This window comes from Melioribacter sulfuriphilus, from assembly GCF_051488685.1.
GTDB lineage: Bacteria > Bacteroidota > Ignavibacteria > Ignavibacteriales > Melioribacteraceae > Melioribacter.
The window spans coordinates 173,014-230,684 of the sequence record NZ_JBPSEH010000003.1; the positions used below are offsets into that span (position 1 = coordinate 173,014).

Sequence of the window (57,671 nt, forward strand, 5' to 3'; positions counted from 1 at the left end):
CTCCAGACTCATTTATATTATTGCCGATTGTTGTCGACTAAACACTCACGCTTATGGAAATAGTTCTATATCAATCATTACTTTTACTATAATTTTAAGTAAATAATAGGACTTATTTGTAATATAAAGAAATTGTTATCTTTTAAAAATAATTAAAATGATATCACTTAATTATTTGACAGTAAATAAAATAAAGCGTTCTTGATAATCGGCAATAACTCTTTCTCTCTTAAAATCTTTCAGAGAGAACTCAGTATAGTCTTATTAAGATATTCGGAGTAACCAATTTCGGTTAGATTTATACTGCGATATTGCCAGTATCTTTTATAACAACAATGATTTATTTAAGAAGCGAATTTCTTCGAGGGATTAATAGATAGTTGCGAGTTAGCGGTTTACTTGCAGTCAAAGTTAATATGGGCATTATTTTCTGAGTATCTTATCCATTGCCTTGCCTTTTGCAAGTTCGTCGATTAGTTTGTCCATGTAACGAATCTTCTGCATGAGTGGGTCTTCAATCTCTTCGACGCGATAACCACAAATAACGCCCTTTATTTTTGAAGTATTCGGATTCATTTGAGGAGCTTCTGCAAAAAAAGTCTCAAAATCGACTTTCTTGTCAATCTGTTTTTGTAATGATTTTCTGTCATATCCTGTTAACCAGCAAATGATAGTATCGACTTCCTCTTTTGTATGCCCTTTTTTCTCAGCTTTATTTATGTAATGAGGATAAACGCTTGCAAATGGCATTTTAAATATTTTTGAATTCTGCATGAGTAATTTCCCTTTTTTATTTCATATTCTACTCAACTTTAAAATTTTCTATAAAACTTATTAAAGGATATACAGAACAACTGTATAAATCAAATACCATATCTTTCAGAACGTGAAAAAATAATGTAATATTTTGTTTTTAGTAATTTTCCTACAGTTGAATCTGAAAAAATAATGGAAATAGTTGCTTGACTTATTTTCTGATGAATCAGTATTTCTTTGATCAGGTCACTTCATTTTTTCACAGGCTTCTTTCAGTTCAATAAGATTTTCTTTCATACCGCGTTCAAGATTACGCTGAAAATAATTCGGGAATAAAGACGGTAGCAAACCCTGTAAACTTTCATTTACTGTTACAACTGTACTATCATTTTCATATTCGAATTCCCAGTTATGAACAGCATAAGCACCGAACGTACGACCTGTCCAACCAAAATATTTTGTTGGTTTGAATGTATGTATTTCTGACTCAAAAGAAATACCTCCAGCCTTCCATTTGAAAATTGTGCCTGCTTTCAGCTTGCCTTCTAATTCTGCACTGCTGACATTTTTCTGCCAATCAACCCATCTTTCAATATTTGTAAGAAGATTCCATACATTATCAATTTTACTTCCTATTTTGATTTGAGCATTTGCATAAACGGAAGCCTTTTTATTTGCAGGTATCTTGAAATTGTCAGTATAATTATATGAAATATACTTATTGAATTTGTTGCTTTCAGAGAAATAATAGACGACCAATACTGCAACTATAACAACGAGAATTATTAATATTATTTTCACAGCAAATTTTATTTTATTAAATAAACTGTCATTTAAAAATTAAGCCGCAGCTTTTTGCCGCGGCTTAGGTTAATCAAGAATTCTAACTTTAGATGATTTATTTCAAATCGAATCTGTCGAGTTCCATTACTTTCGTCCAGGCTTTGACAAAGTCTCTAACGAATTTTTCTTTATTGTCGTCACAGGCATAGAATTCTGCAACAGCTCTTAATTCTGAATTATGTCCAAAAATCAGGTCAACGCGTGTTGCTTTCCATTTCGGTTTTCCTGTTTTCCTATCGCGTCCTTCAAATACCTTCTTTTTATCATCCAATGGTTTCCATTCGGTACTCATATCGAGTAAATTGACAAAGAAATCATTGGTCAATTGACCTGGTCGATCGGTAAAAATGCCGTATTCTGAATTGTCATAATTTGCTTTCAAAGCACGCATACCACCTACAAGCACAGTCATTTCTGGAACTGAAAGAGTAAGTAGTTGAGATTTATCGATTAAAACGTGTTCTGCACAAACAGCAACGTTTTCTTTGGCATAATTGCGGAATCCGTCTGCAATTGGTTCCAGTACTTCAAATGATTCTACGTCTGTCAATTCCTGAGTTGTATCATTTCTACCCGGAGTAAAGGGCACTTCGATATCATAGCCTGCATCCTTAGCAGCTTTTTCGACAGCAGCAGAGCCGGCTAGAACAATCAAATCAGCAAGTGAAATTTTTTTTCCGTCTTTCTGCCTTGAATTGAATTCGCTCTGAATCTTTTCGAGAACGTTAAGAACTTTTTTCAACTGCGGAGGGTTGTTAACTTCCCAGTTTTTTTGAGGTTCCAGTCTTATACGTGCGCCATTGGCACCGCCTCTTTTATCCGAATTACGATACGTAAATGCCGAACCCCATGCCGTTGTAACCAGTTCCTGTATTGAAAGACCTGATGAGAGAATATTTTTCTTTAAATCAGCTATATCGTTTTTGTCAACCAGTTTGTAATCAATCGGTGGAATTGGATCCTGCCATATCAAATCTTCTTCGGGCACCTCGGGACCGAGATATCTCGTCTTTGGACCCATATCCCTATGAAGTAGTTTGAACCATGCGCGTGCATAAGCATCAGCAAACAATTCAGGATTTTCGTAGAATTTTCTCGAAATCTTTTCATATACGGGATCAAATCGTAATGAGAGGTCGGTAGTTAGCATACCAGGCAGATGTTTTTTATTCGGGTCGTGTGCATCGGGTACAGTTGGTTCTGCATTTTTTGCAACCCATTGATATGCACCTGCCGGACTTTTTGTCAACTCCCATTCATATTCGAAAAGATGTTTGAAAAAATCGTGTCCCCACTTTGTCGGGGTTGTAGTCCAGGTTAATTCCGGCCCTCCGGTTAAAGTATCAGGACCTTTGCCGGATTTATATTTATATTTCCATCCGAGACCCTGTTCTTCCAGGTCGGCTGCTTCGGGTTCGGGACCCATCAATTTTGGATCGCCCTGACCGTGAGTTTTTCCAAATGTATGACCTCCGGCGATAAGAGCTACGGTTTCCTCGTCGTTCATTCCCATGCGTCTGAAAGTTTCCCTGATATCTTTTGCTGCTGCAACTGGATCGGGATTTCCACCAGGACCTTCCGGATTAACATAAATTAGCCCCATTTGGACTGCTGCCAGTGGATTTTCTAAATTGCGTTCGCCTTCATAACGATTTTTATCCGAGAGCCATTCTTTTTCCGACCCCCAGTAAATACTTTCATCGGGTTCCCATGCATCTTCTCTACCGCCACCAAAGCCGAAGGTTTTAAAGCCCATGTCCTCCATTGCCACATTGCCAGCAAGAACCAGCAAGTCAGCCCATGATATTTTGTTGCCATATTTTTTCTTAATCGGCCAGAGAAGACGGCGTGCTTTATCTAAATTTGCATTGTCGGGCCAGCTGTTCAAAGGAGCGAAACGTTGAAAACCACCGTTTGCACCGCCCCTGCCATCGCCGATTCTGTATGTACCAGCTGCATGCCACGACATTCTAATAAATAAAGGTCCATAATGACCAAAATCAGCAGGCCACCAGTCCTGCGATTGCTTCATTAAATCTTTCAAATCCTTTTTGAGCGCTTCGTAATCGAGACTATTGAATGCTTCTTTGTAATTGAAATCTTTGTCCTGCGGATTGGATAATTCCGAATGCTGCCTTAAAATATTAAGGCGTAGACGGTCAGGCCACCAATCCTGATTGGTTGTTCCCTTTGCACCAGCTCCATGCGGAAAGGGACACCTTGCTCCTTCGTTATTAATGTTGCTCATTTTTTTTCCTCACATTTTTTGTTTAATAATTTAGATAGTTTATTCAATCTTGATTATAGTAGAACAAAGCGGATTATACTTGCCCGTTTACTAATTCGTCGAATTTATTTCAATTAATTACAGATAAAAGATCGTATAATTATAGCTATAAATCAAATCAATAATTTTTATATTCGCATAGATATTTTTTATAGGTAAAAATGACAATTATTCAACTCGAATATTTAGTTGCGGTGGAGAAGTTCGGTAGTTTTTCTGAAGCTGCAAAGAATTGTCACGTTACGCAACCAACGCTCAGCATGCAAATTCAAAAACTCGAAGAAGAATTAGGTGTGAAAATTTTCAGGCGGGACAAATTCCCGATTGCTCTAACCGCAATAGGCGAAAAAATTATAGCTCAGGCAAAACAAATTCTGAAAGAGAAAGAAAGAATCAACATTTTACTGCAAATTGAAAAAGGAGTTTTTGCCGGAACTTTAAAAGTAGCTATAATTCCAACAGTATCATCTTATCTGTTACCGATGTTCTTACGTAATTTTATCAGCAAGTATCCCGAAGTTGAACTAATAATCGACGAGGTAACTACGGATGAAATTATTAACGGTATTCACAAAGGGAACTTCGATATCGGTATTATTGCACTCCGTTCGTCGAACAGTAATTTAATTACAGAAACTCTATACTATGAACCGTTTGTAGCATTTCTACCACCAAACCATAAATTGATGAAGAAAAACAGAATAAGTCAAAATGACCTGAATGTAAACGATTTTTTGTTGCTTAAAGAAGGGCACTGTCTCAGAGAACAAACTCTATCTGTTTGTAAAACTGATGAGACAGATTGGGTATCTAAAGGAACAAAAGTTGTTTTCGAAAGCGGTAATCTGGATACTCTGATTAAATTGGTCGAACAAAACTTCGGAATGACTTTGTTGCCTTACCTTTCTCTGCAATATATTAAAGACAGAAACAAGTCAAAACAAATAAAAGAATTCGTTAAACCTGTGCCCAAAAGAGAAATCGGATTTGTTTATTCCAGCACTTTTATAAAGAAACATCTTCTCGAGGCACTTAAGGAAGAGATATTGAAAGTTATTCCCAAAGAACTGAAAGAGAACAAAGATGGACTAATAATTCATTAACTCTAAACAATCACGGCGTTACTATCTCCTGCGTTCTGAACGCACGCGGAAATTGACTTTTCAAACCCTCAGAGGATGCCACCGCAGTTCCAAGTACTTTACCTTGATAGAAAACTATTTTTTGGCCTTTTGCTTCGAATGTCCTTTTGATTGTTCCACCCTTGAAATAGTTTTCCAGTTCAGTTTTATTATTTAGTTCAATTCTGTTTTTAGTTGCATATTTACCGAATATTTGCGCGGCAAGCATATGGAGTTGCACGATATCTTTTTTATCGATTGCTCCAAACTTTGAACCAATCCGGTTGAAAAGTCCTGTATGAATCGAGTCCCAACTGCCATCGACAAAATAGATATCTTTACTCCTCTGTATAAATCGATAGTTTTCAAATATTGTATTATCGAAACCGTAGTAATTCGAAACTTCCAACAAATAATTTTTTATATCGCGTGAATTAGCGTTCAACAATCTAATTTCGTTTTTCAATCGCCCTCCGTCAAGATTTCTTTTATCAGTCCTATCAGTCTTGATTATTTTTGCAACGAAAAATCCTTCCGAGCCTGTATCCCACGGAACTATTCTTTTTGCTTTTGAAATTGTGGGATTTAATTTCAGTCCTTTTATTTCAGTAAACGCTTCTCTATATTTGACCGGCAACTCGATGTCAATTAGTTCAACGGGATATTTTTCGAGAATTTTATTCAGTACAAATTCATTTTCTTCCAGCGTTAGAGTGCATGTGGAATAGACCATTACGCCTCCAACTTTTAGCATACGAATTCCACTAACAAGTAATTTATATTGAATTTCGGCAATGCCTGTCACCTTATTCCTGTTCCACCAGTTGCTTACTTCCCCTTTTTTCTGAATTATTCCAAGAGCGCTGCAAGGTGCGTCAATTAAAATACGGTCGAAATATTCGTCAAAATAAGTGCTGAGTAGCTCACCTTTTTTATTTAATACCCCAGCATTAACCACTTTCATTTTATCGATGTTATACATCAACACGCGTAAACGGTCGAGTGAAATGTCGTTGGAAATTAATGTGCCTCTGTTCTCCATTAATTCCGAAAGCTGAGTAGTTTTTGATCCAGGTGCTGCACATAAATCGAGAGTTTTATGATTGGCTTGAGGACTGAGGACAAGCGCAGGTAGCATCGACGAAAGGCTTTGAATATAATAAGCGCCCAGGATATAGTCGACTGTTTTACCGACCATATTCGTTCCTTGTATTACTTCATAAGCATCTGGAACTCTTTCCACACTCTTGAGTTCAATTCCGTAAAGCGATAGTGATTCGAACAATTTGTGCTTATCGGTATACGGTGAAATGCGAATATGTGTCTTCGGTTCCGATTCATAAAATTCAACAAAACGGCTCAGGTATTCTTCGTCAAAATTATCGCGCAGGTATTCGGTTATATTCTTTCCTATTTCAATCAAATTCAAAGCCTGATTAAATTGAGCGAGTTGAAGATTTTATTTGCAACCGCAATATGATTTTTTAATTCAGGAAATTCTTTTTTGTAATCCTTTTCGATTTCTCTCAGCAAATTATCGAGATAAGCTTCGTATTGCCTGACTGCATTTTCAATTTCTTCTGGATTTTTTGGAATTACAATTGTATTCGGTTTTTTTGAATTGGCATAGATTATATATTTAGCCCTGTATAAATTATCCGTATGAAAGTAAGTATTACCTTTTTCGTCAACGAGTTCGTATGTGTCGAAAAGAGGCGGAGCCAATAACAAGTTACATTGAGGCATTTTGAGCAATTCAGTATCGACTTCGTTAATAAAATCGACAGGGAAATAGTTCATCGATTGTTTTAAAAGTTCAATGCGCAGTGCAATAAATTCTTTTTCGTTCATAATTATTTTACCGCTTTGAAGCCCGTGTCCCGTTCATCCGGATATTCGATCCAGTCGGCTACAAAAACGTTTGTGTCTCTCGAAGTTTTCCTTTCGGCATTCCTATTCGAACAAAAGACAAATTTTTTCCCGTCGAATGAAAACATCGGGAAAGCGTCGAATGTGCCGGAATTTGTAATTTTTTCGAGACCGGAGCCGTCGATGTTAATCATAAAAATGTCGAACAATCGTCCGCCTTTGTCAATTGAATGGTGGTTCGAAGAAAATAAAATTCGTTTGCCATCCGGGTGGAAAAACGGTGCCCAATTTGCACCAGGCAGGTTGGTAACCTGTCTTACATTTTTGCCATCGATATCGGCCACATAAATATTGAGGGCCTTAGGTTCGACGTAACCTTCTTTCAAAAGTTGTTTGTAAATTTCAGCATCTTTGCCTCTGGGTCTGCTTGCCCGCCAAACAATCATTCTTGAATCAGGCGAAAAGAATGCCCCACCGTCATACCCGAGTTCATCTGTAAGTTGAATCAAATCCCCCGTTTCTAATTCATATCGCCACAATTCCAGGTCGCCCGAGCGTGTGGAAGTAAAAACAATGTATTTCCCGTCGGGAGAAACTGTAGCTTCGGCGTCGTAGCCTTTTCCTCCTATCAATAATTTTAGATTGCTTCCATCAGGGTCACAAATATAAATATCATACGTATCATAAATTGGCCAGACATATCTACCGGCTGCAAACATTTTTGATTCGGGACATAGTGTATCGGCAGCGTGTGTGGAAGAATAGATAATTCTGCCGTCTTTTAGAAAATAGCTGCAAGTTGTTCTCCCCTTACCTGTTGAAATCATTTTGTATTTGAGGCCATTTTCATAAGCACTGCCGTCAGCATTCATTCTAAAAATCTGATCGCAACCTTGCTCATTAATTTTTTTCCAGTCGCTCTGAAATACAAGTTCCTTGTTGTCAAAACTCCAGTAAGCTTCGGCATTATTACCTCCGAAAGTCAACTGGCGTATGTTTCGAAGATGATGCTCAGCTTCGAAACGGAGTGTATCAGCAGCGGGATTATATTCCTGCGCTGTTAATAGACAAGTAAACCATAGTAAATTTATTACAATAAATACTCTTTTCATTTTAGACCTTTCAGGAATTGCGTCTGTTAATTTTAATGGATTTAGAATTCTTTCTCATTACTAAATAAAATCCCGCAATAACAAATGGTATACTAAGAATTTGCCCCATGTTCAGGATCATTCCTTCTTCAAAATAAGTCTGGTTTTCTTTAACAAATTCTACGAAAAATCGGAATGTAAAAACGATAATTAAAAAATATCCGAAGAGAAGACCTTCTTTAAAATTCCCTTCTTTCTTATAATAAAAGAAGAAAAGAAAAACAAACACAAGTAGATAAGCAATCGATTCGTATAATTGAGCGGGATGCCTCGGAATACTATCGACATGCATAAAAACAAATCCCCAGTCGCTGCCCGTAGGAACTCCTATAATTTCGGAATTGAAAAGATTGCCCAGTCTGATGAACGAACCTCCAAGCGCAACAGTAATTACCAGTCTGTCCATCAGCCAGAAGAATGAATAATTGTTATATTTTTTTGTAAAAAAATAAATAGCTGTAAGAATACCAATTCCAGCACCGTGACTTGCAAGCCCACCTTTCCAGACCTGTAAAATTTCGAGTGGATTGGAAAGATAGTAAGAAGGGTTATAGAACAAACAATGGCCGAGACGTGCACCAATAACTGTTCCGACAATCATATACCAGAGCAGATCATTAAGGTCGTTCTCATTTTTATTTTCCTTTCGGAAAATATACGACATTATCTGAAATCCAATAATGAATCCGAGTGCAAACAAAAGACCATACCATCTTATCGAAAACGGTCCAAGTTTGAATATTTCTGGATTAACATCCCAGTAAATCAACCATTGCCTCAAATTGTTTTCCTAAAATTTAATAAAATTAAGAATAGGAGCCTAACTTATTTCTTTTTTGTTTATATTAAACTTACCGTTAAATTCGTACAGGATTTATTATGCCTCTTAAGAAAGCTCCGCATCACAGAGCACTTACCTCGGAAGAACTCAAATGGAGATGCGACACATCAGTGTTCGATTTCGAAGATACAAAAAGCATTAAACCGATTGAAGGTATTGTGGGACAGGAGCGTGCATTGAAAGCTCTGAAAATTGGCGTTGAGCTGCGCAGCCCCGGTTACAATATTTTCGTCACAGGTTTATCTGGCACAGGAAAATTGACTACAATCAAAAAAATGCTTGAATCGATTGCTCCAGCCGAAGACGAAAAATTATTCGATTATGCATACGTAAATAATTTCAAGGATATCGACAGACCAATATTGCTTAAATTCAAGGCAGGACAGGCTAAAAAATTCAGAAATGAGTTGAAAAGGACAATACGATTCCTTCAGGAAAGAATTCCAAACGTATTAAATTCGGAGCCTTTTGTCAGCCGCAAAAAGCAACTCCTTTCGGAATATGGCAAACAACAACGGGCTATAATGACTGGCTTCGAAGAAAAATTGAGAAAAGATAATTTTACTCTCGGCGAAGTAAAATCAGGCGAAATGGTTCGACCCGAAATACTTGCATTGATCGACAATAAACCTGTATTCGTTCAACAGATTCAGGAATTTGTACGCGAAGGCAAAATTAATTCCGAAAAAGCCAACGAAATTATCAGCAAATATTCTTCTTACCAGGAAGAACTTCAGCAGATATTTGTTGAAAGCCTTAAGCTAACACAGATGTATCAGGAAAAAATAAACCAGCTGGAAACTGAATCTGTATCCTCAATTGTTAAGCTTACAATAGAAGATTTAAGGAAAAAATATAAAGACAGCAAGATTAGACATTATCTGGATCAGGTTACAGAAAATATTCTTTTGAATATTGAAATATTCAAAGGACAGAAACCAATTCAAGAAGAAGCTGAAGATGGGACGGTAATCGATTATCTAAAAGAATACGAAGTTAATATCATTCTCGATAATTCAAACACAAAAGCCACGCCTGTTATAATTGAGACCTCGCCAACATATACAAATTTGTTCGGCACAATTGAAAAGATAAACGACGGACGTGGCGGATGGTATGCCGACTTTACACGTATCAAAGCCGGCTCGATTCTCAGAGCTAACGGTGGATTTCTCGTTATTAATGCACTCGATGCACTTGGCGAACCAGGCGTCTGGAAAGCTCTCAAACGCACATTGCTCTACGGCAAACTTGAAATTCAGGACATTGCCAACGTTTACCAGTTCTCACCTTCAATTCTCAAACCCGAACCGATCGAAATCGACACAAAAATAATTCTTATCGGGAATAATTATATCTATTCTTATTTATCATTTTACGAAGACGACTTCAATAAAATATTCAAGATCAAAGCTGAATTCGACAATGTAATGAAACGTTCCGAAAGTGCATTAAACGAATACGCCCGTTTAATCAAAAAATTAATCGAAAACGAAAAGTTATATGAATTCGACAAAAGCGCAGTTGCACGGCTTATCGAATACGGCGCACGATACGCCGGTGAAAAGAACAAACTGACAACTCGATTTGCATACATTGCTGACCTTGTTCGTGAAGCTAACTTCTGGGCAAAAGACAATGGCAGTAAAATTGTAACTGATTACCACGTTGACCAGGCTTACAATTCATATATCGAACGTCACGGATTATACGAATCCAAGATTTCTGAATTTATAGAGGAAGGCACCATTTTAATTGATACTGAAGGCGCTCGTATTGGAACAGTAAATGGGCTTGCTGTTTATGATGTAGGCGTTTATTCATTCGGCAAACCGACAAGAATAACAGCTACAGTCTCTCTTGGTAATGGCAGCATAATTAATGTAGAAAGAGAGGCTGGCTTAAGCGGTAAAACCCATAACAAAGCAGTACTTATTATTTCTGGATATTTCAGAGAAAAATTCGGGCGTTCAATGAATCTTTCATTCAATGCAAATCTTGTATTCGAGCAGGGTTACAGCATGGTCGACGGCGACAGCGCATCGATCTCTGAAATATGCGCTCTTCTATCGGCTCTTTCGGGCGTTCCAATAAAACAATCGCTTGCAATTACAGGCTCGGTCAATCAAAAAGGTGAAATACAACCAATCGGTGGTGTCAACGAAAAAATCGAAGGTTTTTTCGATGTCTGCAAAAAACGCGGATTGAACGGTTCGCAAGGCGTCATTATTCCGCACCAAAACGTAAAAGATTTAATGCTGAAAGACGAAGTTGTAAATGCAGTAAAAGAAAAAAGATTCCATATTTATGCTGTAAAGACAGTCGAAGAAGCCGTAGAAATTCTTACAGGCATAAAAGCAGGTAAATTACTGAAAACGGGCAAACACGAGGTAAACACGCTTTTCTACAAAGTTGAAAAGGAACTCGAATCGATGCTAAAAAAATCGAAACAGGGTAGCAGAAAAAACTAAAAAAATAATGAATTTCAGTTCTACGCATTAAATTTGTTTCGGTTAATTGTATTATTTTTGTTTTATCAAAAATAATCTTTTAACGTAATGAAGCCGGCATTTGCAAAAACAAAAATTTTAGTCACACTCGGACCTGCCACAGATTCAAAAGAGCAACTCGAAGCATTAATCGACGCTGGCGCCGACGGTATCCGCCTTAACTTTTCACACGGCGACAAGGAATATTTTAAAAGGCTCTTTAATTTAATTCACAGCATTTGCGTGGAAAAATCTCTTCCGATCCCGATTTTGGTCGATTTACAGGGACCCAAAATTCGAATCGGTGAACTTACCAAGCCAGAAATTGAAATTAAGACCGGCAATAAAATTGAAATTACTACTGAGGAGATCCCAGGAACGGAAGAAATAATTTCAACCAGTTATAAGGATCTGATTAAAGATGCAAAAAAGGACGAAGTAATTTTAATCGACGATGGACTGATAAAGCTCAAAGTTGCCGAAAAGAAAAACAATAAACTTGTCTGTACAATTTTAGAAGGTGGTACCTTAAAACCACGTAAAGGGATGAATCTGCCGGGAATGAAATTAAGCACGCCTTCTGTTACCGATAAGGACTATGAGAATCTCGAATTTGCGCTTCAGTACCGAGTCGATTTTATTGCTCTCTCTTTTGTTCGGCAGGCAGAAGATATAAGAGGTTTGCGGGCATGGCTCAACGAACGAGGCTATAATATTCCATTGATTGCTAAAATTGAAAAGCAGGAAGCTGTCGATAATTTCGAAGAAATATTGAAAGAATCAGATGGAATTATGGTCGCACGAGGCGATCTCGGAGTTGAACTGGGTCCTCATCTTGTGCCTATTATTCAGAAAAAAATTATTCGACGTTGTAATGAAACTGGCAAACTCGTTATAACTGCAACTCAAATGCTTGAGTCCATGATTCATAATCCCGTTCCAACGCGGGCCGAGGCTTCCGACATTGCAAATGCTGTCTGGGACGGAACCGATGTTGTAATGCTAAGCGGCGAAACCTCTGTGGGCAAATATCCAGTAGACGCAGTTAAAATTATGAACGAAATTCTTTTAACTACCGAAGCCGACCCCGGTATGAGAAAAAAAACAAAGTACGAAAAGCCTGAAAATATATTTGAAAATATGGTCGACGCCACCGGCGCAGGCATCGCTCTTATTTCGGAACAACTGAACGCTGCTGCAATTGTAATTTTTACTCACTTCGGTTCAAAAGCAAATATTATATCAAAGTTCAGACCAAATGCTTCGATCTTTGCAATCTCGGATAAATTCGAAACGCTAAACACGTTGAACCTGCACTGGGGAATTAAACCCTTTTATCATTCCCATATCCACGATGAAGAAACCGCTATTAGTGAATCGATGAAACTACTGAAAGAAAAAAACTTGATTAAAGACGGTGATGTGGTTATTTTTGCTGCAGGTCAACCGTTATGCGACGGTAGACGAAGCTGGCTCCGTTATTCGATTGTATAGTTTATAAACAAATATTACCAGCCGTATTATATTCTCTAAAAGAGAAGGGATAAATTTGGTCAAAAATGGATAGAACGGTTGGCTTAAAATATAAACCCGCTAAATGGTGGACAGTAAACGATAAGGGCAAAATCCTCTGTACACTATGTCCGCGTTACTGCACAATAGGGAACAATCAGGCAGGCTTTTGCTACATACGCCAGAATATCGATGGCAAACTTTATACACTCGGATACGGCCATCCAACGGGCTTTGCCATCGACCCGATCGAAAAAAAACCACTCTTCCATTTTATGCCAGGAAGCAAAATACTCAGTTTCGGTACAGCAGGCTGTAATCTCGGCTGTAAATTCTGTCAGAACTGGTCGATAAGCAAGGCAAAAATCGACACTATAAACTCAGTGGAAGCTTCCCCAGAAGACGTTGTAAATATTGCATTGAAATATAATGTTCCCTCTATTGCTTTTACTTATAACGATCCGGTAATATTTGGCGAGTATGTAATCGATATTTCTAAATTGGCTCGAGAACAGAATATCAAAACAGTTATGGTTACTGCAGGCTACATCGATAAGGAAGCCCGCAAAGAAGTTTTTCAATATATCGATGCTGCCAACGTAGACCTGAAGGCTTTTACTGAAGAATTCTATCACAACCTTACATTCTCTCATCTTCAACCTGTACTCGATACGCTCCAATGGCTCCACAACGAAACAGATATCTGGTTTGAAATTACAACATTGTTAATACCCGGTGAAAACGATTCGGACGATGAAATAAAAAAAATGTGCGAGTGGATATTAAAAAATTTGGGTGATCGAATTCCATTGCACTTCACGGCTTTTCATCCGGATTTTAAAATGAGAGACAAGCCTCCTACACCGCCTTCTACACTTTTTAGAGCGCGAAATATTGCTCTGAATATGGGCATAAAATACTGTTACACAGGCAACATTCATAACATCGAAGGACAAACAACCTATTGCCCTGAATGTGGCAAAGCCGTTATTAAAAGAGATTGGCACTCAATCTTGGAAATTTCGCTTACAGAAGGCAGGTGTAACTATTGTTCAACAAAAATCGACGGAAGTTTTTTTTCATTATGAATTTACTAACTTTATCAATATTTTTTAATTGATTTTTCCATCAACCTGTTGAAAATAAATAACCTAATAAGGGGGTATGTATGAAAAAAACTCTCATTATCACTCTGATTATTTCCTTTATGGTAATCTTATTCTCTTCTTTAACAATGGCCCAGAACCAGAATGTACGGTTCGGTAAAATTTTTGGTAAAGAAGAAGCCAATCAGCTTTTTGGCAAAGTGGATTTTTCTGTAAAAATAAAGAAAGATATCCTCAAAGCAGCTCTTTCCCGTGTGGATAAATACGTTCTTTTTGCAGTAAAAGGGAAAAGACCACTATTGTTCAACAGCCGCAGAAAACCATTACTCGACAATAATGTAACACTCGACCCTGGCGAAAAAGGTTTCCTCTTCAGCAAAGAAGTGGTCGAAGAATTTCTAAATAGCACAAACGACTCGGTCATTGAAATTGAAATTAGAGGGAGCGAAGCGGGAGTAAGAGGTAGAACTACTTCTTCACTTCAAGCAAATTATATTTTAACGCTCAGTAATTCAGTTAGTACGTTAGAGTTTGCAACTGATTGTCCACCCTATTGTCCTGAGGATTAACTTGAGTATCATTGAAATCTTAAAAATATTGTTTTATGTGAGTATTGTAATCTGGCTATTTCCACCTATACGACAACTTAAAACCAGATACTTTTATTTTTTTCTAATCCTTGCTTTAGCCGATCCAGTATCTCTGTTCATAAAGAATTTTATTTACATTCATATTTCTTTCTATTTCCCATTTGTTTCATTATTACTTTTTTTATCCATTTACAGGAAAGAGAAGTCGAACGAGAAATTTCATTTTGCTGTTACAATTACGGCTACAGCTGTTACTTTCATATTGACTTTAATATTGGAGCAATCCCAGCTTTCAGTTGGGATTCTCCATTTTCTTATTGTCTTCTTGTTTTTAAAGGAGTTTATAATACGTTTTGCGTTTAAGAGCGAGCTGGACCTATTCCTATTAATGTTAATCTTTTACGAATTTACTACAATACTCAAATATTTAAACGTAGCTTTCGGAATTACAAATGCAACTGCTTATTTTTTTATTACAACAATCTTCCAAATCTCCTTTGGACTCTTCTTTACGGTCTTTAGAGGAGATAGGGCCCGAGTCGTTATTCAGCGCTGAGAATCCGTATTTTTATGCCATACTTCTGATGGCAGTAATACTCGTGGTGTCATTCATGTTTTTCTGGTATGTAGTACTGCCGATGCAAAAACGACACGAGAAAGAAGAAAAAACGATGCAATTGCGCCAGGCTGAATTGATGGCACTCTTTGTGAGTCTTGCACCCGATCCAGTATTTCGCGTAGACAAAGCAAGCAATATAATTCTTGCCAACGATGCTGCTCATAAAGTATTTCCTTTCAAGGTTTTGCTAGGCACGAAAATTTCTGAAGTCCTCCCTTTTACAAAAGACCTCGATATTTATGAAATGATAAAGAGAGATATAACAATTAATTACACAACACAAATCAATCAAAATTATTTCCAGTTCAAGATAAGCGGCATTTCGAGTCTCGAAATTTGTCAGATATACGGAAGAGATATTACAGAATTGAAAAGGTCAGAAAAAGAATTACAGGAAGCGCTACGTAAAGCAGAAGAGTCGCAAAAGTTAAAAGAGTTTTTCCTTTCTCAGATATCACACGAAGTTCGTTCGCCATTAAACGTCATTATCGGATTTTCAAATATGCTGTTGGAAGAAGCTAAAAGCAGCAAGGATAGTGACATGAAAGATATTTACCTATCGATAATAAACAACAGCAAACGGCTTTACCGAACTTTCGACCTGCTACTCAACATGTCGCAAATACAAACAGGCTCGTTCAATATACGCTTCGAGCACATCGATGTACTGCCGATAATAAAATCTATCACAAACGAATTTGCCACTTATGCAGAGGAAAAGAATGTAGCACTCCGTATAGTTCCCAAAACGGAAGATACGATTGTAACAGCAGATCATTATTCAGTAAGTCAAATTTTTTCACATTTGATCGACAATGCAATTAAATATTCCGAGAACGGTAACGTAGATATAATTTTACGCAGGGATGAAAACTATTTCTATGTGGACGTCAAAGACAACGGTATTGGAATACCTCCCGAATATATAGGTAAATTATTTACTCCATTCTCTCAAGCAAATATGTCATACTCCAAACCATTTGAGGGTACCGGTTTGGGTCTGGCTTTAGTTAAAAATCTTTTGGATATTAACAACGCCAAAATCGAAGTAAAAAGCGAGCTCGGTACCGGCTCTATTTTTACAGTTATATTTGAGGGTAATAGTTATGGAAGAACAAGAAGTAAAAAAACCTAGAATATTAATTGCAGAAGGAGACAACGACAACAGACATTTTCTAAAAATCTATCTAAAAAAATATTTCTTACCCGATGCGTGCGAATCTGCAGAGGAACTCTACGATCTCCTCTCCCAGAATAGTTACGATATTATAATTATGGACATCGCATTAAAAGGTGGCAAGGATGGGATTCAATTAATTCAAGAATTAAAGAGCAACGAAAGTTATTCGCATATACCGATATTATGCTACACCACCTTTGCAATGAACCGCGATAGAATTAATGCACTCAACGCCGGATGCGATTTATATCTTACTAAACCAAGCGACATAAAAACTCTTCTTTATTATCTCTTCACACTTTTGAAAAAGAAGGGGAAGGAATTTACATTACCGATAATTAATGGATTTGCATATTGAAAAAAAGCCCGCATGATTAGACGGGCTTTTTAGATATCTTTCCATCCAGATCCACAAACAATCATCTATTTAAGCATTACGTTCCCGCGCTGTAATCGTTAATATATTTAATCTGTTCATTCGTCAACTTGTCGATTTTGTAACCCATAGTTTTCAATTTAATCATCGCAATTTCCTGATCTTGTTCTTCAGGAATATCGATAACATCGGGTTCGATTTTAATTCCTTTTACTTTCATTTCTGCCAGACGCAGTTGCGACATAAATTGATTTGCAAACGACATATCCATTACTTCAGAGGGGTGCCCTTCTGCAGCAGCGAGATTTACGAGTCGTCCCTGAGCCAGAAGATAGATGCGTCTTCCATCTTTAAGAGTATACTCCTCGTTATTAGGTCGCACAGTTCTTTTCGATTTTTTCAATTTTTCAAGATCAGGAATATTTATTTCGCAGTCGTAGTGACCTGTATTGCAAATGATTGCTCCATCTTTCATACTTTTAAAATGTTTCGAGACGATCACATCCTTAACGCCGGTAGCGGTAATAAAGATATCTCCGATTTTAGCAGCTTCGTCCATTGGCATAACGCGGAAACCTTCCAGTGCTGCTTTCAGAGCTGCCGTTGGTTTAACTTCTGTAACAATCACATTGGCTCCCATCCCTGCGGCTCTCATTGCAACGCCTCGTCCGCAGTGTCCATAACCAGCAACGACAAAATTTTTGCCCGCCAGCAATACCGAAGTTGCTCTTAATATACCGTCAATCGAGGATTGGCCGGTACCGTAGACATTATCGAAGTCCCATTTTGTTTCTGCATCGTTGACTGCGATAACGGGATAGAGCAATTTTTTAGCTGCAGCCATAGCTCGAAGTCTGTGCACGCCCGTCGTTGTTTCTTCAGTGCCGCCGATAATATTTTTAGCCAACTCAGGAAATTTATTGTGGACTGTAAAAATTAAATCAGCGCCGTCGTCGAGTGTCAGGTTTGGTTTCATCTTTAATGTTTGTTCTATCGACCAGTAGAATTCCTTAACATTCTGACCATGCCAAGCATAAATTTCGATCCCATTTTTAGCAAGTGCAGCTGCAATTTCGTCCTGTGTAGAAAGTGGATTACAGCCGCTCCAGCTTACTTTTGCGCCCGCTTCCTTTAATGTTTCGACAAGAACTGCAGTCTCTTTTGTAACGTGGAGACATCCCGCAATTTTGAATCCCTTCAACGGCTTGGTCTTCGAATATTTTTCTCTCAGTTCCATCATAACGGGCATTCTCGATTCTGCCCACTCGATTTTCTTTCTGCCTTCAGCTGCTAATTTAATATCGCGTACTTTATACCTTCCTTCTTTGAAATCCATAAAATTACTCCTTATTAAACAAGTTTTTTAAGTGTTGATACAAGGTCAAGTTTTTCCCACGTAAATTCTTTTTCGTTTCTACCGAAATGACCGTAAGCTGCGGTTTTTTGATATATCGGTCTTCTTAATTTCAAACGTTCGATGATACCGTTCGGCGTAAGGTCGATCTCCTTTTTAATCAGTTTTGCCAGCTGCTTGTCCGGAATAACACCGGTGCCGTTAGTATTGATATAAACCGATACTGGTTCTTTTACACCGATGGCATATGCAATCTGAAACAGGCATTCCCTTGCAAGTCCAGCAGCGACCACATTCTTAGCAATATGACGCGCAGCATAAGTTGCACTTCTGTCGACTTTCGACGGATCTTTCCCTGAGAAAGCGCCTCCTCCATGTGGAGCCCATCCGCCGTAGGTATCTACGATAATTTTTCTTCCTGTTAATCCTGTGTCGCCGTGAGGACCTCCTATCTCAAATCTTCCGGTTGGATTAACATAGTACTTTGTTCTGTTGTCGAGCAGCTCTGCTGGAATTACTTTTTTAATAATATTTTCGATAACATCGGCTTTAATTTTTTTCTGGCTAACTCCAGGATCGTGCTGTGTAGAAATGACGACTGCATCAACTCTTCTTGGAGTTCCATCGTCTTCAAATTCAATTGTCACTTGTGATTTTGAATCGGGTCTCAGGTATGGCATTTCTCCGGGAGTGTTTTTTCTTACATCGGCAAGTCGTTTGACGAGTTTATGTGCAAACATTAAAGGCATGGGCATAAATTCGGGAGTTTGATCGCATGCATATCCGAACATAATTCCCTGGTCACCTGCACCGCCTTTATTCACTCCCATTGCGATATCGGGCGACTGCGAATGAATTGCATTGATTACACCACACGATTCAGCGTCAAATTTATATTCGGCCTTTGTATAGCCGATATTCCTTATTGTAGATCTTACAACATTCTCAATATCGATGTATGCCTCGGTTGTAATTTCACCGCCAACTACAACCAGTCCGGTAGTAACAAAAGTTTCGCATGCAACCCGTCCATTCGGGTCGTCTTTCATAACCGCATCTAATACTCCGTCCGATATCGCATCACACACTTTATCCGGGTGCCCTTCGGAAACGGATTCGGATGTGAACAAGTATGACATTTATACCTCTGTTTTATTTTTTAATAATACTCAATTTCAGATGAATCGCCAGTATTCAATCTTTTGAAGTTTCCTTTAACGATAGCATTGCTGCCGATAATAGAATTTTCAAGCATACTCTTGTCGATCAAAGCGCCTTCGCTTATTATTGAATTCCTTATAATCGAGTCGGTAATTTTACAGCCTTTTGAAATTGTTGCAAAAGGACCTATCACTGAATTTATAATTTCTGCTTTCTCGTCGATATAAACAGGTTCTATAACAACCACGTTATCAAATTTTTTATGTGTTCCATTTTTCGACAGTAGAAATCGATTTGTTTCCAGAAGGGTTTCAGGTTTGCCGCAATCATACCAGCCTTCAACGTCAAACGTTTTAATAACCTCGCCTTTGTCAATCATCAATTGCAAAGCGTCGGTCAATTGATATTCACCTCGTGTGCGGATGTTTTTTTCGATAAGTTCTGTAAGGCATTCTTTCAGAAGTGTAGTGTTTTTAATGTAATACAGACCGACAAGAGCCAGTTTCGATATCGGCGTTTGTGGCTTTTCAATCAGTTTAATTATCGTATCGTTTTCACAGACGGCAACTCCAAAACGGGATGGGTCTTCTACCTGCTTTACTCCCAGCGCTGTGGCGTTTTTTTCGAATCCTTTTTTGAGATCGAAATCAAAAATAGTGTCGCCAAGAATAATAAAAATTTCTTTATCGCTTTCATCTTTCAATGCTACATAAATTGCATGTCCAAGTCCCAGCAATTCTTCCTGTTCTACAAACCGTGCATCTATCAAAGGATATTCGCTATTGATATAATCGATTATTTTTTCTCCCATGTATCCGATTATAAATGTAGCTTTATTGATGCCTTCCTGAATCAGTTTGTCGACGATATGTCCGATGATTGGCTTTCCACCAACATTGAGCATTACTTTAGGAAGCGAATGAGTGTGAGGTTTTAATCGTGTTCCAAAACCCGCCGCCGGGATAACAGCTCTCAATTATCATCCTTTTTTTTGAGTGCCAATTTAATTAATAAGGCAGCGTTTATCAACTATATTATTAATGTTCAGTTCAACCTTTGATTCCAATCTTCTGCAATTAAAAAATGTTCTTTTCTGATACCACTATTTCTTTTAATTCTTTCCTTCCTTTTCTATGAGGATTTTTTTCGTCATTATAACCCAGCGCAATTATTACAACAGGTTTCTCGTCTTCGTTGAGATTGAGACTTTCAACAAATTTATTTCTGTCGAATCCTCCCATTTGATGCAGATAAATATTCCGCTCCATTGCCTCGAGTGTTAAAAATGCTACGGCCTGCCCCACATCATATTCCATGTAATTATTTTTTTTGCCGTTAAGAGATAAATTAACTCTGCCTGTTACTCCGATCAGGACGGGTGCTTTTGCCGCCCATTTTTTATTGCTGTCGAAAAGAGTATCGAGCAACGTATCGTAAATTTTATCGTCCTTAAAACCAACATAAAATTTCCATGGCTGTTCATTATAGGACGAAGGAGCAAGGCGAGCCATCTCGAATAATGCTTTTATATCCTCGAGTGGTATCTCCTGCTCAGAAAAATCGTAAGGACTATATCTATCGGCTATTAATTCAGATACTTTTGTTCTGCATTCGACGTTCAACTTTAATTCCTTTTTTTAGTCTATAAATTCATTAATCAAAAAAATAGTTCAACAATCAAAAAAACATCTGCACATTTTTTTGAGAAAATAATATTTTTCGTTGTGTTACAATTAATTTTACAAACATGAAGAAAGTCACAATTTTTACTGTGCTGCATTTATGCATTCTGATTACAACAGTTTCGCAGGCTCAGGATACACTTGTCTGGATACTGAATAATCCCGATACAGTCGGTAATTTTAAAACTTCGTTTCTTACTGGACGTCCTTCTATTATTAATACGGAATATGGCGATGCACTTTATTTCGATGGTATTGACGACGGTATATTAATAAACAATTATCCGCTTTGCGATTCAGAAAATTTTACGATTGAAGTTTTCTTCCGGCCCGATTCTTCGTCGAACATTGCAAATTATGAACAGCGTTTCCTCCATATTAAAAACAAGGATGATTTTAAAAGAATCTTAATGGAATTGCGTTTAAAGAAAAATAAATGGACTCTGGACACTTTCATTAAAAACGGAGATTCTAAATGTACACTTATTGATACTTCTATCTGGCACGAAACCGGTAAGTGGTACAAAGTTGCTTTGACTTATCGTAACGGGATTATGAGACATTTTGTCGATGGACACGAAGAGATGAGCGGCAAAGTAAATTTTGAACCGATAGACAAAGATGGTACTATTTCAATAGGTGTAAGACAGAACAAAAAATCGTGGTTTAAAGGTACACTCCGGGAAATAAAATTCATCACACAAAATGGAACAAGAAATTGAATTTTACTCTGCAGTTTTTGCCATTCCTTCATTATTTATTATTTTTTCATTGTAAAAAACAGTTAGTTTTAAAAGACTGAGGATACTCTAAATCCTCTTTATTGTACGTGGGGTCAGCTAAAAATAGTGCCATATTAAAATCAATTATTCTGAAAATGTGAGCAGATAAATTGCATCAATTACAGAAATATTTTTCATTTCATATAAATCTCACCCGATTAAATCAATCAATAAGGTAACAAAATGAGTCTAAGTCTAATAGCAAAAAGCATATCTGCTTCTCCCACGTTAGCGTTAAACGAGAAGGCACAAATACTTCGACAAAAAGGAGAACCGGTAATCAATTTCAGTGTTGGCGAGCCACGCAGCCGTGCGCCAATCGATTCAATTCTGGCTGCAGTTCAAATTCTTAATACTGGCGAAGTTCGTTATACGCCGCCCGATGGAATACCCGATTTGAAGAAATCAATTATCCGTTACACCGAAGAGTTTTACAATCGAAAAGTTGAGCCAGAAAACATAATTGTATCGGGAGGCGCCAAACAGGCAATTATGATAGCTTTGCAGGCTATACTGAATCCGCAGGAAGAGGTTCTCTATCCAGCACCTTACTGGGTTAGTTATCCCGAGATGGCAAAGCTCTGCGGCGGCATTGGCATTCCTGTTCCACCTGAAGATGGAACTTTCTATCCAAGAATTCAAGACATCGAAAGGAAAGTAGGCAGTTATACAAAAGCAGTTATTATTAACAGTCCAAATAATCCTTCCGGAGCCGTTTATTCCGAAGAATTTATTGCAGATATAGTCGATTTCTGCGAACGTCGCGACCTCTATTTAATAATGGATGATATTTATCACCGCCTGATTTTCGACGGCAGAAAACCAATTAATCCATGGAACTATGTTAAAAAGAAAGATGAAAATTCCAGAATGATAATTGTTAACGGTGTATCGAAACAATACGCAATGACGGGATTTCGCATCGGATGGGCTGTGGCAAATAAAAAACTAATCGAAGCAATGACAAATATACAGAGCCATCAGTCGGGAGGGCCTTCAGTTGTGCTTCAGCGTGCTGCAGTGGGCGCACTTAATGGCATTCAATCGAGCGTAGAAAATCTCAGAACCACACTCGAAAACAATCGTAATGTTATGGTCGATTTATTGCGTACTATGGACGGTGCAAAAGTTTTCGTGCCCGACGGTACATTTTACTGCTTCGTCGACTTTAGTGCTTACGAAAAGAGTTCACATAAACTTTCTCAAATGCTCATTGATAAAGTAATGGTATTGACGGTACCCGGCGTGGAATTTGGCATGGAAGGATTTATTCGCTTAAGCTTTGCAGGTTCTATGAAAGAAATTCAGGAAGGTATTGAAAGAATCAAATGGGTAATCGATCCTAATGCACCGAACGAACTTTATATTGGCGACAGAAAATTAGTGAGGGATTGGTTATGAGCAAATATCTTGAATTCAATACGCCCGCTTCGAAAGAAGCAATGGAATTAGCTTCGGACTACAGATTAAAACATCAGGGTCTCACTTATCTCGATCGAGTTTACTGGAATCTACCTGAAGAAGCGCTCTACGAAGAAGCTATCTTCCGCAACGAGGGGAAAGTAATTAAAGGCGGACCCTTGCTTGTAACTACAGGAAAACACACGGCGCGAGCTGCTGCGGATAAATATATTGTGCAAGAAGAATCGACAAATAATAACATCTGGTGGGGAATTTATAATCGCCCTTATAGTCAGGCAAAATTCAACGAATTGTTTGGGCGACTCCAGGCATGGGCACAAGGCGAGGAATTTTTTGTGCAGGATGTTTACGCCGGCACCGACCCCGAGTATCGTATGCCAATAAGGATTATTACCGAAAAAGCATGGCATAGTCTTTTTGTAAGAAATATGTTTGTTACAATCGACAATAAAGATGAACTTAAAAAGTTCGTACCAGAATTTACAATAATCGCCGTGCCCGGTTTAAAATTAAATCCAGTTATCGACGGCACAAGGACGGAAACTGGAATAATATTAAATTTCGGTGCGAAGATGGCAATTATTGCTAATACGCTCTATGCAGGTGAAATTAAAAAGTCGGTATTTACAGTACTGAATTACTTATTGACTTTTGAGGATGTATTACCGATGCACTGCTCGGCAAATGTTGGAGAACAAAACGACGTAGCATTGTTTTTTGGATTGAGTGGAACTGGAAAAACCACACTATCAGCCGACCCCAAAAGGAAATTGATCGGCGACGACGAACATGGCTGGAGTTCGAAAGGCGTGTTCAACTTCGAAGGTGGATGTTATGCAAAAGTTATCCGCCTTTCAGCTGAAAATGAACCAGAAATTTATTCAACCACTAAAAGGTACGGCACTATACTTGAGAATGTTGTTTTCGATCCGGTATCCCGAGTAATTGACCTCGATGACGATTCGATTACTGAAAACACACGAGCTTCTTATCCAATTGAATTCATTCCCAATGTAATACAAGATGGATACGTTAATGCGCATCCGAAGAACATCATATTCCTGACATGCGACGCTACGGGAGTTTTACCTCCAATTGCTCGCCTTTCACCCGAACAAGCTCAATATCATTTCATTAGTGGATATACTTCTAAAATTGCGGGTACTGAAATCGGTCTGGGGATAGAACCTGAAATAACCTTCAGTGCATGTTTCGGAGCCCCATTTATGGTGCGGCATCCATACGAATACGCACAGATGCTCAAGCAACGAATGCTAAAACACAACGCAAAAGTATGGCTCATTAATACAGGATGGGTCGGCGGTAGATTTGGAGTTGGCAAAAGAATTTCAATTCGTCACACCCGCAATCTTTTAAATGCAGCTCTCGATGGAAAGCTCGACAAAGTTCAATACCACAAGGATAAACTCTTCGGATTCGAAGTTCCGACAAGCTGTCCCGACGTACCTTCGGAAGTGCTCGACCCAGAAAGTTCATGGGGCAATAAAGAAGAATACTGGAAAAAATACGACGCCCTCGCAGCAAGATTCATTGATAACTTTAAGATGTATGAAAAATTTTGTTCCCGGGATGTAATTGAAGCCGGTCCAAAAAGATTAAAGTAGATAATTAAAGGCTGCTTAATAAAGCAGCCTTTTAATACTTCTTAAAAAATTTGTTCATACATCCTCAAATGATATCATTATTTATTTCTTTTTAATTTTATATTAAATACTGTGCCTTCTTCTTCATTTGAATGGAAATAAACTTCTCCATTTAAATATTTTTCAATGAACAACCTGGTGCTGTAAGTACCGAGTCCTCTTCCTGTTCCTTCCTTAGTTGAAAAGGAACGATTAAATATTTGCATTTGTACGTCTTGTGGCATAAAGGCAGGATTATGTACTGAAAAAATAATTTGATCATCACCAATAACTGTTTTTACTGTTACTGTATCTCCCGTTTTAGATGCTTCCAGTGTATTTTTAAGAAGATTTCCGAGTGACCTAACAAGTATACTTTTGTCTGATGCTTATCAAAAAGAAACAATCAAGAAATTACATGTGAAGCAACCAGAGCCGCCTGTTCGAGTACTGTTTCAGTTGCAGTCTTTTCTCTGTCAGGGGGATAGCCATATTTTCTCAAAATTTTTTTAACCTTAAGACGTATTTCTGCCCGGGCACTCTCTTTCCTGGTCCAGTCGATAGTAACGCTTTTCCTTATTGTTTGTGTAAGTTCGAGGGCAATTTTTCGTAATGTTTCGTCACCCAGCACTTTAACCGCGCTATCATTTACACCGAGAGCATCGTAAAAGGCTAATTCATCCTCGCTAAGGTTGAGCTTGACACCTCTGTTTTTGTCCTCCCGCACCTGCTTTGCAAGTTCTATAAGTTCTTCAATAACTTCTGCGGCTTCGACACTACGATTGGTGTATTTTTTTATCGTCTCTTCAAGCATTTTCAAAAAAGATCTTCCCTGAACAAGATTTCGTTTTAAGATAATCTTTATCTCGTCATTAAGAAGTTTTTTAAGTGCCTCAAGGGCAAGGTTTTTATGTGGCATTTCTTTAATTTCGGCGAGAAATGCATCTGAAAGGATAGAGATATCAGGCTTTTTAATACCGGCTGCTTCAAAAATATCAATAACTCTGTCGGATATCACCGCTTTTGATATTATCTGTTTAATAGCCGATTCAAACGGGGCATCGATAATTTTTTTTGTATCTGTAAGTTTGGTTAATGAAGATTTAACCGCCTGGAAAAAGCCAACTTCCTCTTTGATTTTCATCGCCTCCTCGTGTGGCAGAGAGAGTGAAAATGCTTTAATCAAAGCTGTAGTTTCTCGAATAAATTTTTCCTTTTTATCTTTTTCTTTAAGGATGTGTTCCATTGCATCGGGAAGAAAAGTTATTCTTTCTTCAGGCTTGAGTACAAAAAACTTTGAGTAATCAAAACCATGAAACATATCTCTTACCACTTCGTACTTTTCAAGCATGAGAGCCACAGCTTCTTCCTGATTGAAAACAGGTTTACCTCTGCCGCCGCTTTCGGTATAATCGCTCAGTGCTTGCTTAAGTTCGGCTCCAATTCCCATATAATCAACAACTAGGCCACCTTCTTTGCCGGGATAAACGCGATTTACTCTTGCTATTGCCTGCATGAGATTATGACCTTGCATGGGTTTATCGAGATACATGGTATGAAGGCAGGGTACATCAAAACCTGTCAGAAACATATCTCTTACAATTATGAGTTTTAACTCATGCGCAGGATCTTTAAAGTTTTCTCCAATTCTTTTTCTTCGCTCCTTATTTCGGATATGCTTTTGCCATTCTACAGGGTCGGAAGCCGAACCAGTCATTACCACTTTAATAAAGCCCCTGTCGTCATCGTCGCTATGCCAGTGAGGTTTTAAAGCAACCAACTCGTTATAGAGTTCGACACAAATCCGGCGCGACATACAGACAATCATCCCTTTACCATCAAGTACTGAAAGACGATTTTCAAAATGTTCTACTATATCTTTTGCAATTCTTTTAATTCGTTCAGGGGCACCAGCAAGTTTTTCGAGGCTCGCCCATTTGCTTTTTAGCTTTTCTTTGCCTTCTACTTCTTGGCCTTCGGTCAATTCTTCAAATTCTTTATCTATTTTTGGTCGTTCCTCTGGTTTTAAATCAAGTTTTGCAAGCCGCGATTCGTAATAGATCCTCACGGTTGCGCCATCTTCAACTGCCTGCTCAATGTCATACACATCGATATAATTTCCAAACACAGCCGGCGTACTTTTATCTGCTTTTTCTATAGGTGTTCCTGTAAAACCAATAAAAGAAGCATTCGGCAATGCATCGCGGAGGTATTTTGCGTATCCGTATGTAATTAATGATTTATCGTTTTTATTGATAATCTTCGCTGCAAATCCATATTGCGTTCTATGCGCCTCGTCGGCAATGACAATGATATTATGGCGGTCGGAGAGAAGGGGATATTTTTCTCTTTCCTCTTCTGAAAAGAATTTCTGTATAGTGGTAAAAACCACTCCCCCCGATGCAACTCTCAAAAGTTCCTGAAGTTCTTTTCGGGAGTTCGCCTGAACGGGTGCCTGTCTTAAAATATCCTGGCAGTGGCTAAATGTATTAAAGAGTTGATCGTCTAAATCGTTACGGTCGGTTAATACAACAATTGTTGGATTATCGAGCTCACGGATGATCTTGCCGGCATAAAATACCATGGTTAAGCTTTTACCAGAACCTTGTGTATGCCATACAACCCCAGCTTTTTTATCTCCTGACGGTTGTGTTCTGACAGATGGTAAATTATAATTTTCAGGTTTTTCTTTTACTATCATTTTTAGCTCTGCCCTTGCCCGGATTGTAGAGGCAACAGCTTTGTTCACTGCCCAGTATTGATGGTATGCAGCAAGTTTTTTATGAGTTTCTCGATTTTTTTCAAAGACTATAAAATTTCTTACTATATCGAGCAGCCGATTTTTATCAAACATCCCGCGAAGAAGGACATCTATTTCTATTTGATTATCTTCGATTTTTTCGCCATCGATAGTTTTCCACTGCATGAAACGTTCGACTTTTGATGTAATTGTACCAGTTCGTGCATGATACCCATCAGTGATAACCAGAACTTCATTATATGTAAAAATTGAAGGTATTTGCTCTTTGTAGGTTTGCAATTGATTGTAAGCATCCAGGATGGTGGCGTTTTCACTGGCAGGATTTTTTAGTTCCATTATAACCAGAGGTATACCATTAATAAATAACACCACATCAGGTCGGCGTTCTATGTTGTTTTCGACCACCGTAAATTGATTGGTAGCCATAAAATCGTTGTTTGCTGGATTGTGAAAATCAAAAAGATAGATTTTCTCGTATCGCTCTTCATTATCTTTTCTCACAGCTATATCAATACCATCTACCAGCATCTTATGAAAGCGTTCGTTTTCGTAAAGTAACAACTGGCTTTCGCTTGTAGTAAGTTGTTTTATTGCCTGTTCGATGGTTTCGCTGGTGGCGGCAGGATTAATTTTTTGCAGAGAATTCTTTAATCGGTCTATAAGCAAAACATCCTTGTAGCTGCTACGCAGTGCAAATAATCCACCGGGCAGGTATTCTTCCTTATCGCCATAAATAATTTCATATCCAATATCATACAAAATAGAAAGTACCCTTTTCTCAAGATCTGATTCTGAAATTGCGTGTTTCATAGATTATTTTATTTCCTCATTTAAAAATTTTTCCGGATCATCTATACGAATTTTGCCGGTCATGAGTTTGGGCAAAAGCGCGTCGCGAAGGGAGGAGAGGGTTCGTGCTTCTACATTAATGTTAATAATCTTTTCAATAATTGGATTAAAAATTTTATCCATCTTCTTAATTGTCATATTATCTGGAATCAAAACCAATGAATTCTTTAAATGGTGTCTTTGTATGTGTCCCATTGTAGTTGCTTTTCCCTCTGCAATATGTCTATAATCTGGAAGATATTGAAGTGTCCAGTAATAATAGAACCATTTAAGATAATCTTTAGATGTTACTTTGAATAAATGCTGATTAAGTGCCCCCTTACCCCCAGTCCATATTACAACTTCAAGACTTCCTGACCAAGAAAATACAACGTCTCCATCATCAATTATGTACTCCTTTGGAATGTTTAGACTCGCCTTATCTGAATCTTTAGTTACTCCTTGCCTTAATTCTCTTATTTTAATTATCGGTAAGTATTCTTCTGTATTCTTTGGAGGATATTTTTGCAAAGGTAATCCATTTAAGAAATTTGCAATTTCGTCTATAGGTTTCACTCTCCACCCCTTTGGTATCTCCTTGTCAAGTTCTTCGTTGTATTCCATAGGTCCGCCGGAGGATTTGTAGGGTTTGCCTTCTTCGTTGGGAAACTCAAAGTCAATAAACCAGTGTTTGAATATTGCCTGGCCTATGGCTTCAAGGGTTTTGTTCATCTGCTGGTTGAGTTCGATCTTGGCATCCAGGTCGGAAAGGATTCTGGCAATGGCGCGCTGCTCGGGGAGAGGGGGGAGGGGAAATTTATATTCGTAGATTCTTTTAGGTGCAGTATGCTTTACCGTTGAACCTGAGGCAGTATTAACAACAAAATTATGATATCTTTTGGTTCTTAATAGCCAATATAAGAAGTATTTATCAATTTTTGGTGACTTAATTATTATTAATCCTAACCTTTGATTATGCAAATAATTTTTTCCCTTTTCTTTAGGAACCAAAGCACTATAACCTAACGTATCACCTTCTTTACTTAAATCGGTCATTATTATGATAAGGTCATCTCCTTTTAGAAGGTACTTTTCTGGAATTTTTCCTAAATAATATTTAAAATAATCAGATTTAAAACCTCCTCCAATCTTGAAATTTCCAGGAGTGAGTAGAATATTTTCATTAGGCACATCTGTGAAAAATTCACCTTTAAACGAAAATCCATGTTTAATTTCAATTTCATCTCCCAATCTCTTCACCTCCCAATCCTCCGGTATTAAGCCAATTTCGGTTTGTTTGAATGTGGTTTTGTTGGGTTTCATAGGTTGGTCCTTGCTAAAATATTCCTTTTTTTCTTTGTTCACTAATATTATTTAAGAAACTTTCAACTCCCCCATTCTTTAATGAATTTAAGAAATTTTCAGTATCTATAGCTAAGTATTCAAAGCTTTCTGTAGATATTTTGGTAAGATTAAATTCGGGGACATCGGAGAATAAAGGATTTTTTTGAATATTTTCGATTTCTTCTAAAATGATTTTTTTTTTACTTTCTTTAAGAATTTTTAAACCAAACTTTTCTTCAAAATAATTTTTCTTAAATTTATCACTTATTTTAGGATTTATGATGAGTAAGATTTTTTCATTATTGTTCATTAATTCGTTGAAAATAAGATTATTGATATGAGGGTCAAAAAAACTATAACCTATAACAATATAATACATTTTCTCTTTTAGCTTTGCTTTAAACATCTCAAGTAAACTAAAAAAAGGTTCTATTGTGTAAACTTTTGAGCCATGACCAAATATAAGTAATGGATCTATTTCTATTTCTATGTTTTTGTCATCTACATCTTCTGTTTTTTTTCTTACCGTTCCATCGCTTAGACGATACCAATCTAACGATCCATGCAATTTATAATAATTTATCCTTGACGCAGAATATGTGTTTTCATCAATATCAGATTTATCAAATCCAACCCATTTATTACTTACAAAACCGGTATAGAGGGTATTTTCTTCTTTAAAGGCGTGTTCCATTACAAGGTCGTTGTTTAGTGTGAAAATTTCTAATTTCAAGTCTGTATTTGATAAATTATTCTTTAAAAAGTTTTTTAATGGTTCTAAAAAATTTAATACTTTAAGTTTTAGCCATTCATCATAACATTTATGTATAATTTTACTTTCGATAGATGAATATAAATCACCTTCATATTTTTTTGATTCGTATTTGTATTCCTGCTCTAACAACATTATTTTATCTGACCAGTTACCCGTAACGGGATATGGAAGATAATTATCTCTATTTTTGATTCTCCTTAGTAAAACCCCGAATTCTTCTATATTTGGTATATAGAAATATTTTCCATTGCTCTCAAGAGACCGCCAGCGTGCCTGATACTCAAGGCAAGAAAGGATAAATTTAATGGTTTTCTTTTCTGTACTTGTAAAAACATCGTTATGTTCATCATTTGATATATTTTCTAAATCCTTAAGCATTTCACTTGATAATTTACAACCAGCAGGTTTCGAAAACCCAGCGCCTGTAAATATTAGTACATCATTAAATATGTTTACTGTTTCGTTCATATAAACCACACAGTTTTTTTAGCCGTTTCATTATTTGGTATTACTTTTAATCGAAAATGTGCCATATATTCAGCCACTAACTTAGAATAAATGGTTGTTACAGGTTGAGCTTTTTGCTTTAAGCTTTTCCAATAAAGACGAGAGAATTCATACACTTGACTAATTAATTCGTGATGATCAAAAGCATTCCCTGGATCATAAATTCTTAATTTAATGGGATATTCTTCTTGACGGATAGGATTTATTGGCTTCTCCCAATATCGCAAATTATTAAAAAGCAGATATTCATTTGGTTTTAATTTAATATATACTCCACTCTGAGGCATATATCGTTCATAATCTAGATCAAAACATATATCAGTAGATGTTTTTGTGTCATTAATTTCCACAACGGCAAAAGAAATACTTGAAGCAGATATTTCTCTTAAAGAATTCTCAATCTCTCTATTTTCTTTTTCGTTTAATGGTTTATAGTAATGAATAACAAGTTTATCAAAGTTATTATTTTGTTCTTTATAGTCACTTATAGCATTAAAAAGATGTTCAATTATTGATCTAATGTTATTTTTTGTACTAAAATTAATTCCCTGAATTACGCCTTCATTATCAAAATAAACTGCAGATCCTAGATATTCTTGTTCTTCTTTTCTATATATATTAAATCCTACTGTTAATTGTTTATAATGTTTTTTTGCCAATTTCCATGGGATCCCGCCTATTTTGGCAAGCATAGCGATAGCAATGTTAGGCAAACCAAAATGAAAGTTTTCCTGAAATATTTTATCTCTTTCAATAAACTGAGAAGGTATATTTTTCTCGAGTAAAATTTTTTTAATCTCAAAATATTTTTTACTTTGTTCTTCTGTAGCCTTAGATTTTGAAAATGGCATTATACAAACAGCTAATAAATTTTCATTCTTTGGAGCAGGGAGTTTTTGTTTTATTTCTTCTACTATATTATCTAAATTATTAGAATCATACTTAATCCTTATGCCTGAGAAGTTGGCAGGTATTCCAACATAGCTCTCAAGCCCTGGAAAATGCCTATATCCTCTTGATAAGAAATTTGCTAACTTATTTGCGCTTTCACTATCTGGGTATACAAATAAAAGTTGGATTTTAGAAATATTATCAGGAAGTTTAAATGGTCCATAATCTCTCATTCCATTTATAGTGCTAAAATCCTCTCTACCTCCACTAAAAATCATTTTATTTTTTTCAAAATCTACAATCTTAACTTCATGTTCTCTTTTAATAATAAAGTTTGGGAAAATGGTTACTTTTTCATTTACTTCCTTAGCGATTGTTTCTGCAATTTCTCTAATTTTATAATAATCTTCTTTATAAAAATGTAATAACGGACACGGGGAAATTCTATTTTGTGTTCTTAATTCTTTGTTAAATTTTACAGGTAAATTATTTTTAGAACTTTCCTTTTTTCTTATTAGCAGATTATTTTCTACAACTTTTATATTTTCATTTGGTCTACTCCCATCATTTTCAACTTCTCCAATATAACTATCTTTGCTACCGATACTTAAAGATAATTCTATATTAAGAGGATTGCCATAAAGATGGAAAACCAGATCGAATCGTTCATATTTCTTAATATTATTTTTATTTGTTTCTGTTTCTTTATATAAAGAAAAATCACATCCTTCTCTGAATGGCTCTATAATATACTTGTCTTTTAATTTCTTAATAAATGTTTCTTTTAACCACTTTCTAAGTAAGGCTTTGTTCTTTGAAAGACTTATATCTACATCTACTGAATGCTCAGAAGCATCATAAAAAGAAATAAAAACATTCGTTTCATTCTCTATTTTTTCTTTTTTTTCTGTTTCTCCTTTCTCTATTTTTTCTTTTTTATTTAAAATTTCTACTTTTAATTCATTGTTATCTGGTAAATTTTTAATAAAATCGAATTCTAATAATTTTTGTGGTTGATATTTTGCCCAAATAGATTTACTAATTTTATTATCTGAAACATCAATATGAAAGTAAACATTTACTTTATTCACATTAATATCAACTCTAAAACGATTAATAACTAAATTCATATTTTCTCCTAATATGTTTTAGTCAAATTTAACGCACATTTTAATACTTTTCTTTTAAATATTTTTTTCCCTTTCACTCCCCTACCTCCCAGTGTCCGCCCTTGTCTGGGCCGATTCTTTTAATTTTACCTTGTGTTTTTAGTTTGGCAAGATGCTTTTCAATTGCTCTTGTTGTAAGTTTTAAAGATCGTGCAAGTTCTTCAATGGTTATTTCCTTGTTATTTTTAATTAACTCAATAATTTTCTCCGAACTTTTCTCCGAACTTTTCTCCGAACTTTTCTGTGAACTTTTTGGGCGTTCTAATATTACTGTGAAAAAACCTGTAGACTGAAACTCCGGTAAAGGGAGGTTTGCTTCTTTCATAGCATTTCTCATCCTTTCAATACCAGAACCTGCTTTTTCTACAAGATTGACGGATCTAAGAAGGTTAAACAATAAGGGATTTCTTGATATACTTTTTTTACCGAAATCTGCTTCTTTAATGGCAGGGACAAGACCACCAGGATTGCTGATTTCGACCCTATCGTCATAGACATCTATCTGAATATTAGCTCCTTTTTCGTTATAATCTCGATGTGCAATTGCATTCACGACTGCCTCTCTAAGAGCTTCTTCTGGAATTTCTAATACTTCTTTTCGTGGCCCAGCATTTTCAATTATGTATTCAACATTTAAGTTTCTTATTAGAAATGCGATAGCATTTTCGTAATTGGAAAGTATGTCTTCGGTAAAATCTTTTTTATCAATAATTTTATATTTGTTTGTGCCCTTATACATTACGCAGGTTATGATTGCCTGCCTGAAAAATTTTTCTACTTCATCGCAAAAAAACAGTACGCCTGCATTTTTAAAATATCCGTTCTCTGTTAATACTCCAATGTTTTTTAAAATATCTTCGTCAGGAATAACCCGACTAATTTCAGCTCTCCGTAAAAAGTTTTCAAATCGTTTTTTACTAAAACCATTGTTAAATGTAAATTGCTTGTTAATGCCTTCATCAAATAAAATTTTCCCCTCTTTGTTAAAAAAATCTCTTATTTCGTCTGTCGATAATTTTTGTGAGTTGCTTGCCTGTCTTATGAAAAAACCTTCAGAACAACGATAAGGCTTATTCAAGCCTTCTTCAACATTTATAATGAGTACATTATCGAAGTCATCAAAGTGAATATATACCTGGGGATCACAGTTTCTAGCAACGTCTTGAATTGCTGATTTAAGTTTATTGGTTATATTAATTCCTTTAACTTTTTTCTCGTCAGTAATACCAAGAAAAACCCTCCCGCCTTCAGCATTGGCTAAGGCAACAAATTCTTTTGCGAGACTTTTAGAGTCGAAGCTTTCCTTAAACTCAACCTGTAATCCCTCGCCCTGTCCAATAAAAAATTCAAATTCTTCCTTTGTCATATCTTCCAACCAATTTTTTCAAGATTTCTTTTTATTTTCTCATCAAGCCTTCTTCCTTCTTCCATTTGCTTTGCCAGTTCTGAGGTAAGGGTTTTCATTTTTTCTTCGAATGTCTCATCGTCTTCTTCCTCTGCCTCTGTGCCCACATAGCGGCCGGGGGTGAGGATGTGGTTGTGTTTTCGTACCTCTTCGAGCGTGGCGGATTTACAAAAACCCGGTATGTCTTGATATTCAAGTTCATTTTCTCCTCGCCAGGCGTGGTAGGCATCGGCAATTTTTTTAATCTCCTCGTCGGTTAATTCTCGGTGTCGCCTGTCGACCATCACCCCCATTTTGCGGGCATCAATAAAAAGGATTTCGCCTTTACGGGTTCTGAATTTGTTATTTATTTTATCTCTGGAAACAAACCAGAGACAGGCAGGAATCATGGTATTGTAAAATAGTTGAGAAGGCAGTGCTACGATGCAATCAACCAGATCAGCTTCGACAATATTTTTTCGTATTTCCCCTTCGTTGGAGGTCATCGAGCTTAAAGATCCGTTGGCCAGGACAAATCCGGCAGTGCCTGTTGGCGAGAGGTGATGTATGAAGTGCTGTACCCAGGCGAAGTTGGCATTGCCTTTTGGAGGAACGCCAAATTTCCATCGCACATCTTCCTGTAAATGTTCACCTCCCCAATCGCTTACGTTAAAAGGCGGATTGGCTAATATAAAATCAGCTTTTAATTCTTTAAACTGGTCATCGTGGAAAGAATCGCCCCATTTGATGTCGGCTTCTATTCTTCTTATTGCCAGATTCATTTTGCAAAGTCGCCAGGTAGTCTGGTTACTCTCCTGTCCGTAAATGGAGATATCCCCAATTCTTCCGCCATGCGCTTCGATAAATTTTTCGCTCTGAACAAACATTCCGCCAGAGCCGCAGCATGGATCAAAAATTCTTCCTTTGAATGGTTCAAGCATTTCTACCAGAAGTTTTACTATGCTTTGTGGTGTGTAGAATTGTCCGCCTTTTTTCCCTTCTGCATCGGCAAATTGCCCCAGAAAATATTCATAGACTCTGCCAAGTATATCTTTGCTTTTATTTTCTCTGTCTCCCAGCCCAATAGTGCCAATTAAATCAATTAGCTCGCCCAGGCGTTGTTTGTTTAATGCGGGACGGGCATAAATTTTTGGTAACACTCCTTTAAGCGAATTGTTTTCCTTTTCGATGGCGTCCATTGCATCGTCGATAATTCTGCCAATTTCTGTTTTTTTTGCATTTTCAAGCAGGTATTCCCAGCGGGCTTTTTTGGGCACCCAGAAAACCCTCCTGGCAATGTATTCGTCTTTATCTTCAGGATCTGAATGTGGTTCATCTTTTACTTCATTATAAACTTCAGTAAAAGCATCAGAGATATATTTAAGAAAAATAAGACCGAGCACAACATGTTTGTATTCAGCAGCATCCATGTTGCTACGAAGTTTATCAGCCGTTTGCCACAGCGTTTGTTCAAAACCTAAATTTGCACCGTTATTGTTTAATTTTGGCATGTCTATTTTCTCCAACTACAATAATCCATTGAATTAATCCTTCAATTATAGTACAGATATAAAACCTGTATATTTTTATATAATTTTTTCGATAGTTACATACACAATTTTATCTTCCTTATAAATATTTTTTCGTATTGAATAAAGAGTGAATAATACGTGTTTAGCACATCTGCTAAGAAATGCCCAACTTTAACAAATTTGTTTTTATTTTTATAGCCTTTTGACATTAATAATATATCTCTTTGTGGACATCTTACTTTAAAAATTGCCAAAGTAGTTCAATCATAATTTCTTGAACTTGCCCTTTTTACCGCTGGAGCAAACCTTCGTGGTGCTATTACTACATTTCTTTATGTGTTTTTAATAAACAAAATTTTTATTGCAAGATATATTAACTAATAACATTAAAATATTTTCCTTCAATATTAATTACAAGATATTTTCTTTAAAAATATTAAACATAGACAGAATAAAATAGACAAGCAGCAAAACTTTTAAATCATAAAATACGGAAGAAATGCTGACAATTTTAATTATAGCGGAAACATCATCAGATCAGGAAGGTGCATTTCAATAAAGATTGAGAACCATCTTTATTAAGAAAACTTAATAGTAATGTTATGTTCAATTCGAACTAATTATCGTCACTTATCATTCCGTACAACGATATTATCTTTTCATAGTCTTCAGGCCGATTGACATTGAAAAATAATTCATCTTTATAGAATGATAACCCTTTGGGATGAATTATTTCTGCATCGATATTTTTTAAGAAATAGTGAAATGATTTATCGCTTATTTCAGTTGATGATATAAATTTCTCCACATCATTTAATATTGCTCTGGAATAGAGTCCAACCAGCGGTTGATGATAGCCCGCAGCTTCGCAATATTTAATTGGCTTATCACTTTCATATTCAATTATGTATTCAATCATCTCTTTAGACATTAAGGGAACATCGCAGGATAAAACAAATATTTTTTCTGTTGAAGAATGCAAAAGCGCTGAGTGAATACCGGCTAAAGGTCCTTTCCATCTATAAACATCTTCGTACAATGAGAGATTTAAATGTTTATAATCATCGGGAGTGTTTGTGATTATTATTAGTTCCGAAAAAATTGATTTCATCAAATCAATAATTCTCTCAATGATTGTTTGATTTCCGAGTTTAAGAAATGATTTGTTGACTCCCATTCGTGAGCTTTTGCCACCAGCAAGAATCACTCCGGTTATATCAGTATACAATTTACTCTTTCTCCTTTTTTGGGATTTGTTCTTTCTTCTTCTATTTCAATTAAACAATTTGCCCGACTCATTTCAACGAGATTTCCCGATGATTGCGAAAATTCCGATGTGACTTTAAACTCATTTTCTTCATATCGAATAATTCCCCTTGCAAAATGTCGTTTACCATCCTTCTTTTTCAAATCGTTTAATAATGTTGCAGTAACTTTATCCAGTGATTTCTGATTGAATATCTGATCAATTGCCGGTTTTATAAATACATAATAGTTTACCAGTGATGAGACCGGATTGCCCGGTAATCCGAAAACTAAAATTCTTCTATCATCTTTTGCGTAAACGCCAAAGTAAATCGGTTTGCCCGGTTTAATATTTACTTTCCAGAATTTTTCTTTCACTCCCTGTTCTTCAAAAACTTCTTTCAGGAAATCGTACTTACCGACAGAAACTCCACCCGTTGTTATTAAAACATCAATATTCATTGATAATGCTGTCCTTATCTTTTCACTAATTATTTTACGATCATCTTTTGTAAAGCCCAGATTGATAACTGTGTTATTCATTTCCTTGATGGCAGCATAAAGCGAATAAATATTTGACACGCGCAGTTTATCTTCTGTCGGTTTTTCATTGATTGGTATAAGTTCATCGCCGGTGGCCAATACAGCAAATTTTAATTTACTGTAAACCTTTACTTTTTCTTTTCCACAGCTTGCAAGTACAGCAATTGTTTTAGCATCAATTTTAGTAAAGCGAGCAACGGCAATTTCATTCTTCATCAGATCATTCCCCTGTTTCCGAACATTCATATTCTTCTTAAAGAATGAATCCGGTTTCAGTTGGAGTGTGTTACCATTCATCTCAACATCTTCAATTGGAATAACTGTATCAGCATTTGCAGGAAGTTTGCTTCCTGTGGTAATAAGCATAGCCTCGCCTTTTGTTAAATTGAATGACGAGTATTTTCCGGCAGAAATTTCTCCAATAATTTTCCAGCTATCTCTTTCAGAAAATTTAATTGCATAACCGTCAACAGCGGAGTTATCGAATGGCGGCAAATCAACATCAGCTAAAACATCTTCTGCAAGTATTCGATTAAGAGATTCATAAATATCCACCTCTTCTGTGTGAAGAGTCGGCCGTTCAAATTCTTTTTTTACAATTGCAAGTGCTGCACTATAACTTAACATAACTTTCCTTCTTTTTCGTTATGAAAATTCTTTTTTATCAGTTTACTGTATCTACTGGTGAAGGTTCACGATTAACATTTTTTTTCTCAAATGAACACAAAGTTCAACTCTGATTATCTGTAAGTATTTTTATTTTATCTCCGATAAAAATTTCTCCGCCTCGAGTTACTTTAGCAAAAATTCCTTCACGCGGCATTACACAATCTCCTACCTTGAAAAATATTGCACATTTGCTATGACATTCTTTTCCAATCTGAGTTATCTCAAGTTCTGCCTCTTCACCAATTTTAATTCTTGTTCCGATCTCAAGATCTGGAAGTTCGAGAAATTCCGTTGTAATATTTTCTGCAAATGCACCGGCACGAAGATTTGGTAATCCCTTTTCTCTCATCTTTTCAATACTTTCAATTGCCAGGAAACTTACCTGCCGATGCCAGTTACCTGCGTGTACATCGCCTTCAATTCCGAAGTTTTCGATAAGCTTTGCCGATTGCACATTTGTTTTTGGGATTCCTTTTTTCTTACTGATTGAAATTGCTACAACTTTACCAACAATTGGATGCAGATCAGATTGACAATTCTGTGCTGTCTGTGAATTAATCTTCTCTAAAGTAGTTTCCACTTTTTCCTCCGGTTTTGCTCAATAATTTTATTTCGCTTATCACCATTGATTTATCAATTGCTTTGCACATATCATAAACAGTCAAAGCAGCAACCGAAACAGCTGTCAGAGCTTCCATCTCAATTCCCGTTGATGCAGTTGTTCTGGCAAAAGAAGTTATTTCAACAGTTTTGTTTTTTGAATTCAATTTCAAATTAACATCTATTTTAGAGATGAAAATGTTATGACAGAGTGGTATCAACTCACCGGTCTTTTTTGCGCTTTGAATTCCTGCAAACTTTGCGATAGTAAGGACATCTCCTTTTTTAACGGAATTACTTTTGATTGCATAAAAAACACTTTTAGAAACTTTGACTTCTGCATAAGCTTCAGCTGTACGAACAGTTGAAGGTTTCTCTGAGACATCAACCATTTCGGCTTTGCCGTTGCTATTTATGTGTGATAATTTTTTCATCCGCCAATTCTCATCATATTATTTTGTTGTAATTGTGACAACTCATCTGCGTCGGGATGCTTCTGCCATTTTGATTGCATAGAGTTTTGAATGAACTTGACAATTGTTTCGTCCGCAACAGAATGATCAGCCAACAAAGATTTTAGTCCGATTTTAGATGGCTCCGAGAAAAGACAGTTTTTAATTTGTCCGCTTGCTGTAATACGCAAGCGATTGCAAGCATCACAAAAGTGATTCGAGATCGAGCTTATAAATCCAACCTTGAGCTTTGTATTTTCAACTACGAAATCTCTTGATACTTTTTCATTACTTACAATTTCTGTTAGACTGAATTTCTTTTCAATCTCTTCTTTCATTTCTTTCCAGCTCAAAAATTTAGAGATATCCCAATGATTTCCGTAGAACGGCATATATTCTATAAACCTTACAGTTATAGGATATGGTTTGAAAAATTCGATAAAATCATTCAGTTCGTCATCGTTAATATTCTTAATAACAACCATATTTACCTTAACTGACTTGAATCCGATTTCTACTGCTCTTTGAATAGAGTATAAAGTTTCGTCAAAAAAATCTTTGCCGGTAATGGCAATGAATTTGGTTTTGTTTAGTGTATCAAGACTTATGTTTAGAAGTTGAACTCCATATTGATGCAGTAAATCAATTTTGTTGAGTAACTGCGTGCCGTTTGTTGTAATCCCAATTTCAAAATTGTATTTGTTTTGTAAGGAAGAAATCATTTCGAAAAGTCTAAGGACATTTTTCCGAATAAGAGGTTCGCCGCCTGTAAATCGAATTTTATTTACTTCTAAATCTCTTAGAAGAATTTGTATCAATCGAAATAATTCTTCATAAGAAAGAATGGATTTATTTGACTCGTACTTGGCGAGCATATTCGAAGGATTACAATAAATACAATTCAGATTGCATTTATCGATCAAAGAAATGCGGACATAATCGTGAATACGGTTAAAATTATCTATTAGCTTCATAGAATTAAAATTCCGATTACTGCACCGATAATTACAACATAAGCTGGATGAAGGTTGAAGAAGATAATCAATGCTGCACCGATAGCAAGTAGAATGAATTCCTGCCAGTGATTACCATTTTTAACAGCATACTGATACATAATTGCTGCAATCATTCCAATGATTATATATTTTATTCCGCCGAAGGCTTTTGTTACCAGTAAGTTATTTTGATAGTAAGAATAAATTTGGGTGGCGAACAGAATAATTATTGCCGGCGTAAAAATATTCCCGATGTTTGCTACGATAGCACCGAGTACACCGGCTGTTTTATAACCAGTGTAAGTTGCAAACTTAATCGAAATGGCTCCGGGGAATATTTCGACCATTCCGAGAATTTTAAGGAATTCATCGTGGCTGAGCCACCGATGATTCTTAACAACTTCAGTTTCAATCAACGGAATTAATGAATAAGCGCCGCCGAATGAAAATGAACCAACCTTTAAAAATGATATAAACAGATTGATCAGATTTTCAATCATTTCTTTTTATCCTCAATAATGTCATCAATCCAGCTTAATGCAGCCATCATTGATGGAAGTCCTAATGTTGGCAGAGAAAGCAATGCAACCTGTCGCATTTCATCAGCAGTGCAACCAGCTTTTAATGCTTTTCGTGCGTGTGAATGAACAGCACCTTCTAAACGTGCGCCTGTTGAAATTGCAAGTTTAATCAGTGCGCGTGTTTTTTCATCTAATGGACCTGCATTGTGTACTGCGTTGCCAAGTTCCTCATATGCTTTTGCTATTTCGGGATAATCCTCAGTAAATTTTTGAAACCGTTTTGGTACTTGTGACATTGTTTAACTCCTTTTTCTTTTAATAGAACATCTTTGAATTTGATAATCATTGATTAAAATAAAAAACCCGCTTTGCATTGCGGGTTAAATAAATTGAATAAGATTGATCATTCAATTATAAAACTCTCCTTTGCAAAGCGAAGTTTGTCTAAAAAGATTAATTTTTAGACAACCTCTGGCAGGCTAATCCGTTTCCAGATTAACCCTATCTGTCTGATATCGACAGGGCGGTTGAAGAATCATAAAGATTTTTCAAATCTTCTTAGATTCGACAACTCGGAGAAAATATTTTTAAGAACAAAGTTGCTATACTTTTACTAACTTAACTTTAGTATCATAGAACGAAACGCTTCCGCCAACAGGATCTACCATACAGGTATTATTTCGCAAAGATGAATCTGTCCACATAACTGCATTTGCGTGCAGACCTTTTGCCCTTCTTGGATCACCTTTTATAGTTTCACCATCGATTACAAAATCGTCAGAACCGGTAGCCCAATGACCAAATCCAAGAACAAAGGAAACTACACCGGGTCGCATCGTTTCTGTTGGAATAACTTTGCCAATTATGTCTCTTGTTTTTCCATTCCTAAAATTCCAAACTCCTTCCGGGTTTGTAGCACTTACAACTCTTACCAGGTCATCTTTTTTCAAGCCTAAATTGCGGGCATCCTTTGGATTTATCATAATTCCGTTTTCCGGCATAATTGGTTGCAACCAGTAAGCGGCAATTGTTCTTGATTTTGTTTGAGTAATTGTGCGATGTGTAATTAAACTTAAATCATACCCTTTAGAGATTTTATCAACTTTTTCCTGAGCATAATTCATAATTGGCAGATACTTGGCATAGCCATAATAATGCTCACCGGTTGAAGAGTATTTCTGAGAAGCAGTCTTTTCCTGATAGATATTTAATAATGCACCGTAGCGGTGAGCTAGTTTATCTCCATCAAATGACTCACTGTGTTCTTCGTATCTACCGCCTCGATTTAGAATATAAACTACTTTTCTCCACTTATCTTCACCAACTACTTTTTTCCATCTTTGTTCGTCAAAGACCGATTTATCGAGATGTCTTCTGGCTTTTGAGAAAACTTCGAGTTCTCTATCGTCTGCATCGGGAACTTCAGATTCGGTAAAGGCTAAATTAGCTATTGCACGCAGATAAAAATCATCTGGTCTGGTAATGTTTAATCCTTTACCAAGTGCATCTTTACCAAAAGCTTTTAATCCTAGTTTTTCACTCAGAGCCATAAACATTGCTTCCAGACTGCAGGGAATTTCCTCACCGTAAACTTTAACTTTTTCTGTTATTGGTAAAATTACCGGTTGACGAACATTTTCAACTTTAGCCGGGATATTGGGGTGTGAACCCTGGAATTCCCATCTTTCCAGGTAAGACAGATCCGGAAAGATATAATCAGCATACATTGAAGTTGAACCAATTATAATATCACTACAGAAGAAAAGAGGAAGTTTATTTACATCTGCAAGAACATCAATGTTTGTATGGCCTGCCGGTAAAGCATAAGTTGGTGCACCCATATAAAAGAAGAGGGCTTTAACCTGATACGGATAAGCATCACCAATACTTGGAATTATTTCTTCATAAATGTCTGAAGAAAGCGGATACCAGTTTCGTTTTGCCGGATAACCCTCAAACAATGTTGTTTTTTCGTAATCAATATTGTGACGAATTGAGCTTATTCCGAATGGAGAAATTTTTCCTTCTACTTTTGTTAAATCAAATACTCCGCCTTTGGAACCATCATATTTGTAAGTGGAAGCTTTACACATCCCGCCAGCCCAATCGTAGTTACCAAGCAGCATATTTAACGACATCCAGCTGAGCACATTGTAAAATCCATTTGTATGTTGAGCTGGTCCGCGATGAATATCAACGGCAGCTTGCTTACCATAACTCGTTAATTCTCTCGCAACTTCAATTACATCTTGCTCATCAACTCCGGCAATTTCACACCACTTACTAATTGAATTTTCTTCAGCAGATTCCTTTAAAATTTGTAATCCGGATTTTACTCTAACTTTCTTTCCTTCTTTATTCACTAATTCGGTATCAACAAACAGATCTCCATAGACAGGATTTTTTTCGTCATTTGGATCAACCCAGGTTGGTTTGCCGTTTACCATAACAACAATAAATTTTTCTTCGTATTCAATTTCTTTTGATTTGTCTTTCGGGTCCTGAATTTTTCTTTTTTCAGCAGATCTCAAACCAAAATCTGCGGCGCGAATAAATTTTCCTGGTTTGCCATCTTTTATTTCAACTAACCAGGTAGAATTTGTCCAGCTGGTTTCGTTGGTTTCTTTCGCAGCAGCTTTATTAGCATTACGCAAAAACTTCTCATCGTAACGATTATTATTTATTATCCACTGAATCATTGCAAGAGCTAATGCTGCATCTGTGCCCGGTTTAATTGGAAGCCATTTGTGTGCCTTGCTTGCGAGTTTTGAAAATCGTGGATCTACAACCGCAATTTTTGTATAACCTTTTGCAAGGTTTTCTGTTAAGCGAACTGTTCTATTCGTAGGACCATAGTTAGCTTCAAACAAATTTGCGCCAACAAATAAAACATATTTTGCGTGTTCGAGGTCTGCCTGCCAGTAAAACTTTTGACCGCCGCCAAATTTGCCTTCCTGGTATTGTTCACTTATTGCTTTGCAGGTAAAATAAAGCGACCCCTGACAAACTGTTGTGTGTCCGTGAAGATTGGTTGTACCGAATGCAGATTGAAATCTTGTAAAGAATTCTTTCCTTCCGTTTTTCAATCGGCCAAATGCCATTACGAATTGATTGTTCCTTGGACCCAGATCAGGATGATCCGGATCGATAAGTTTATCTAAATTTGCTTTGTGCTTTTCTTTAAATGCAGCAACTAATTCTTTTTTCTTCTCTCTGTCTTTTTCAGCCCAGATTGCTTTTATATCGTTAGCCATTTCTTTAGCAACACTATTATCACGCAAAGCCATAATATCTTTTAAGCCTTCTACAACACGGTTTTCTTCGCCGGGTACATTGGCAAATAATTTACCGCCATTTACTATTTCATCAATTGCTTGTTCGAACGGAATGGTAATCCATTTATTCTCACCGCGTTTGCCAGCACGCTTCAACACTTTTCTAATACGATAGGGATCGTAAGCTATCTGCACACCAGCCTGTCCTTTTGGACAGAGAGCACCATCAATTCTTGCAGCTTCATCAACACTCGTTTTCATAGAAAGATGAGGCACCATTGTCCAGGGATTGTATGGATTGCCATCAATCTTTGCTAATACACCATCCTGAATTTTAGCTTTTATTCCACATCCGGTGTTGCAATTGAGGCAAACCGAATAAATGATATTCTCCGGTTTATTTAATTTGTATTCAGCATCAGGTCTTTTACTCTTGATTATCAATTGCTGAGTTTGTGCTGAAGCTTTTTCTCCTCCCAAAATTGCAGCCAGAGCTCCTCCGCCAAGTAATGCTCCTTTTGCTAAGAAACTTCTTCTTGATTTATCAATTAATTCCTGTTTCATAATTCTGTTCCTAATTTCTTTTTGGTGTATTGAGAAAGAAGTTTTATTCCGAAATAAACTAAAGCTACTCCAAACGCACCTATGAAAAGTGCGATTAAATATTCATTCAATGTTGCCGAATAATCAAATCTTAATCGTTCGTGATAGAAAGCTTCTTTTAATCCTTTAAGTTCTGCTACTGCCTGACCCGGAATTAGAATATTTAATCTTGCTGAGACAAATGTAACTGCCACAATAAAAGCTCCTGTTCCAACGATCTGATAAGTTTTTCCTCTCAATAGAAGATAAAGTGCAATTAGAGCGCCACCGAGATGAACTAACCAGAAAACCCACCAGAAAGGACCAAACAATATCAGCTCAACTGCTTCTCTTATGTGCGAATTTGGTGACCAGAAAACCAAACTGTATTCTGCAAACTCTGCAATGAAATAAAAAATAATTCCACCAATGATTGTGTAGCGCAGCATTTTGAACGGCTGATGTGTAAGATCAAATTCATTGTAGTGTAGAAATGTATAAACTAATAATAAAACTGCTCCGCCGGATGTTATTGCAGAAACCAGAAACAATATCGGAAGTAATGGAGAACTCCAGAATGGTTTTGCATCAACAACTCCAAAAAAGGCTCCACTTTGACTTGGGAATGCGATTGAAAATAAGAATGCCAAAGCCATTAACGGAAGTATCCAATGGTTTCTATCGTGAAAATCTGTTTGCTTTTCTTTATTAAGTGTTAGATAAAAGATTATTGCAGCTGTTACAATAAATAATGAATACATCCAGGCATTAAAAGCCATCATCGAACCAAAGTTTGGGGCATAAAGTATTCTTGCAAATCTGAAAGGTTGCCCAAGATCTAACCAGATTGAAAACAATCCTGTTATAATTGAAGCAACAGATACGACAATCACAACTCTGAAATTTTCTCTGAAGCCGGTAAGATTGAATATGTATCCGATTACCCCAAGTGCAAAAACACCACCGGCAATTCCAACAAAATGAAAATACAACGCTACCCATAAACCCCACGGGACATAGCTTCCATAACCAGCCAGGCGTTCGCCTGTTAAAAATTTCATAACAAGTGCTATGAATCCAATTGTAAAGACTATTACCCAAATTCGGGATAAGTTTTTGTAAGTTCTTTCTAACATATTTGACCTCATATCAAATAAATGACAGATGGTTTAGTGCCTTTTTCCTCAAGCAGCTTTATCTGATTTGGTTGTCTCGCCATTTCAGAAACCAATGAATCCGGATCATTTGCATCGCCAAAATAATTTGCACGGCCGATGCAGGTTGAAACGCACATCGGAAGTTCGCCTTCATTTAATCGATGCAAGCAGAAATGACACTTGCGTGCATTGCCCATCGGTGAATTGTGGCCTTCGCGATCCCAGCTTTTGCCATATTCATTGCTTGGAAGTAATTCATAAGGTTGAAGTTCCGGAGTATCTTCAGTGTAGTACTCACCAAAGTCACTTGTGCGTGCACCATAAGGACAAGCTGAAATACAATATCGGCAGCCAATACATTTATCGTAATCAATTTGAACAATACCATCCGGTCTTTTCCAGGTTGCATTAACCGGACAAACAGAAACGCACGAAGGGTTTTCGCATTGCATACAGGGGCGTGGGAAAAATCTTAATTGTGTATTCGGAAATTCACCAATCTCTTCCTGCACAACAGGGCGATAAACAACTCCCGGAGGCAGCTTGTTTTCTGCAATGCAAGCAACAGTGCAAGCATGGCAGCCGACACATTTTCTTGTATCAATTACCATCATCCATTTTCTTTCTTCAACCGGCTTAGCCAATGCTTTCTTCAACTCAGCTTGCATACGAATCAGTATATCTGATTGTTCATTCACTTCAACAGTTTTGAATTCGGGAATATCTCGTATTGTTTCCTTGCCGGTTGGTGTTTCAGGGGGTGGACTTAAACGTGAGATAGTAACAGCAGCGACCGAAACTGCTACTCCGCCTCCAACCACTCCGGCAGTTCTCAGGAAATCCTTTCGTGAGATTTCTTTACTTAATAAACTTTCTTGTTTTGTTTCTTCTGGCATTTTTTTACTCCATTATTAAATTCTTGCCATTATGAGAATAAGAGTCCTATCAAAAAATTATAAAAATGAATAGAAGAATGTTATTCTCGGTGTGATTGACGCATCAATGCTTCTTCCATTTGGCAGCGATTCATATGTTTCAATAATAACATTCGGACTGATAGTTACTTTTGCATCGGGCTTATAATTTAAACTAAAGATGAACCAGTTTCTTGAATCTCCCTTGACATCTGAATCACTATTTGGATCGTAGTAGTCATATCGTCCAACAGCAGCTAATTCTTTCGAAAAATTATATGACGCAAATACTGATAGTCCCATTCCTGTTTTATCTTTTATTTCAGTACCGCTAATCATTCCATTTTGTCTTTGAGTGAGAAAGCCTTCGACTCCTAAAGAGTAAACATCTGTTCCTTTGTAGCCAAGGAATAATGCATAAGTTAAATCATTATTTGATAGAGTTGCAGGAGGAATACTTGTGCTTGTCGGATCATTAATATCCGGACGGGCTTTCAAATCTGCATAAAGTGTAGTTGTAAATTGTTTTACCGGAGAATATTGTAAATGAGCATAAAACCTTTTGTATTTGTCAGTTTCTGGTGAGTTACCGCTTCCATTACCAACCATCAACCAATATTTGAACATTCCTTCATTATCTAATTTACCTTTTAGTGTAACTGCAAGATCGCGTGACGAAACAATTCCTCTTAAATCCATTATTGTCTTTTCAAGAAATCTGTTGCCCCAGATTCCTTCAGAAACTTCGAATGCCGGTGTTGGCTGTATACCAAAAATTAAGTCGCTTCCTTTAAAAATATTTTTCCATTGTAAATATGCATCCTTCACAAAAACGCCAATTTTGTTGTTGCTTGTATTTGCTGCCTGATCTGCCTCTAATCGGAACCGTGTAATAAATGACTCGGAGATATCATAATCATAAGTAAAATAAATTCTTCTTAACTGAATTCCATTCAAATCCTTTTTGCCACCATTTGCAACATTCGACAAATATGTAATACCAGTATCCCTTGCAGCGTTATAAAAATAATCGCCAAACATATAACCGGAAAATCTTCCTTTGTTTGTTATTTCCTGTGCCTGTAAAGAGCCAAGTGAGATGAACAAAACGATAACTGTAAAAAGAATATTTTTCATTTCTCTCTCCTTCAGATTAAATTATTTTGTTAGTTCTTCGATAGATTTTATTTCTTTTTTAAAGTCGTGAATGCCCTTTCCAATACTTTTAGCTATTTCAGGAATTCGTTTTGCCCCAAATAAAAAGGTAATTACTGCCACTATTATCAATATTTCTGTAAATCCTAAGTTTCCGACCATTTATAACTCCTTTAAATAGTTTGTATAATTATACAATCGCTGTGCCAACTGTTAAATAATAGATTTCTTATTGAAATAAAGCTCTTTCTGTATTAGTGGCCACTTGAGAGACGAATTTCTGACGTTATCGGCGAAATTTCGTTTCTTAATACTTTCTTAACATTTTTTTAATAATAGCCTAACATACAAATTATATTTTTGTCAAAAAAAAGGAGAAATATGAAAAGGGCTTTTTTAACCGCAATGATTCTTTTAACTGCTTTAACAATTAACTCTTTCCCATCGAATGGTGAAAAGAATTATTCGATCATTGAAATAGTTACACCTGCAAATTTAATCTACGATGATGGAATTTACAGAACTAAGTTTTCTGCATTTTATGTTGTAGATGCAAATGGAAATAAAGTTTTAAGTTCTGGAGAAGTATTTGATACAGCAGCAATGGTTAAACTTCCTGAGGGGTCTTATAAAATTTGTTATTATAGTTTAAACGAAAAATTGTTAGAAAAGGAAATTGCAGTTCCAAAAGGAAACTTTTCCAGAATTATACTTGAATAGTTTATAACTCATAAAACATAATTGTTTTTCATTTGCTAAATTAATTGCTCAAGCAATTCCATACTTTTCAATTTTACTTTTCAATGTTGAAGGCGGCAAACCGAGAAGCTCTGCCGCCTTCGCTTTATTGTTGCCGGTTTTAATAAGAGCTTTTTGAATTAATGATTTTTCCACTTCTTCAAGAATTTCATTCAATGATTTGTCCTGATTGAGTGGTAGTTGTTCAAGGTTCAGTTTTTCTGAGAGCAATTCCTGAGGAAGTCTGGTAGTAATTATTTTACAATCCTGACAAAGAATAGAAAGCCTTTCTGTAATATTTTTTAATTCACGAACATTGCCTGGCCAATAATAACTTTGTAAAATTTCATAAACTTTTTCTTCAATTTGAAATTGCTTTTGGTTTGCAAACTGAGTAAGAAAATAATTGAACAATGGAATTATATCCTCTTTTCGTTCACGTAATGGTTTTAAATGAACAGGTAGAACATTTAGTCTATAGTATAAATCCTCTCTGAATTTCCCTTCTTTTACGAGTTTATTCAAATCAGCTTTGGTAGAAGCAATTACGCGCACATCTATTTTAATCGGTTCACTGCTGCCAACTCTTTCAATTTCCTGTTCCTGAAGTACACGCAATAATTTAACCTGAGCTTCAAGGGGAATATCATCAATATCATCTAAATAAATTGTGCCCTGATCAGCCTTTTCAAATCTGCCGATTCTAAGTTTATCTGCTCCTGTAAATGCGCCTTTTTCATGTCCGAACAATTCGCTTTCAATAACTTCCTTTGACAATATTCCACAACTAACTTTTACCAGTGGTTTTTCTTTTCTTTGCGAATTGTAATGGATAAGATTTGCGAGTAGCTCTTTACCGGTTCCCGTTTCACCGGTTATTAAAATTGTCGAGTTTGTCTGTGAGATTATTTTGAGAGTCTCTTTGAGTTCTTTTACATAATTACTTATGCCAATAAATGCATCAAAGTTAAATTGATCCTGAAAGTAAGTCTGAAAGTCCAGATTCCTGGACTGTAGTGCTTTTATTTCTTTTATTTTTTCTATTATAAGTAACAATTCTTCTTTGTCAAATGGCTTTGTGATGTAATCAAAAGCTCCTTTCTTCATTGCTTCAACTGCCGTGTCAACAGAACCGTATGCTGTCATAATTATAACAGAAACATCAGGGTTAATGGATTTGATTTTAGATAGCAGTTCAATGCCATCCATCTCCGGCATTCGAATATCAGAGATTACAATATCACAAATTTTCTTTCTGAGGTGTTCGAGAGCTTTAACCGGATTTTCAAAATCAATAACTGAATATCCTGCATCGAGTAAATCATCTTTTATTGATACTCTTAAAATTTCTTCGTCTTCAACTATACAGATATTTATCTTTTTCATATTTCTTTTAGTTTATTCAAGATAATTTTTTGTGTGCCATAACTGGCTTAACTATTTTCTAATCTCTGTGAAATAAACTCAGTAGAAAATTATTTCCGATAAATCGGTAAGAAAACATTTACAACCGTTCCTTTTTCTTCTTCGCTTTCAAAATAAATTTTTCCTTTATGCGTTTCAATTATACTGTAAACAACAGATAATCCGAGTCCTGTACCTTTGCCCGGAGATTTCGTTGTGAAAAACGGATCAAAAATTTTATCAATAATTTTTTTGGGAATTCCATTTCCGGTATCCTGAATTTGTAGCCTTAGAAAATCGCCGTCAGCTTTTGCATTAAATAAAAGTCTCTTTTCACAATGCGAATTAGTAGAACTTTTCTCTTCTATTGAATCGATAGCATTAATCAACAAATTCAGAATTACCTGCTCTAGTTGAATTTTATTTCCAACTATTCCAGGCAAATCGGCCGGAAAATTTTTCGTCACTGAGATTCTCAGTTTTTCTAAACGATGGCTGACAAGCAACAGGGAATTTTCCACTATTTCATTTATCGTCAAACTTACAAATTCACCACTTTGTCTTCTTGTAAAGTTGAGAAGATTGCCGACCACTCTTTCAATTTTGTCAACTGCATTTTCCATCATCTTAATATATTTAATATTTTGCTCAATGTTCGAAGGATCATTTTTAATCCTTCTGATACAATTCTGTAAACCAGCAACGGGATTATTTATTTCGTGTGCAAGACCGGCTGTTAAAGTACCAACTGTAGCAAGTTTTTCAGACTGAATAATTGTTGACTGAGCATTTTGCAAATCCCGATATGCTTTATCAAGACGGAGAATCATTTGATTAAATTTCTCTGCAAGAATATCTATTTCATCTTCAGCTCTGAAGAGCATTTTAAATTTATTAAATAATTTTTTGCGGATTCGTATCTGCGGCATTTCGGTCTGACCGATAAGATTAAAATCAATATTATCGGCTGTGTTCTGGATGGTTTTTATTGGATTTGTTATAAACCTTGCAAAAACGAAAGCGCCAATAATTCCTACCGTAAGAAAAACAGCAACCATTAGCCAGAAAATATTAACCGTCTTTTGAACATCTGCTATAATGGAAGATTCTTTTAAGCCCACTCTAACTGTTCCAACCTTGCCATCAAGTATCGGAACAATCACATCAAGTATTACTTCTCTGTCGAAATCCTTCAGCAACAGTAACTGAGTATTCGATTTTTGGTTCTCACTTAACGAATTTGCATTAATCAGGTTTAACGGAAATTCATTCTTAAATGTATGAACGATTACATTTTTATTATTATCAGTAATGAAGATGTAAAAAATATTCTCGTCAATTTCCTTCATACTGTTAATTGTATTTTGCATTGAGATGTAATCCTCAAACAGAATTGAAGGTGTAACCTCGTTAGCTATACTCCGCGCAATAAATAAGGCTCTCTTTTCATCTTCCGACTGAAGCGCTGTTTGAACATTATTATAAATCAGAATTGAGTTTATTGAACCAAAAATTATAACAATGGTAATTATTGCGATGGAGAATTTCCAGAAAAGAGGCAGTTTAAATCTGAAAGTCGTCATCATTTTATTTATAAAGAGAGTTATCCGCTAAAATAAATTTATCAATCATAATCCTGCCGAGTAATTTTTTGCCTTCAGGATCAAGGTGCATCTCAAGCATTACTTTTCTTAATTTCTCTTTGAGATTTTTATCAAGATTTTTTTGAACTACAAAAGGAGGGATTCCAAACTCTTTTGATTTGTGGATGATCTTTGTGCCTTCTACTTCCCCGGGTTGAAAATGATTTAAGAATTCATAAACCAGACCATCAACAGTAGCTCCATCTACAAATTTTCTTTTTACAGCTTGAATTGAATAGTCATGTGCATAAGTGAAAATTGTTCTACCGAAGAATTTTTCCGGTGTAGTATTAAGTGATTTTAACCAGTTGACAACATAAGAATAACCTGTATTTGAAAGAGGATCAGTAAATGCAAAAGATTTACCTTTAAGATCTGTTAAATTATTTATTCCACTTTCCTGATTTACAATTATATATGCCTGATAGTATGGTTTGCCATTCACTACAGGCACTGTTAGTATTTCAATAGGCGCTTGATTTCTAATTTCAAGATATGCACCTGTACAAATGAAAGCAAAATCCAGCTTATTTTCTTTTAGAAGATCATTTACTTCCTGATATGTTTTTCTCTGTTTGAATTCAATTGGAACCCCAACTTTTTTTGAAATATAAGCAATAACATCCTTATAAAGATTAAAAGTCTCCAGTGGAGAAATCATTGTGGAAACAGCTACATAAATGATGCGAACAGAATCATTTTCCAATTGTTGGAAGTTTTTTGGTTGATTGTTAGAGAATTCAATTTCTTTAATATTTTGTTTTTCATTGCAGGCTGTAATTAAGAAGAATAATAGAAATATTTTATAATAAATAGCTTTCATTAATATTGCATTATTTTTTATCAAATATAAAAATTAAAGGGAAATAAAGGACAAGAAAAAGATTTAATTATTGAATGGAATAAATCAAATAAACTTCGCAAAGTATTATAAGGCAATCTCAAATTTTTTTATCCATAAAACAAATCGAATACCTCGATAATTAAGCGGCTTAGAATAAAGCCAACATTTGTAAATAACAAATGCTGCTTCGTAAGTAGAAATATCTTTTACGGAAAAAAGACAATATCAGTGCTCCCAGTGACAGAATTAATAGTTGTACTTGACTACTTTTTTCTGTTTGAGATATAGAACCGGAAAAGATTTCTATATGGAATTACATTGTCAAGTATAACACGATCTTACAAGTTTCCTAATTACCCGCTTGGGAATGAGCTCGAATAGGATAAAAGGCAAAATTAATTCCACCTATCAAAACAGAATTATGTCTATAACTCTGTTCAGAAAATAACTGGATTGATTTTTTTGTAACGTTTACAGCTTTTAAAAAAACACAAGTCTTTATTAATCTCTCAGAATTAAAACCGCACCAAGCAGTATAAACAAAACAGCGATTGTCTTCTTTAATAAATTCGAATCCTTGAAAATTTTTCCGCCTATAATAGTTGCCCACAAAACAGAAGTCCGTTTAATTGCTAATGATAACGCCACAGATGCTAAACTAACCGAAATAATTTGCGTGAAGCGGTAACCGATTGTGAGTAATGATACTAAAACAATCCAGCCGAAATCGTTTTGATTAACATTGATTAACCATTTTTTATCTTGACTGGGATATATGAAATATAATAGCGCAAAAATTACTGCCAGAAATAAATGCTGAAATGCCATTAACGAAATAGGCGTCATATTCAGTTTTACAAGCAAAAACTTATCCATTATAGATGAAGCCGTAAAAAGCAATAATGCTAAGAGAATATAATGATGATATTTAGATTTAATGAAAACATTTAAAGGAAATAAAATTTCTTTAAGGCTTTTACTCTCAAGTATGTATGTGCCAACAATCAATGAAATTAGTCCAATTACTTCCTGTGTTTTTAATGATTCGCCGAGTAAAAAGTACGCAAAGATAGCTACGAACCCTGGCGTTAAAGCAAGCAAAGGAAGTGCATTGCTTATTTGCAAATTTTTTAGGGCAGTCATCACGCAAAGGAATGCTGCGACTCCGATAATCGATTTTAATAATAGAACTCCAAGATTTGACGACTGAATTGTTCCATAATCTACAAACAAAAAAAACGGGATTGAAAAGATCAGGTTAACAATTGCGAGCAGAAAAGAAAATTCAAGCGGTGTGCGGTTAAATAAGATTTTCTTTTGCGTAATTGCCGCAAATGCAGAAAGAAGCGAGGAAAGAAAAGCAACAATAAACCAAGTCATGTTTTCTACTCTATGCCTCTGTGTCGCTGTGTTTTTATTAAAGACACAGAGACACGGAGAACTAATTTTAGAAATCAGCAATTAATTTTATAAAGAAATTTCTTCCGGGCTCTACAACAATTAATCCCCGTGTTGTGGACAGATGATTCCTGTATTCTTTATTAAAAATATTTTCAACACCAGCAAAAATACGAAAATTTAATACGGAAAATTTAATATCACCTGAATTCAACGATAAATTAAAAACTGCATAGCCGGGAGTTGTTAACTCACCTGCGGCAACTTTATTTTGTTCGGCAAAAATTGACGCAGAGACATCTGTGGTAAGTTTATTCAATAAATTAAACTTAATTCCCAGATTTCCGTTTAGCGGGGGGATTTCGGGTAGATGCCCGCCCGATGTAATATCATCGCCTTTTACATAGGATGCCGTAACATAAAGAACATAATTAATGTAAAAATTATAGTCTGCTCTAACATCCAATCCATAAATCCTTGCTTCCCCTATGTTTGTTTTGATAAAAGCGTTCCTTGTTTCAAAAGTACCGGGCAGCTCCGATACCAGATTATCGAAGTGATTGTAGAAAACACTTGAAACCATTTTAAATTTATCAGTATAATATCGAATCCCCAGGTCAATTGATTTCCCTTTTTCAGATTCTAAATTAGGATTTCCTACGCGCACAAAACTTCCCTGGTCAATGTATTGGAAGCGTTCTTCAAGTGAAGGTGACCTGAATGATAAACCGAGTCCAAGTGTAAAATCGAGATTAGAATTAAGAGAATATTTTAAACCGGCATTAGCACTGTACGATGCATCATCGGCATCAATTTCGTTCCAGATAACTTTTTGTCCGGAAGGCGAAGAATTATAAACTCCGTTTGTAATTTCATAAACCGGATTCAATGTTGTTTCGCCGCTAATATTAATAACATCGTAACGCGCTCCCAGTGTTAATGTTAACTTATCTTTAATTAATTCAGCATTGTCCTGTGCAAACATTCCCAAACTACTAAATTTTGAATCAGGCAGTGGTTTTTCGCCGATTACTTTGTTTGTTGTATTAACAACATTTCCCTGAGCATTCAACACTTCAATCATCTGGTATTTTTCACGATGGCCGTTGTAACTCCTGTCCCAATAATCAATTCCGACAATAAGACTGTTATTATTGCCGAGGAAGAAATTACCCTGTATCTGGATGTTATTGTTTTTGTGATCGGCAGCTGGAGTAATTTTTAGAACACTCACCCTGCGTGCTGGGGTTGTACCGGTTGCAGGGATATTTTGAACTGTGTGCGGAATATTTTCCACATTACGCACGATGAATTGATATGCATACTTAACAGAAAGCTTATAGAAAACTCTCGATATGTTTTGTATTTCATAAGCAGCAGAAATCAATTCTCTTTTTTCATTCGGATAACGGACATCCGCATTAGTCGGGAACACTGATGCACCAGGGATACCGACATCATTAGCTTTAAATAGCTGGTAATCGATTTTTAATTTATGATTATCAAAAGGCAATACGTTCAATGAACCACTGAAACTATAATCTTCAAACTGGCTGTTTTTTAATTCTCCTGCGGGTGTTTGAGTGTTGTTTGCCTTTCTATACGAACCGGCTAATTTTGTCGACCAGAATGAATCTCCTGTATAAATTGTGCCGGAAAAAGCCGATAAATTATTTACCGAATTATATCCGGTAGAAATATTTCCGTTGATAAAAAACTTATCGTATAACTGCGGGGATTTTGTAATAATATTGAGTATCCCGCCAGTTGCACCTGAACCGTAAATTGAAGACGAAGCACCTTTTATAATTTCTACTCGCTCGATGTCGTCCGTATTAATCATCGAAAGCCTCGCAGCGATATCTGTGGATGTAGCTATTCGATTTCCGTCGATCAGTGTAACAACGTTTTCGCGGTTTAATCCACGGATACTTACTTCCGTTCCCCATATTCCGTCCCTCAACAAAGAAATTCCTGCTTCCGTTTTTAAAACCTCCGATAATGAATTAAAAGGTTTGCTCTCTAATTGCTCTTTCCCAACTAATAATTCCGAATAAGGGGAATTACGCAAATATTTTTCTGTTCTGTCTGTGCTTACTATTACCTCGTCGAGTTCTATCGGTGAAGGTTCAAGAATGAAATCCATTGTTGAGGAATGTGAATTAATATTAATAGTTGAAGAAAAGGACTTATAACCAAGACGAGAAATTTTAATTTTGTAAATTCCTTCTGGAATATCTTTGATTTCGTAATAGCCCTCGCTGTTTGTATAAGCCATATAATTATAAGAAATAAAAACCACCGCATTTTGAATTGCATTTCCGTTTTTAGAGTCTGTTACTTTTCCCTTTAATATACAATCCTGCCCGAATAATGAATTAGCTAAAAAAAGTAAAATGCAAAACAATAACTTTGTATTCATTTTTCACCCCTATTATTTGATTAACCGAAATTCACCTTTATATTCGTTATGGGTTATGCTAAAATGTGATTTTATTAAACCGGCATAAAGCATTAACATTTCTAACTCGTCAGGTGAGATACCGTGAGAATATTTCAGCGGCTCGACAAGAATTATTCTGCCCGAATTCTTCAATTTGTCCTTAAGTGCATTTATCGTATCCTGTCTTTCGTCCGGTCGTATATCATGAATAACATGAAAGATATAAATTATATCAAAAGATTGATTGGGAATGTCTATGTTTCTAATATCACCACATAAAATATCAACATTTGGAAATTTCCTTAATCGCTTTTTGGCTTTTTTCGTCCAGTACGTTGAAGTATCTATGCCTGTCAAATGCCCATCTTTAGTAAGCAATTTAGCTATTGCTCTTGAGCCGATTCCTCCCCCGCATCCAAAATCTAAAATATTCTCATTACCCTTAATATTAACCAGGCTTAATAAAGATTTGTAAAAAATTTTTTCACCAATCAAGTTCTTCAGAAAATCTTCAATAATAAATGGAATTGATGGATTATCGAAATCTACTTCCTTGAATTTATAATCGCTCATAATATCCCTAACAAATAATAATATTAGTTTTGATTTATTATTTTAGAAAGCAGCGTCCCGCTTATCATTTTTTTTGTTTTCAGATTCATTATTACGCATTTCTGTTCAGCGAATGCAACTATACCGGTCTCAACTTTGATATTAGCTTTCAAAGTTAATATTCCATGATTAATACTCTCTAATTCCATAATACCTATAGGTGCCTCAAATAATTTTAACTGTCTCTTGTAATTAATTGATGTTGACACAATAACGGGATATAAACCTTCTTCATACAGTTCATTAAAATTACAAATGCCTGAAATCAGTTTAGTTCTTAAATCCTCCAGCCACCGTAAATAAACTATATTATTCACATGTCCAGCTGCATCTATATCATAAGTATTTATATTAAACTTAATTTCTACTTGCATCGTCTTATTATCGCCCTTCTTTATTAACAAGTCATCCTGCATTTAATTTTTGGTGCACAATAAATCCATAATTTAATTTTGTGTTTATCCTGATCACATTGCTATAATTTTGCAGCAGAATTAACTCAGTTT

The 57,671-nt window shown here is 36.1% G+C and carries 50 protein-coding genes and 1 riboswitch (2 of these 51 only partly in view); of the genes, 11 read left to right on the forward strand and 39 right to left on the reverse strand.

Annotated elements, in window-relative coordinates:
* From ACSSV9_RS05800 to katG, 4 genes are all read right to left on the reverse strand, one after another.
* Positions 1–12 carry the beginning of a phytoene/squalene synthase family protein gene (locus tag ACSSV9_RS05800; protein WP_437346295.1) on the reverse strand. 831 nt of this gene lie to the left of the window's left edge, so 12 of the gene's 843 nt are visible here — the first part of the coding sequence; it begins with the start codon at positions 10–12; its stop codon lies beyond the left edge, outside the window.
* Between the two features lie 411 nt (positions 13–423).
* A complete protein-coding gene (locus ACSSV9_RS05805) occupies positions 424–774 on the reverse strand; it encodes a DUF2200 domain-containing protein (RefSeq protein ID WP_437346296.1) in 351 nt (116 codons plus the stop codon).
* A 228-nt stretch (positions 775–1,002) separates the two neighbouring features.
* A complete protein-coding gene (locus tag ACSSV9_RS05810; protein WP_437346297.1) occupies positions 1,003–1,557 on the reverse strand; it encodes an SRPBCC family protein in 555 nt (184 codons plus the stop codon).
* A gap of 97 nt (positions 1,558–1,654) precedes the next feature.
* A complete protein-coding gene (katG, locus tag ACSSV9_RS05815) occupies positions 1,655–3,847 on the reverse strand; it encodes a catalase/peroxidase HPI (protein WP_437346298.1) in 2,193 nt (730 codons plus the stop codon).
* Between the two features lie 200 nt (positions 3,848–4,047).
* Between katG and ACSSV9_RS05820 the strand changes: the two genes are divergently transcribed.
* Positions 4,048–4,989, forward strand: a complete 942-nt coding sequence (locus ACSSV9_RS05820; RefSeq protein ID WP_437346299.1) for a hydrogen peroxide-inducible genes activator — start codon at positions 4,048–4,050, stop codon at positions 4,987–4,989.
* Between the two features lie 10 nt (positions 4,990–4,999).
* Here ACSSV9_RS05820 and ACSSV9_RS05825 read toward each other — a convergent pair whose 3' ends face one another.
* From ACSSV9_RS05825 to lgt, 4 genes are read right to left on the reverse strand one after another with little or no spacing between them, the layout of a single operon-like run.
* Entirely contained in the window at positions 5,000–6,430 is a 1,431-nt protein-coding gene (locus ACSSV9_RS05825) for an RsmB/NOP family class I SAM-dependent RNA methyltransferase (RefSeq protein ID WP_437346300.1), read from the reverse strand.
* A gap of 2 nt (positions 6,431–6,432) precedes the next feature.
* Positions 6,433–6,858 (reverse strand): hypothetical protein, encoded by a 426-nt coding sequence (locus ACSSV9_RS05830; protein ID WP_437346301.1) that lies wholly within the window; start codon positions 6,856–6,858, stop codon positions 6,433–6,435.
* A gap of 2 nt (positions 6,859–6,860) precedes the next feature.
* Entirely contained in the window at positions 6,861–7,988 is a 1,128-nt protein-coding gene (locus tag ACSSV9_RS05835; protein WP_437346302.1) for a TolB family protein, read from the reverse strand.
* A 10-nt stretch (positions 7,989–7,998) separates the two neighbouring features.
* Entirely contained in the window at positions 7,999–8,796 is a 798-nt protein-coding gene (lgt, locus tag ACSSV9_RS05840; protein ID WP_437346303.1) for a prolipoprotein diacylglyceryl transferase, read from the reverse strand.
* Between the two features lie 110 nt (positions 8,797–8,906).
* Here lgt and ACSSV9_RS05845 point away from each other — a divergent pair, with 110 nt between their 5' ends.
* From ACSSV9_RS05845 to ACSSV9_RS05870, 6 genes are all read left to right on the forward strand, one after another.
* On the forward strand, positions 8,907–11,339 hold the full coding sequence (locus tag ACSSV9_RS05845) for a Lon protease family protein (RefSeq protein WP_437346304.1): 2,433 nt from the start codon (positions 8,907–8,909) through the stop codon (positions 11,337–11,339).
* Between the two features lie 87 nt (positions 11,340–11,426).
* Positions 11,427–12,851, forward strand: coding sequence for a pyruvate kinase (gene pyk, locus ACSSV9_RS05850; protein ID WP_437346305.1), 1,425 nt, complete (start codon positions 11,427–11,429; stop codon positions 12,849–12,851).
* A gap of 65 nt (positions 12,852–12,916) precedes the next feature.
* A complete protein-coding gene (amrS, locus tag ACSSV9_RS05855) occupies positions 12,917–13,957 on the forward strand; it encodes an AmmeMemoRadiSam system radical SAM enzyme (RefSeq protein WP_437346306.1) in 1,041 nt (346 codons plus the stop codon).
* Between the two features lie 80 nt (positions 13,958–14,037).
* Positions 14,038–14,544 (forward strand): hypothetical protein, encoded by a 507-nt coding sequence (locus ACSSV9_RS05860; protein WP_437346307.1) that lies wholly within the window; start codon positions 14,038–14,040, stop codon positions 14,542–14,544.
* 518 nt (positions 14,545–15,062) lie between these two features.
* Positions 15,063–16,319 (forward strand): sensor histidine kinase, encoded by a 1,257-nt coding sequence (locus tag ACSSV9_RS05865; protein ID WP_437346308.1) that lies wholly within the window; start codon positions 15,063–15,065, stop codon positions 16,317–16,319.
* Complete coding sequence (locus tag ACSSV9_RS05870) at positions 16,291–16,722, forward strand: response regulator (RefSeq protein ID WP_437346309.1); 432 nt, start codon at positions 16,291–16,293, stop codon at positions 16,720–16,722. The genes ACSSV9_RS05865 and ACSSV9_RS05870 overlap by 29 nt, the downstream gene beginning before the upstream one ends.
* A 76-nt stretch (positions 16,723–16,798) precedes the next feature.
* On the opposite strand, the gene ACSSV9_RS05875 is transcribed toward ACSSV9_RS05870, so the two are convergent.
* The 4 genes from ACSSV9_RS05875 to ACSSV9_RS05890 all read right to left on the reverse strand — a co-directional run bounded on the left by ACSSV9_RS05875 (position 16,799) and on the right by ACSSV9_RS05890 (position 20,877).
* Positions 16,799–18,076, reverse strand: a complete 1,278-nt coding sequence (locus tag ACSSV9_RS05875; RefSeq protein WP_437346310.1) for an adenosylhomocysteinase — start codon at positions 18,074–18,076, stop codon at positions 16,799–16,801.
* A 14-nt stretch (positions 18,077–18,090) separates the two neighbouring features.
* Positions 18,091–19,233, reverse strand: a complete 1,143-nt coding sequence (metK, locus tag ACSSV9_RS05880) for a methionine adenosyltransferase (protein WP_437346311.1) — start codon at positions 19,231–19,233, stop codon at positions 18,091–18,093.
* Positions 19,234–19,253: 20 nt separating this feature from the next.
* Positions 19,254–20,231 (reverse strand): sugar phosphate nucleotidyltransferase, encoded by a 978-nt coding sequence (locus ACSSV9_RS05885; protein WP_437346312.1) that lies wholly within the window; start codon positions 20,229–20,231, stop codon positions 19,254–19,256.
* 100 nt (positions 20,232–20,331) lie between these two features.
* Positions 20,332–20,877 (reverse strand): nitroreductase family protein, encoded by a 546-nt coding sequence (locus tag ACSSV9_RS05890; protein ID WP_437346313.1) that lies wholly within the window; start codon positions 20,875–20,877, stop codon positions 20,332–20,334.
* Between the two features lie 125 nt (positions 20,878–21,002).
* Between ACSSV9_RS05890 and ACSSV9_RS05895 the strand changes: the two genes are divergently transcribed.
* From ACSSV9_RS05895 to pckA, 3 genes are all read left to right on the forward strand, one after another.
* Positions 21,003–21,659: a LamG-like jellyroll fold domain-containing protein gene (locus ACSSV9_RS05895; protein WP_437346314.1), complete on the forward strand. Its 657-nt coding sequence runs from the start codon at positions 21,003–21,005 to the stop codon at positions 21,657–21,659.
* Positions 21,660–21,902: 243 nt separating this feature from the next.
* Complete coding sequence (locus ACSSV9_RS05900; RefSeq protein WP_437346315.1) at positions 21,903–23,120, forward strand: pyridoxal phosphate-dependent aminotransferase; 1,218 nt, start codon at positions 21,903–21,905, stop codon at positions 23,118–23,120.
* 41 nt (positions 23,121–23,161) lie between these two features.
* Complete coding sequence (pckA, locus tag ACSSV9_RS05905) at positions 23,162–24,766, forward strand: phosphoenolpyruvate carboxykinase (ATP) (RefSeq protein WP_437346420.1); 1,605 nt, start codon at positions 23,162–23,164, stop codon at positions 24,764–24,766.
* A gap of 77 nt (positions 24,767–24,843) precedes the next feature.
* Here the strand turns inward: pckA and ACSSV9_RS05910 are convergent, their stop codons facing one another.
* The 19 genes from ACSSV9_RS05910 to tatA form a co-directional block, all read right to left on the reverse strand.
* Positions 24,844–25,158, reverse strand: a complete 315-nt coding sequence (locus ACSSV9_RS05910; RefSeq protein ID WP_437346421.1) for an ATP-binding protein — start codon at positions 25,156–25,158, stop codon at positions 24,844–24,846.
* A 32-nt stretch (positions 25,159–25,190) separates the two neighbouring features.
* Positions 25,191–28,355, reverse strand: coding sequence for a type I restriction endonuclease subunit R (locus ACSSV9_RS05915; protein ID WP_437346316.1), 3,165 nt, complete (start codon positions 28,353–28,355; stop codon positions 25,191–25,193).
* Positions 28,356–28,358: 3 nt separating this feature from the next.
* Complete coding sequence (locus ACSSV9_RS05920; RefSeq protein WP_437346317.1) at positions 28,359–29,696, reverse strand: restriction endonuclease subunit S; 1,338 nt, start codon at positions 29,694–29,696, stop codon at positions 28,359–28,361.
* Positions 29,697–29,709: 13 nt separating this feature from the next.
* Positions 29,710–30,960 (reverse strand): SIR2 family protein, encoded by a 1,251-nt coding sequence (locus tag ACSSV9_RS05925; protein WP_437346318.1) that lies wholly within the window; start codon positions 30,958–30,960, stop codon positions 29,710–29,712.
* Complete coding sequence (locus ACSSV9_RS05930; RefSeq protein ID WP_437346319.1) at positions 30,957–33,020, reverse strand: Piwi domain-containing protein; 2,064 nt, start codon at positions 33,018–33,020, stop codon at positions 30,957–30,959. Before ACSSV9_RS05930 ends, ACSSV9_RS05925 begins: the two co-directional genes overlap by 4 nt.
* Before the next feature lie 73 nt (positions 33,021–33,093).
* Positions 33,094–34,425 (reverse strand): ATP-binding protein, encoded by a 1,332-nt coding sequence (locus ACSSV9_RS05935; protein WP_437346320.1) that lies wholly within the window; start codon positions 34,423–34,425, stop codon positions 33,094–33,096.
* Positions 34,422–35,954 (reverse strand): class I SAM-dependent DNA methyltransferase, encoded by a 1,533-nt coding sequence (locus ACSSV9_RS05940; RefSeq protein ID WP_437346321.1) that lies wholly within the window; start codon positions 35,952–35,954, stop codon positions 34,422–34,424. Before ACSSV9_RS05940 ends, ACSSV9_RS05935 begins: the two co-directional genes overlap by 4 nt.
* Positions 35,955–36,591: 637 nt before the next feature.
* Complete coding sequence (gene mobA, locus ACSSV9_RS05945; protein ID WP_437346322.1) at positions 36,592–37,203, reverse strand: molybdenum cofactor guanylyltransferase; 612 nt, start codon at positions 37,201–37,203, stop codon at positions 36,592–36,594.
* Positions 37,188–38,390 carry a molybdopterin molybdotransferase MoeA gene (locus ACSSV9_RS05950; protein ID WP_437346323.1) on the reverse strand — a complete coding sequence of 401 codons (1,203 nt, stop codon included), beginning with the start codon at positions 38,388–38,390 and terminating at the stop codon, positions 37,188–37,190. The genes mobA and ACSSV9_RS05950 overlap by 16 nt, the downstream gene beginning before the upstream one ends.
* 103 nt (positions 38,391–38,493) lie before the next feature.
* On the reverse strand, positions 38,494–38,946 hold the full coding sequence (locus ACSSV9_RS05955) for an MOSC domain-containing protein (protein ID WP_437346422.1): 453 nt from the start codon (positions 38,944–38,946) through the stop codon (positions 38,494–38,496).
* Positions 38,947–38,986: 40 nt separating this feature from the next.
* Positions 38,987–39,466, reverse strand: coding sequence for a cyclic pyranopterin monophosphate synthase MoaC (gene moaC, locus ACSSV9_RS05960; protein ID WP_437346324.1), 480 nt, complete (start codon positions 39,464–39,466; stop codon positions 38,987–38,989).
* A complete protein-coding gene (gene moaA, locus ACSSV9_RS05965; protein ID WP_437346325.1) occupies positions 39,463–40,458 on the reverse strand; it encodes a GTP 3',8-cyclase MoaA in 996 nt (331 codons plus the stop codon). The genes moaC and moaA overlap by 4 nt, the downstream gene beginning before the upstream one ends.
* Complete coding sequence (locus ACSSV9_RS05970) at positions 40,455–40,979, reverse strand: chromate transporter (RefSeq protein WP_437346326.1); 525 nt, start codon at positions 40,977–40,979, stop codon at positions 40,455–40,457. The genes moaA and ACSSV9_RS05970 overlap by 4 nt, the downstream gene beginning before the upstream one ends.
* Positions 40,976–41,296 carry a carboxymuconolactone decarboxylase family protein gene (locus tag ACSSV9_RS05975; RefSeq protein ID WP_437346327.1) on the reverse strand — a complete coding sequence of 107 codons (321 nt, stop codon included), beginning with the start codon at positions 41,294–41,296 and terminating at the stop codon, positions 40,976–40,978. Before ACSSV9_RS05975 ends, ACSSV9_RS05970 begins: the two co-directional genes overlap by 4 nt.
* A 109-nt stretch (positions 41,297–41,405) precedes the next feature.
* A riboswitch (molybdenum cofactor riboswitch) is annotated at positions 41,406–41,590 on the reverse strand.
* A 12-nt stretch (positions 41,591–41,602) separates the two neighbouring features.
* Positions 41,603–44,839: a molybdopterin-dependent oxidoreductase gene (locus ACSSV9_RS05980; protein ID WP_437346328.1), complete on the reverse strand. Its 3,237-nt coding sequence runs from the start codon at positions 44,837–44,839 to the stop codon at positions 41,603–41,605.
* Positions 44,836–45,993, reverse strand: a complete 1,158-nt coding sequence (gene nrfD, locus ACSSV9_RS05985; RefSeq protein WP_437346329.1) for an NrfD/PsrC family molybdoenzyme membrane anchor subunit — start codon at positions 45,991–45,993, stop codon at positions 44,836–44,838. The genes ACSSV9_RS05980 and nrfD overlap by 4 nt, the downstream gene beginning before the upstream one ends.
* A gap of 8 nt (positions 45,994–46,001) precedes the next feature.
* Positions 46,002–46,910: a 4Fe-4S dicluster domain-containing protein gene (locus tag ACSSV9_RS05990; RefSeq protein ID WP_437346330.1), complete on the reverse strand. Its 909-nt coding sequence runs from the start codon at positions 46,908–46,910 to the stop codon at positions 46,002–46,004.
* A gap of 57 nt (positions 46,911–46,967) precedes the next feature.
* Positions 46,968–48,065: an outer membrane beta-barrel protein gene (locus tag ACSSV9_RS05995; protein ID WP_437346331.1), complete on the reverse strand. Its 1,098-nt coding sequence runs from the start codon at positions 48,063–48,065 to the stop codon at positions 46,968–46,970.
* Between the two features lie 21 nt (positions 48,066–48,086).
* Positions 48,087–48,245 (reverse strand): twin-arginine translocase TatA/TatE family subunit, encoded by a 159-nt coding sequence (gene tatA, locus ACSSV9_RS06000; RefSeq protein WP_437346332.1) that lies wholly within the window; start codon positions 48,243–48,245, stop codon positions 48,087–48,089.
* Between the two features lie 219 nt (positions 48,246–48,464).
* Between tatA and ACSSV9_RS06005 the strand changes: the two genes are divergently transcribed.
* Entirely contained in the window at positions 48,465–48,803 is a 339-nt protein-coding gene (locus ACSSV9_RS06005) for a hypothetical protein (protein ID WP_437346333.1), read from the forward strand.
* A 48-nt stretch (positions 48,804–48,851) separates the two neighbouring features.
* Here the strand turns inward: ACSSV9_RS06005 and ACSSV9_RS06010 are convergent, their stop codons facing one another.
* The 8 genes from ACSSV9_RS06010 to ACSSV9_RS06045 form a co-directional block, all read right to left on the reverse strand.
* Positions 48,852–50,207: a sigma-54-dependent transcriptional regulator gene (locus ACSSV9_RS06010; RefSeq protein ID WP_437346334.1), complete on the reverse strand. Its 1,356-nt coding sequence runs from the start codon at positions 50,205–50,207 to the stop codon at positions 48,852–48,854.
* Positions 50,208–50,296: 89 nt separating this feature from the next.
* Complete coding sequence (locus tag ACSSV9_RS06015; RefSeq protein WP_437346335.1) at positions 50,297–51,811, reverse strand: ATP-binding protein; 1,515 nt, start codon at positions 51,809–51,811, stop codon at positions 50,297–50,299.
* Position 51,812: 1 nt separating this feature from the next.
* Entirely contained in the window at positions 51,813–52,691 is an 879-nt protein-coding gene (locus ACSSV9_RS06020) for a substrate-binding domain-containing protein (RefSeq protein WP_437346336.1), read from the reverse strand.
* 522 nt (positions 52,692–53,213) lie between these two features.
* Positions 53,214–54,092, reverse strand: a complete 879-nt coding sequence (locus ACSSV9_RS06025; RefSeq protein ID WP_437346337.1) for an EamA family transporter — start codon at positions 54,090–54,092, stop codon at positions 53,214–53,216.
* Between the two features lie 67 nt (positions 54,093–54,159).
* Positions 54,160–56,532, reverse strand: coding sequence for a TonB-dependent receptor (locus ACSSV9_RS06030; protein WP_437346338.1), 2,373 nt, complete (start codon positions 56,530–56,532; stop codon positions 54,160–54,162).
* A gap of 12 nt (positions 56,533–56,544) precedes the next feature.
* Positions 56,545–57,126, reverse strand: a complete 582-nt coding sequence (locus tag ACSSV9_RS06035; RefSeq protein WP_437346339.1) for a class I SAM-dependent methyltransferase — start codon at positions 57,124–57,126, stop codon at positions 56,545–56,547.
* 23 nt (positions 57,127–57,149) lie between these two features.
* Positions 57,150–57,539: an acyl-CoA thioesterase gene (locus tag ACSSV9_RS06040; protein WP_437346340.1), complete on the reverse strand. Its 390-nt coding sequence runs from the start codon at positions 57,537–57,539 to the stop codon at positions 57,150–57,152.
* A 31-nt stretch (positions 57,540–57,570) separates the two neighbouring features.
* A protein-coding gene (locus ACSSV9_RS06045; protein ID WP_437346341.1) for a class I SAM-dependent methyltransferase crosses the window boundary here: on the reverse strand, positions 57,571–57,671 show its 3' end. The gene runs 511 nt beyond the window's last position; only the last 101 of its 612 coding nucleotides appear in the window; the start codon falls outside the window, past its right edge; the stop codon is at positions 57,571–57,573.

Excerpts from the sequence above, each read along its gene's own strand:
- ACSSV9_RS05805 (WP_437346296.1), bottom strand. The coding sequence starts at position 774 with ATGCAGAATTCAAAAATATTTAAAATGCCATTTGCAAGCGTTTATCCT.
- katG (WP_437346298.1), bottom strand. The coding sequence starts at position 3,847 with ATGAGCAACATTAATAACGAAGGAGCAAGGTGTCCCTTTCCGCATGGA.
- ACSSV9_RS05820 (WP_437346299.1), top strand. The coding sequence starts at position 4,048 with ATGACAATTATTCAACTCGAATATTTAGTTGCGGTGGAGAAGTTCGGT.
- ACSSV9_RS05830 (WP_437346301.1), bottom strand. The coding sequence starts at position 6,858 with ATGAACGAAAAAGAATTTATTGCACTGCGCATTGAACTTTTAAAACAA.
- ACSSV9_RS05835 (WP_437346302.1), bottom strand. The coding sequence starts at position 7,988 with ATGAAAAGAGTATTTATTGTAATAAATTTACTATGGTTTACTTGTCTA.
- ACSSV9_RS05845 (WP_437346304.1), top strand. The coding sequence starts at position 8,907 with ATGCCTCTTAAGAAAGCTCCGCATCACAGAGCACTTACCTCGGAAGAA.
- pyk (WP_437346305.1), top strand. The coding sequence starts at position 11,427 with ATGAAGCCGGCATTTGCAAAAACAAAAATTTTAGTCACACTCGGACCT.
- amrS (WP_437346306.1), top strand. The coding sequence starts at position 12,917 with ATGGATAGAACGGTTGGCTTAAAATATAAACCCGCTAAATGGTGGACA.
- ACSSV9_RS05860 (WP_437346307.1), top strand. The coding sequence starts at position 14,038 with ATGAAAAAAACTCTCATTATCACTCTGATTATTTCCTTTATGGTAATC.
- ACSSV9_RS05870 (WP_437346309.1), top strand. The coding sequence starts at position 16,291 with ATGGAAGAACAAGAAGTAAAAAAACCTAGAATATTAATTGCAGAAGGA.
- ACSSV9_RS05875 (WP_437346310.1), bottom strand. The coding sequence starts at position 18,076 with ATGGATTTCAAAGAAGGAAGGTATAAAGTACGCGATATTAAATTAGCA.
- metK (WP_437346311.1), bottom strand. The coding sequence starts at position 19,233 with ATGTCATACTTGTTCACATCCGAATCCGTTTCCGAAGGGCACCCGGAT.
- ACSSV9_RS05895 (WP_437346314.1), top strand. The coding sequence starts at position 21,003 with ATGAAGAAAGTCACAATTTTTACTGTGCTGCATTTATGCATTCTGATT.
- ACSSV9_RS05900 (WP_437346315.1), top strand. The coding sequence starts at position 21,903 with ATGAGTCTAAGTCTAATAGCAAAAAGCATATCTGCTTCTCCCACGTTA.
- pckA (WP_437346420.1), top strand. The coding sequence starts at position 23,162 with ATGGAATTAGCTTCGGACTACAGATTAAAACATCAGGGTCTCACTTAT.
- ACSSV9_RS05915 (WP_437346316.1), bottom strand. The coding sequence starts at position 28,355 with ATGAAACACGCAATTTCAGAATCAGATCTTGAGAAAAGGGTACTTTCT.
- ACSSV9_RS05920 (WP_437346317.1), bottom strand. The coding sequence starts at position 29,696 with ATGAAACCCAACAAAACCACATTCAAACAAACCGAAATTGGCTTAATA.
- ACSSV9_RS05925 (WP_437346318.1), bottom strand. The coding sequence starts at position 30,960 with ATGAACGAAACAGTAAACATATTTAATGATGTACTAATATTTACAGGC.
- ACSSV9_RS05930 (WP_437346319.1), bottom strand. The coding sequence starts at position 33,020 with ATGAATTTAGTTATTAATCGTTTTAGAGTTGATATTAATGTGAATAAA.
- ACSSV9_RS05935 (WP_437346320.1), bottom strand. The coding sequence starts at position 34,425 with ATGACAAAGGAAGAATTTGAATTTTTTATTGGACAGGGCGAGGGATTA.
- ACSSV9_RS05940 (WP_437346321.1), bottom strand. The coding sequence starts at position 35,954 with ATGCCAAAATTAAACAATAACGGTGCAAATTTAGGTTTTGAACAAACG.
- ACSSV9_RS05950 (WP_437346323.1), bottom strand. The coding sequence starts at position 38,390 with ATGTTAAGTTATAGTGCAGCACTTGCAATTGTAAAAAAAGAATTTGAA.
- moaC (WP_437346324.1), bottom strand. The coding sequence starts at position 39,466 with ATGAAAAAATTATCACACATAAATAGCAACGGCAAAGCCGAAATGGTT.
- moaA (WP_437346325.1), bottom strand. The coding sequence starts at position 40,458 with ATGAAGCTAATAGATAATTTTAACCGTATTCACGATTATGTCCGCATT.
- ACSSV9_RS05970 (WP_437346326.1), bottom strand. The coding sequence starts at position 40,979 with ATGATTGAAAATCTGATCAATCTGTTTATATCATTTTTAAAGGTTGGT.
- ACSSV9_RS05975 (WP_437346327.1), bottom strand. The coding sequence starts at position 41,296 with ATGTCACAAGTACCAAAACGGTTTCAAAAATTTACTGAGGATTATCCC.
- ACSSV9_RS05980 (WP_437346328.1), bottom strand. The coding sequence starts at position 44,839 with ATGAAACAGGAATTAATTGATAAATCAAGAAGAAGTTTCTTAGCAAAA.
- nrfD (WP_437346329.1), bottom strand. The coding sequence starts at position 45,993 with ATGTTAGAAAGAACTTACAAAAACTTATCCCGAATTTGGGTAATAGTC.
- ACSSV9_RS05990 (WP_437346330.1), bottom strand. The coding sequence starts at position 46,910 with ATGCCAGAAGAAACAAAACAAGAAAGTTTATTAAGTAAAGAAATCTCA.
- ACSSV9_RS05995 (WP_437346331.1), bottom strand. The coding sequence starts at position 48,065 with ATGAAAAATATTCTTTTTACAGTTATCGTTTTGTTCATCTCACTTGGC.
- tatA (WP_437346332.1), bottom strand. The coding sequence starts at position 48,245 with ATGGTCGGAAACTTAGGATTTACAGAAATATTGATAATAGTGGCAGTA.
- ACSSV9_RS06005 (WP_437346333.1), top strand. The coding sequence starts at position 48,465 with ATGAAAAGGGCTTTTTTAACCGCAATGATTCTTTTAACTGCTTTAACA.
- ACSSV9_RS06010 (WP_437346334.1), bottom strand. The coding sequence starts at position 50,207 with ATGAAAAAGATAAATATCTGTATAGTTGAAGACGAAGAAATTTTAAGA.
- ACSSV9_RS06015 (WP_437346335.1), bottom strand. The coding sequence starts at position 51,811 with ATGATGACGACTTTCAGATTTAAACTGCCTCTTTTCTGGAAATTCTCC.
- ACSSV9_RS06020 (WP_437346336.1), bottom strand. The coding sequence starts at position 52,691 with ATGAAAGCTATTTATTATAAAATATTTCTATTATTCTTCTTAATTACA.
- ACSSV9_RS06025 (WP_437346337.1), bottom strand. The coding sequence starts at position 54,092 with ATGACTTGGTTTATTGTTGCTTTTCTTTCCTCGCTTCTTTCTGCATTT.
- ACSSV9_RS06030 (WP_437346338.1), bottom strand. The coding sequence starts at position 56,532 with ATGAATACAAAGTTATTGTTTTGCATTTTACTTTTTTTAGCTAATTCA.
- ACSSV9_RS06035 (WP_437346339.1), bottom strand. The coding sequence starts at position 57,126 with ATGAGCGATTATAAATTCAAGGAAGTAGATTTCGATAATCCATCAATT.
- ACSSV9_RS06040 (WP_437346340.1), bottom strand. The coding sequence starts at position 57,539 with ATGCAAGTAGAAATTAAGTTTAATATAAATACTTATGATATAGATGCA.